57 protein-coding genes, 5 tRNA genes and 1 riboswitch (2 of these 63 cut by a window edge) are annotated in these 53,940 nt (G+C 65.1%); of the genes, 34 read left to right on the top strand and 28 right to left on the bottom strand.

The features are described 5' to 3' along the window. Window positions 1-355, top strand: the 3' portion of a protein-coding gene (locus C2I19_RS05405; RefSeq protein WP_103901687.1) for a diacylglycerol kinase. Its footprint begins 26 nt before the window's first position; only the last 355 of its 381 coding nucleotides appear in the window; its start codon lies off the left edge, out of view; its stop codon occupies window positions 353-355. 87 nt (window positions 356-442) lie between these two features. After that, window positions 443-811, top strand: coding sequence for a DUF1622 domain-containing protein (locus tag C2I19_RS05410; protein WP_103901688.1), 369 nt, complete (start codon window positions 443-445; stop codon window positions 809-811). On the opposite strand, the gene C2I19_RS05415 is transcribed toward C2I19_RS05410, so the two are convergent. The 5 genes from C2I19_RS05415 to C2I19_RS05435 form a co-directional block, all read right to left on the bottom strand. Beyond that, entirely contained in the window at window positions 812-1,189 is a 378-nt protein-coding gene (locus tag C2I19_RS05415) for a hypothetical protein (RefSeq protein ID WP_103901689.1), read from the bottom strand. It abuts the gene before it with no gap. A 267-nt stretch (window positions 1,190-1,456) separates the two neighbouring features. Then, window positions 1,457-3,766, bottom strand: coding sequence for a type I DNA topoisomerase (gene topA, locus C2I19_RS05420; protein ID WP_103901690.1), 2,310 nt, complete (start codon window positions 3,764-3,766; stop codon window positions 1,457-1,459). Between the two features lie 154 nt (window positions 3,767-3,920). Next, complete coding sequence (locus C2I19_RS05425) at window positions 3,921-4,379, bottom strand: Smg family protein (protein ID WP_103901691.1); 459 nt, start codon at window positions 4,377-4,379, stop codon at window positions 3,921-3,923. 31 nt (window positions 4,380-4,410) lie between these two features. Then, complete coding sequence (gene dprA / locus C2I19_RS05430) at window positions 4,411-5,490, bottom strand: DNA-processing protein DprA (RefSeq protein WP_103901692.1); 1,080 nt, start codon at window positions 5,488-5,490, stop codon at window positions 4,411-4,413. Next, entirely contained in the window at window positions 5,487-6,524 is a 1,038-nt protein-coding gene (locus tag C2I19_RS05435) for a LysM peptidoglycan-binding domain-containing protein (protein ID WP_103901769.1), read from the bottom strand. Before C2I19_RS05435 ends, dprA begins: the two co-directional genes overlap by 4 nt. A 124-nt stretch (window positions 6,525-6,648) precedes the next feature. On the opposite strand from C2I19_RS05435, the gene def reads away from it, so the two are divergent. The 8 genes from def to C2I19_RS05475 all read left to right on the top strand — a co-directional run bounded on the left by def (window position 6,649) and on the right by C2I19_RS05475 (window position 15,218). Further along, on the top strand, window positions 6,649-7,152 hold the full coding sequence (gene def, locus C2I19_RS05440; protein ID WP_103901693.1) for a peptide deformylase: 504 nt from the start codon (window positions 6,649-6,651) through the stop codon (window positions 7,150-7,152). A gap of 69 nt (window positions 7,153-7,221) precedes the next feature. Continuing rightward, on the top strand, window positions 7,222-8,145 hold the full coding sequence (fmt, locus tag C2I19_RS05445) for a methionyl-tRNA formyltransferase (RefSeq protein WP_103901694.1): 924 nt from the start codon (window positions 7,222-7,224) through the stop codon (window positions 8,143-8,145). A gap of 48 nt (window positions 8,146-8,193) precedes the next feature. Beyond that, on the top strand, window positions 8,194-9,051 hold the full coding sequence (gene htpX, locus C2I19_RS05450) for a zinc metalloprotease HtpX (RefSeq protein ID WP_103901695.1): 858 nt from the start codon (window positions 8,194-8,196) through the stop codon (window positions 9,049-9,051). A gap of 66 nt (window positions 9,052-9,117) precedes the next feature. After that, the gene (rsmB, locus tag C2I19_RS05455; protein WP_439647039.1) at window positions 9,118-10,374 is read left to right on the top strand and encodes a 16S rRNA (cytosine(967)-C(5))-methyltransferase RsmB; all 1,257 of its coding nucleotides are present in this window, start codon (window positions 9,118-9,120) and stop codon (window positions 10,372-10,374) included. Continuing rightward, window positions 10,337-10,933, top strand: coding sequence for a DUF4390 domain-containing protein (locus tag C2I19_RS05460; RefSeq protein ID WP_103901696.1), 597 nt, complete (start codon window positions 10,337-10,339; stop codon window positions 10,931-10,933). The genes rsmB and C2I19_RS05460 overlap by 38 nt, the downstream gene beginning before the upstream one ends. Beyond that, window positions 10,933-13,035, top strand: coding sequence for a sensor histidine kinase (locus C2I19_RS05465; RefSeq protein ID WP_103901697.1), 2,103 nt, complete (start codon window positions 10,933-10,935; stop codon window positions 13,033-13,035). The genes C2I19_RS05460 and C2I19_RS05465 overlap by 1 nt, the downstream gene beginning before the upstream one ends. Then, window positions 13,035-14,303: a sigma-54-dependent transcriptional regulator gene (locus C2I19_RS05470; protein ID WP_103901698.1), complete on the top strand. Its 1,269-nt coding sequence runs from the start codon at window positions 13,035-13,037 to the stop codon at window positions 14,301-14,303. The genes C2I19_RS05465 and C2I19_RS05470 overlap by 1 nt, the downstream gene beginning before the upstream one ends. Window positions 14,304-14,459: 156 nt before the next feature. Next, on the top strand, window positions 14,460-15,218 hold the full coding sequence (locus C2I19_RS05475; protein WP_103901699.1) for a HesA/MoeB/ThiF family protein: 759 nt from the start codon (window positions 14,460-14,462) through the stop codon (window positions 15,216-15,218). A 48-nt stretch (window positions 15,219-15,266) separates the two neighbouring features. Here C2I19_RS05475 and C2I19_RS21690 read toward each other — a convergent pair whose 3' ends face one another. From C2I19_RS21690 to C2I19_RS05500, 6 genes are all read right to left on the bottom strand, one after another. After that, window positions 15,267-15,632 carry a hypothetical protein gene (locus tag C2I19_RS21690; RefSeq protein WP_146056745.1) on the bottom strand — a complete coding sequence of 122 codons (366 nt, stop codon included), beginning with the start codon at window positions 15,630-15,632 and terminating at the stop codon, window positions 15,267-15,269. A 148-nt stretch (window positions 15,633-15,780) separates the two neighbouring features. Beyond that, window positions 15,781-16,266: a TlpA family protein disulfide reductase gene (locus tag C2I19_RS05480; RefSeq protein WP_103901700.1), complete on the bottom strand. Its 486-nt coding sequence runs from the start codon at window positions 16,264-16,266 to the stop codon at window positions 15,781-15,783. 20 nt (window positions 16,267-16,286) lie between these two features. Further along, complete coding sequence (locus C2I19_RS05485) at window positions 16,287-16,700, bottom strand: acyl-CoA thioesterase (protein WP_103901701.1); 414 nt, start codon at window positions 16,698-16,700, stop codon at window positions 16,287-16,289. A 33-nt stretch (window positions 16,701-16,733) separates the two neighbouring features. Next, window positions 16,734-17,111 (bottom strand): VacJ, encoded by a 378-nt coding sequence (locus tag C2I19_RS05490; RefSeq protein WP_103901702.1) that lies wholly within the window; start codon window positions 17,109-17,111, stop codon window positions 16,734-16,736. 13 nt (window positions 17,112-17,124) lie between these two features. Continuing rightward, window positions 17,125-17,964: an energy transducer TonB gene (locus tag C2I19_RS05495; RefSeq protein ID WP_103901703.1), complete on the bottom strand. Its 840-nt coding sequence runs from the start codon at window positions 17,962-17,964 to the stop codon at window positions 17,125-17,127. Window positions 17,965-18,051: 87 nt separating this feature from the next. Continuing rightward, complete coding sequence (locus C2I19_RS05500) at window positions 18,052-18,519, bottom strand: Dps family protein (RefSeq protein WP_103901704.1); 468 nt, start codon at window positions 18,517-18,519, stop codon at window positions 18,052-18,054. A gap of 76 nt (window positions 18,520-18,595) precedes the next feature. On the opposite strand from C2I19_RS05500, the gene C2I19_RS05505 reads away from it, so the two are divergent. Further along, window positions 18,596-18,892: a DUF167 domain-containing protein gene (locus C2I19_RS05505; protein WP_103901705.1), complete on the top strand. Its 297-nt coding sequence runs from the start codon at window positions 18,596-18,598 to the stop codon at window positions 18,890-18,892. Here C2I19_RS05505 and C2I19_RS05510 read toward each other — a convergent pair. Then, entirely contained in the window at window positions 18,886-19,332 is a 447-nt protein-coding gene (locus tag C2I19_RS05510; RefSeq protein WP_103901706.1) for an FxsA family protein, read from the bottom strand. The two genes, C2I19_RS05505 and C2I19_RS05510, sit on opposite strands and share 7 nt — an antisense overlap. Window position 19,333: 1 nt before the next feature. On the opposite strand from C2I19_RS05510, the gene cutA reads away from it, so the two are divergent. From cutA to C2I19_RS05545, 7 genes are all read left to right on the top strand, one after another. Beyond that, window positions 19,334-19,684, top strand: a complete 351-nt coding sequence (gene cutA / locus C2I19_RS05515; protein ID WP_103901707.1) for a divalent-cation tolerance protein CutA — start codon at window positions 19,334-19,336, stop codon at window positions 19,682-19,684. Between the two features lie 124 nt (window positions 19,685-19,808). Then, a tRNA-Lys gene (locus tag C2I19_RS05520) sits at window positions 19,809-19,884 on the top strand. Between the two features lie 31 nt (window positions 19,885-19,915). Further along, window positions 19,916-19,991 (top strand) — tRNA-Lys (locus C2I19_RS05525). A gap of 26 nt (window positions 19,992-20,017) precedes the next feature. Beyond that, window positions 20,018-20,093: transfer RNA gene (locus tag C2I19_RS05530), tRNA-Lys, on the top strand. Between the two features lie 27 nt (window positions 20,094-20,120). Further along, window positions 20,121-20,196: transfer RNA gene (locus C2I19_RS05535), tRNA-Lys, on the top strand. Between the two features lie 33 nt (window positions 20,197-20,229). Next, window positions 20,230-20,305, top strand: a tRNA-Lys gene (locus C2I19_RS05540). A 125-nt stretch (window positions 20,306-20,430) separates the two neighbouring features. Further along, window positions 20,431-20,760, top strand: a complete 330-nt coding sequence (locus C2I19_RS05545; RefSeq protein ID WP_146056746.1) for a hypothetical protein — start codon at window positions 20,431-20,433, stop codon at window positions 20,758-20,760. Between the two features lie 3 nt (window positions 20,761-20,763). On the opposite strand, the gene C2I19_RS05550 is transcribed toward C2I19_RS05545, so the two are convergent. Together C2I19_RS05550 and pyrE are read right to left on the bottom strand one after the other, a co-directional pair. Beyond that, window positions 20,764-21,351: a DUF4124 domain-containing protein gene (locus tag C2I19_RS05550; protein WP_103901709.1), complete on the bottom strand. Its 588-nt coding sequence runs from the start codon at window positions 21,349-21,351 to the stop codon at window positions 20,764-20,766. Next, window positions 21,351-21,995, bottom strand: coding sequence for an orotate phosphoribosyltransferase (gene pyrE, locus C2I19_RS05555; RefSeq protein ID WP_103901710.1), 645 nt, complete (start codon window positions 21,993-21,995; stop codon window positions 21,351-21,353). Before pyrE ends, C2I19_RS05550 begins: the two co-directional genes overlap by 1 nt. 75 nt (window positions 21,996-22,070) lie before the next feature. Between pyrE and C2I19_RS05560 the strand changes: the two genes are divergently transcribed. Both C2I19_RS05560 and C2I19_RS05565 read left to right on the top strand, forming a co-directional pair. Continuing rightward, on the top strand, window positions 22,071-22,847 hold the full coding sequence (locus tag C2I19_RS05560; RefSeq protein WP_103901711.1) for an exodeoxyribonuclease III: 777 nt from the start codon (window positions 22,071-22,073) through the stop codon (window positions 22,845-22,847). Next, window positions 22,847-23,443 (top strand): RBBP9/YdeN family alpha/beta hydrolase, encoded by a 597-nt coding sequence (locus C2I19_RS05565; protein WP_103901712.1) that lies wholly within the window; start codon window positions 22,847-22,849, stop codon window positions 23,441-23,443. The genes C2I19_RS05560 and C2I19_RS05565 overlap by 1 nt, the downstream gene beginning before the upstream one ends. A gap of 243 nt (window positions 23,444-23,686) precedes the next feature. Here the strand turns inward: C2I19_RS05565 and C2I19_RS05570 are convergent, their stop codons facing one another. After that, complete coding sequence (locus C2I19_RS05570; RefSeq protein ID WP_103901713.1) at window positions 23,687-24,526, bottom strand: sulfurtransferase; 840 nt, start codon at window positions 24,524-24,526, stop codon at window positions 23,687-23,689. A gap of 179 nt (window positions 24,527-24,705) precedes the next feature. On the opposite strand from C2I19_RS05570, the gene C2I19_RS05575 reads away from it, so the two are divergent. Further along, a complete protein-coding gene (locus C2I19_RS05575; RefSeq protein WP_103901714.1) occupies window positions 24,706-26,355 on the top strand; it encodes a methyl-accepting chemotaxis protein in 1,650 nt (549 codons plus the stop codon). Window position 26,356: 1 nt separating this feature from the next. On the opposite strand, the gene C2I19_RS05580 is transcribed toward C2I19_RS05575, so the two are convergent. Beyond that, a complete protein-coding gene (locus tag C2I19_RS05580) occupies window positions 26,357-26,755 on the bottom strand; it encodes an HIT family protein (RefSeq protein WP_103901715.1) in 399 nt (132 codons plus the stop codon). Window positions 26,756-26,893: 138 nt separating this feature from the next. On the opposite strand from C2I19_RS05580, the gene paeA reads away from it, so the two are divergent. The 3 genes from paeA (at window position 26,894) to C2I19_RS05595 (ending at window position 30,446) form a co-directional block, all read left to right on the top strand. Then, window positions 26,894-28,210, top strand: a complete 1,317-nt coding sequence (gene paeA, locus C2I19_RS05585; protein ID WP_103901716.1) for a polyamine export protein PaeA — start codon at window positions 26,894-26,896, stop codon at window positions 28,208-28,210. Window positions 28,211-28,342: 132 nt separating this feature from the next. Next, window positions 28,343-28,585: an acid-shock protein gene (locus C2I19_RS05590; protein ID WP_103901771.1), complete on the top strand. Its 243-nt coding sequence runs from the start codon at window positions 28,343-28,345 to the stop codon at window positions 28,583-28,585. Between the two features lie 241 nt (window positions 28,586-28,826). Continuing rightward, the gene (locus C2I19_RS05595; protein ID WP_103901717.1) at window positions 28,827-30,446 is read left to right on the top strand and encodes a glycosyl hydrolase family 18 protein; all 1,620 of its coding nucleotides are present in this window, start codon (window positions 28,827-28,829) and stop codon (window positions 30,444-30,446) included. 64 nt (window positions 30,447-30,510) lie between these two features. Here the strand turns inward: C2I19_RS05595 and C2I19_RS05600 are convergent, their stop codons facing one another. The 5 genes from C2I19_RS05600 to C2I19_RS05620 all read right to left on the bottom strand — a co-directional run bounded on the left by C2I19_RS05600 (window position 30,511) and on the right by C2I19_RS05620 (window position 38,024). Continuing rightward, window positions 30,511-31,035, bottom strand: coding sequence for a cysteine hydrolase family protein (locus tag C2I19_RS05600; protein WP_103901718.1), 525 nt, complete (start codon window positions 31,033-31,035; stop codon window positions 30,511-30,513). Window positions 31,036-31,084: 49 nt separating this feature from the next. Further along, on the bottom strand, window positions 31,085-32,056 hold the full coding sequence (locus C2I19_RS05605; RefSeq protein WP_103901719.1) for a D-2-hydroxyacid dehydrogenase family protein: 972 nt from the start codon (window positions 32,054-32,056) through the stop codon (window positions 31,085-31,087). A gap of 21 nt (window positions 32,057-32,077) precedes the next feature. Then, window positions 32,078-33,193 (bottom strand): DNA polymerase III subunit beta, encoded by a 1,116-nt coding sequence (gene dnaN, locus C2I19_RS05610; protein ID WP_103901720.1) that lies wholly within the window; start codon window positions 33,191-33,193, stop codon window positions 32,078-32,080. 82 nt (window positions 33,194-33,275) lie between these two features. Continuing rightward, the gene (locus tag C2I19_RS05615) at window positions 33,276-34,070 is read right to left on the bottom strand and encodes a MerR family transcriptional regulator (RefSeq protein ID WP_103901721.1); all 795 of its coding nucleotides are present in this window, start codon (window positions 34,068-34,070) and stop codon (window positions 33,276-33,278) included. Window positions 34,071-34,169: 99 nt separating this feature from the next. After that, complete coding sequence (locus C2I19_RS05620) at window positions 34,170-38,024, bottom strand: DUF3683 domain-containing protein (RefSeq protein WP_103901722.1); 3,855 nt, start codon at window positions 38,022-38,024, stop codon at window positions 34,170-34,172. 321 nt (window positions 38,025-38,345) lie between these two features. Between C2I19_RS05620 and C2I19_RS05625 the strand changes: the two genes are divergently transcribed. Genes C2I19_RS05625 through C2I19_RS05635 form a run of 3 tightly spaced genes read left to right on the top strand, consistent with a single transcriptional unit; the run spans window position 38,346 to window position 40,292 of the window. Further along, entirely contained in the window at window positions 38,346-38,942 is a 597-nt protein-coding gene (locus C2I19_RS05625) for a LemA family protein (protein ID WP_103901723.1), read from the top strand. Window position 38,943: 1 nt separating this feature from the next. Continuing rightward, a complete protein-coding gene (locus C2I19_RS05630) occupies window positions 38,944-39,789 on the top strand; it encodes a TPM domain-containing protein (protein ID WP_103901724.1) in 846 nt (281 codons plus the stop codon). Continuing rightward, entirely contained in the window at window positions 39,789-40,292 is a 504-nt protein-coding gene (locus C2I19_RS05635) for a TPM domain-containing protein (RefSeq protein WP_103901725.1), read from the top strand. The genes C2I19_RS05630 and C2I19_RS05635 overlap by 1 nt, the downstream gene beginning before the upstream one ends. Here C2I19_RS05635 and pdxA read toward each other — a convergent pair whose 3' ends face one another. From pdxA to C2I19_RS05650, 3 genes are read right to left on the bottom strand one after another with little or no spacing between them, the layout of a single operon-like run. Further along, window positions 40,293-41,276 (bottom strand): 4-hydroxythreonine-4-phosphate dehydrogenase PdxA, encoded by a 984-nt coding sequence (gene pdxA, locus C2I19_RS05640; protein WP_103901726.1) that lies wholly within the window; start codon window positions 41,274-41,276, stop codon window positions 40,293-40,295. Then, on the bottom strand, window positions 41,276-42,589 hold the full coding sequence (locus tag C2I19_RS05645; RefSeq protein WP_199181082.1) for a peptidylprolyl isomerase: 1,314 nt from the start codon (window positions 42,587-42,589) through the stop codon (window positions 41,276-41,278). Before C2I19_RS05645 ends, pdxA begins: the two co-directional genes overlap by 1 nt. Before the next feature lie 9 nt (window positions 42,590-42,598). Next, the gene (locus C2I19_RS05650) at window positions 42,599-44,860 is read right to left on the bottom strand and encodes an LPS-assembly protein LptD (protein ID WP_103901728.1); all 2,262 of its coding nucleotides are present in this window, start codon (window positions 44,858-44,860) and stop codon (window positions 42,599-42,601) included. Window positions 44,861-44,934: 74 nt separating this feature from the next. Here C2I19_RS05650 and amgK point away from each other — a divergent pair, with 74 nt between their 5' ends. From amgK to ruvA, 4 genes are all read left to right on the top strand, one after another. After that, window positions 44,935-45,969 carry an N-acetylmuramate/N-acetylglucosamine kinase AmgK gene (amgK, locus tag C2I19_RS05655; RefSeq protein WP_103901729.1) on the top strand — a complete coding sequence of 345 codons (1,035 nt, stop codon included), beginning with the start codon at window positions 44,935-44,937 and terminating at the stop codon, window positions 45,967-45,969. Beyond that, on the top strand, window positions 45,969-46,667 hold the full coding sequence (gene murU / locus C2I19_RS05660) for an N-acetylmuramate alpha-1-phosphate uridylyltransferase MurU (protein WP_103901730.1): 699 nt from the start codon (window positions 45,969-45,971) through the stop codon (window positions 46,665-46,667). Before amgK ends, murU begins: the two co-directional genes overlap by 1 nt. Beyond that, window positions 46,664-47,194 (top strand): crossover junction endodeoxyribonuclease RuvC, encoded by a 531-nt coding sequence (ruvC, locus tag C2I19_RS05665; protein WP_103901731.1) that lies wholly within the window; start codon window positions 46,664-46,666, stop codon window positions 47,192-47,194. Before murU ends, ruvC begins: the two co-directional genes overlap by 4 nt. Before the next feature lie 290 nt (window positions 47,195-47,484). Next, window positions 47,485-48,078: a Holliday junction branch migration protein RuvA gene (gene ruvA, locus C2I19_RS05670; RefSeq protein ID WP_103901732.1), complete on the top strand. Its 594-nt coding sequence runs from the start codon at window positions 47,485-47,487 to the stop codon at window positions 48,076-48,078. A gap of 337 nt (window positions 48,079-48,415) precedes the next feature. On the opposite strand, the gene C2I19_RS05675 is transcribed toward ruvA, so the two are convergent. Together C2I19_RS05675 and ribB are read right to left on the bottom strand one after the other, a co-directional pair. Further along, the gene (locus tag C2I19_RS05675; protein WP_103901733.1) at window positions 48,416-49,102 is read right to left on the bottom strand and encodes a riboflavin synthase subunit alpha; all 687 of its coding nucleotides are present in this window, start codon (window positions 49,100-49,102) and stop codon (window positions 48,416-48,418) included. An 11-nt stretch (window positions 49,103-49,113) separates the two neighbouring features. Beyond that, complete coding sequence (gene ribB / locus C2I19_RS05680; protein WP_103901734.1) at window positions 49,114-49,746, bottom strand: 3,4-dihydroxy-2-butanone-4-phosphate synthase; 633 nt, start codon at window positions 49,744-49,746, stop codon at window positions 49,114-49,116. A gap of 132 nt (window positions 49,747-49,878) precedes the next feature. Beyond that, window positions 49,879-50,027, bottom strand: a riboswitch (FMN riboswitch). A 75-nt stretch (window positions 50,028-50,102) separates the two neighbouring features. On the opposite strand from ribB, the gene ruvB reads away from it, so the two are divergent. The 3 genes from ruvB to C2I19_RS05695 all read left to right on the top strand — a co-directional run bounded on the left by ruvB (window position 50,103) and on the right by C2I19_RS05695 (window position 52,382). After that, window positions 50,103-51,140 (top strand): Holliday junction branch migration DNA helicase RuvB, encoded by a 1,038-nt coding sequence (ruvB, locus tag C2I19_RS05685; protein ID WP_103901735.1) that lies wholly within the window; start codon window positions 50,103-50,105, stop codon window positions 51,138-51,140. Window positions 51,141-51,227: 87 nt separating this feature from the next. After that, the gene (locus tag C2I19_RS05690; protein WP_103901736.1) at window positions 51,228-51,647 is read left to right on the top strand and encodes a hypothetical protein; all 420 of its coding nucleotides are present in this window, start codon (window positions 51,228-51,230) and stop codon (window positions 51,645-51,647) included. A 213-nt stretch (window positions 51,648-51,860) separates the two neighbouring features. After that, entirely contained in the window at window positions 51,861-52,382 is a 522-nt protein-coding gene (locus C2I19_RS05695; RefSeq protein ID WP_103901737.1) for an AbgT family transporter, read from the top strand. Between the two features lie 76 nt (window positions 52,383-52,458). Here C2I19_RS05695 and C2I19_RS05700 read toward each other — a convergent pair whose 3' ends face one another. Further along, complete coding sequence (locus C2I19_RS05700; protein ID WP_103901738.1) at window positions 52,459-53,532, bottom strand: ABC transporter substrate-binding protein; 1,074 nt, start codon at window positions 53,530-53,532, stop codon at window positions 52,459-52,461. Between the two features lie 89 nt (window positions 53,533-53,621). After that, window positions 53,622-53,940: the end of a glutamate 5-kinase gene (gene proB, locus C2I19_RS05705; protein WP_103901739.1), read on the bottom strand. The gene runs 800 nt beyond the window's last position; 319 of the gene's 1,119 nt are visible here — the last part of the coding sequence; its start codon lies beyond the right edge, outside the window; it ends in the stop codon at window positions 53,622-53,624.

The raw sequence follows: 53,940 nt of genomic DNA on the forward strand, positions 1-53,940 counted from the left end.
CAAGGGCAAGAAGGGTCTGACGCGGCTGATCAATGCCTTCGGCTATTCGCTGGACGGCCTGAAGGCGGCGCTGCGCCATGAGGACGCCTTCCGCCAGCTGAGCATCCTGGCCCTGATCCTCATTCCCATGGCCTTCGTCGTCCATACCACGCCGCTGGCGCGCGCGCTCTTGGTGGCCAGCAGCCTGGCCACGCTGATCATCGAGCTGCTCAATTCCGCGATCGAGGCGGCGGTGGACCACACCTCGCTGGAGCGCCATCCGTTGGCCAAGCGCGCCAAGGACATGGGCAGCGCGGCCCAGCTCTTGGGCCTGATCAATCTGGCCACAGTGTGGGGCATCGTGCTGTTCGGCTGAGGGAACCGCCAGGACTTATCCGGCTCTGACTATCAGGCCCTGCCATGCTGGCGGGGCCTTTTTTCATGTCGGAACGGGAGATGCGATATGTGGATATCGCCGCAGCAGGCGGGCGTCGAGGAGTGGGTGCAGAACCTGGCGCTATGGCTGAAACTGGGCGTGGAGGCCTGTGGCGCGCTGATCATAGGTGCGGGGGTGTTGCTGGCGGCTGGCCGTTGCCTGCGGCAGCGCCTGGCCGGGCGCCCCAGCGATTACAACCAGCTGCGGCTGACCTTTGCCCGCTTCCTGGCGCTAGCCTTGGAGTTGCAGCTGGCGGCGGACATCTTGTCCACCGCCGTGGCGCCGAGCTGGGACCAGATAGGCAAGCTGGGGGCCATCGCCGTGCTGCGCACGGCGCTGAATTACTTCCTGGCGCGGGAAATCCGCGAGGCGGAGGGGAGCCGTGCGGCGGCTTAATTACGGTTGGCGGCGGTATAGATAGCCTGGATAGACGCGGATGCAGCCGGGCTCTTCCTGCACCTGGCCCTGTTCGCCCAACAGCTGCCAGCGCGAATCGCGCGCGATCAGCGTGCGGTAGACCGGGCTGCCGGCGCGGTAGAACATCAGGTCCTGGCCGCGGAAGGCGTCCAGCGGCAATAAGGGCCGCTGCGAGGCCGGAATCAGCATCGCGGTGGTATGCGCGGCCATCTCGGCGATCTGCTCGCGGTCGGCCGCGGACAGGCCGAGGAAGGCGATCAGGAAGGCTAGCGGCAGCAGCAGGTACTGGTGGTCGGCGAGGCTGAGCAGGGTGAGTATGCTGGCTCCGGTGAACAGGAAATGACTGCTGACTTTCATGATGCGGCGATCTCAAAAAATAAAACGCCGCCGGCCGGAGCAGGGCTGCTGCGTCCGGCATGCCAGGGCGGCGCGCGCCGTCGGAAGCTCGGCGGCAGGTACAGCCGGATGATAGCGCATGCGTTGCGCTGAATCGCAATAGAATCAGATGCTTGTTGATGCTGTTGGCGTGGGCGCAACGCTGGCGCAGCTTGGCCGCATGGACCAAAAACGCAACGGCGGGCGCAAAAAAACCGCTCCGAGGGGGAGCGGTTTCGGTCAGCGCGCTTACGCCTCTTCGGCGGGGGCGGCGTCCTTGCCTTCCGGCGGCGCGATCTGCTCGGCGTAGCCGCATTCCTTCTGCGGGCATACCTTCTCGGTGCCGCGGCGCTTGGTGGTCTTGATCGTCAGAATCGGCCAGTTGCACTTCGGGCACGGTTCGGCGATGGGCGGGTTCCAGGTCGCGTACTTGCACTTCGGATAGGTGTTGCAGCTGTAGAACAGCTTGCCGTAGCGGCTCTTGCGCTCGATCAGCTGGCCGGTCTTGCATTCCGGGCAGGTGACGCCGGTTTCGCGCGGCTTTTCCAAAGGCTCGATGTGCTTGCACTTCGGGTAATTGGCGCAGCCGATGAACTTGCCGTAGCGGCCCTTCTTGATGTGCAGCTCGCCGCCGCAATCCGGGCAGGAGCGGCCCTCGATCACCGTCGGCGCTTCCGCCTCTTCCGCCGCCTGCTCGGCGGTTTCGCCGATATTGCGGGTGTAGTCGCAATCCGGATAGCCGGTGCAGGCGATGAAGCGGCCGCGCTTGCCGAACTTGATCGACAGCGGTTTGCTGCATTTGGGACAGGCTTCGTCCAGGCTTTCCGTGGTGACTTCGGCGCGGGAGATGCTTTCCTTCTCGTCGATCTGCTTCTTGAAGCCCTTCCAGAAAGTATCCATCACCGGCACCCACTGGCGGCCGCCGTTGGCGATCTCGTCCAGCTGGTTTTCCAGCTTGGCGGTGAAGTTGTAGTCGACGTATTGCGCGAAGTGCTCGGTCAGGAACTTGTTGACGATGTCGCCGGTGTCCGTGGGCAGGAAGCGCTTCTTGTCCAGGATTACGTACTCGCGGTCTTTCAGCGTCGAGATGATGCTGGCGTAGGTGGACGGGCGGCCGATGCCGAATTCTTCCAACGCCTTCACCAGGCTGGCTTCGGAGAAGCGCGGCGGCGGCTGGGTGAAGTGCTGGTCGCCGTACAGCTTGTCCACCGGCAGTTCTTCGCCCTCGGTCAGCAGCGGCAGCTTGGCGTTGTCCTCGTCTTCCGCGTCGTCCACGTCTTCTTCGTACACGGCGAGGAAGCCGGCGAAGGTCTGCACCTGGCCGCTGGCGCGGAACACGCCTTCGCCCACCTGGATGTCCACGCTGGTGGTGTCGAACTTGGCCGGGGCCATCTGGCAGGCCAGGGTCCGCTTCCAGATCATGTCGTACAGCTTGAACTGGTCGGTGGTCAGGAAAGGCTTCACCATTTCCGGCGTGCGCAGGATGGACGTCGGCCGGATGGCCTCGTGCGCTTCCTGGGCGTTCTTGGCCTTGCTCTTGTAGACCGCCGGGTTCTTGGGCAGGTAGTCCGCGTCCCATTTCAGGCCGATGTAGCCGCGGATTTCCTCCACTGCCTCATTGGCCAGCGCCACCGAGTCGGTACGCATATAGGTGATCAGGCCGACCGTGCCTTGGCCGATGTCCATGCCCTCATACAGCTGCTGCGCGGTGCGCATGGCGCGGTCGGTGGTCATGCCCAGCTTGCGCACGGCCTCCTGCTGCAGCGTGGAAGTGGTGAACGGCGCGGCGGGGCTGCGCGATTTCTTTTTCTTCTCGATGTTGCTTACGGAGGCCGGCAAGCCCTGCAGGCGGGCGAGCACGGCTGCCTGTTCGGCCTCGTTGGGGAGGTCGAACTGGTCCAGCTTTTTGCCGGCGAGCTGGGTCAGCTTGGCGCTGAACTTGGTGCGGCTCTTGTGGCTGTCCAGGTGGATGGACCAGTATTCCTGCTGCACGAAGGCCTTGATCTCGTTCTCGCGTTCGCAGATCAGGCGCAGCGCCGGACTCTGCACGCGGCCGGCGGACAGGCCGCGGCGTATTTTCTTCCACAGCAGCGGCGACAGATTGAAGCCCACCAGGTAGTCCAGCGCGCGGCGCGCCTGCTGCGCGTCCACCAGGTCCTGCGCGATCTCGCGAGGGTTCTGGATGGCGTCCAGCACCGCGTTCTTGGTGATTTCGTGGAATACCACGCGCTGGGCGGTCTTGTCCTTCAGCAGCTTCTTGCTGTTGAGGATCTGCACCAGGTGCCAGGAAATGGCCTCGCCTTCGCGGTCCGGGTCAGTCGCCAGGTAGACGTGGTCGGCCTCGCGCACCGCGCTGACGATGGCGTCGACGTGCTTGCTGTTGCGCGCGATCAGCTGGTACTTCATGGCGAAGTCTTTTTCCGGATCGACAGCGCCGTTCTTCGGCACCAGATCGCGCACATGGCCGTAGGAGGCCAGGACCTCGAAGTCCGGGCCCAGGTATTTTTTCAGCGTCTTCGCCTTGGACGGCGATTCGACGATCAGGAGACTGGTGGGCATATTATCTTTTCAGCGAAATTCAAGGCCGGACGCGCCCGGCCGACACATCTTGTTATATCCGTCAAACGAAACAAGAGCGCAAGGGCGCTCTTGAACACAATAGGCAGGTTGACTAATCGGCGGCATGTTAAGCCGACGGCCCGGGCCTGACAAGTTATTGCATGGTCGGCTCGCCATGCACCGCTTCCAGCAGCGCCTCGCCCAGCAGGATGGGCAATTCGGCCTGTTGCGCCCACAGCACCATCAGCACCAGCAGTTTGGTGTTGTCGACGTCCAGGTCCTCGCTGTCCAGCTCCAGCAGCCGGTCTATCACCATTTCACGCTGGGCCGGCGTCAGGGCGCCGTTGTCTTCCAGGAACTGCAGCAGGCCGCGCACGTCGACAGGAATGTGTTCCAGCTCGCTGTCGGCGTAGACGCGCAGGCCGCTGCCCTCGTCCGCGCCCAGGTAGGGTTCGACGCTGGTTTCGCCGACGCTGTCCAGCCAGTCCAGCGCTTCGCCGATCTCGTCTTCCTCGAAACCGGCGGCGCCAAGCTGGCGGGTCAGGGCGCCGCGGTCGCCGAAGGCCGCGGGGTCGCTGTATTGCTCGAATAAATAGGTGAGTACGTCAAACATGGCCTGATTTCTGAGAGTGAACGCCGCGCGTTCAGTTTTGTGCCAGACGTTGGTAGCGGCCTCCGGCCATGCTGGCCACCCGGCCGTCCAGCTCCAGTTCGAGCAGCATCGCGTAAACCTCCGCCACAGTCAACCCGACGGCGTCCGCCAGTTCATCGGCCAGGATGGGTTCGCAGCCCATTGCGTCCAGCAGCGGAGAGCCCGGAGCGGTGTCGTGCGGCGCGGCCGCCGGCATGGCGGCCGGCAGGCGGCCCACCTCGTCCAGCACCTCGTCCGGGGTCTCCACCAGCCGCGCGCCGTCCTTGATCAGCCGGTGGCAGCCGCGCGCCTGGGCGTTGTGGATGCTGCCCGGTATCGCCATCACCTCGCGATTGCTCTCCATCGCCAGCCGCGCGCTGATCAGCGAGCCGGAGGCGGTGCCGGCCTCCACCACCAGGCAGCCGCGGGCCAGGCCGGCGATGATGCGGTTGCGGCGCGGGAAGTTGCCGGAAAGCGGGCCGATGCCCAGCGGAAATTCGGACAGGATCAGGCCTTCCGCCGCGACGCGGTGGGCGAGCAGGCGGTTGGACGCCGGATAGACGCGGTCTATGCCGGTGCCTATCACCGCGATGGTGGACGCCGGGTGCGCCAGCGCGCCGAGATGGGCGGCGGCGTCTATGCCGCTGGCCAGGCCGCTGACTATGGTGTAGCCGTGCGCGGCCAGGGCGGAGGCGAAGTCCTCGGCGTTGCGCTTGCCTTGCGGCGTGGCGGCGCGGCTGCCGACGATGGCCAGCATGGGCCGCGCCAGCAGTTCGCGCCGGCCGCGCGCGAACAGCAAGGGCGGCGGCGAGGCGGCTTCGGCCAGTTGCGGCGGGTAGTCGTCGTCCAACAAGGAAATCAGGTGGCAGCCTTCGCCGGCGGCCCAGGCCTGCGTCGCGTCGACAGATTCGGCCGCGGCGCCGTTTTGCAGCGCCTCGGCGGCTTCCCGGCCTATCAGCTTCTCGGTTTGCGCCGCGCGGGCGCCGGCGGCGGCCTCGGCCGAGCCGAAGGCGTCGATCAGCTTCAGGAAACCCACCGGACCGATGCCGGGCGTCAGCGCGAGGCTGAGCCAGGCGCGGGAGGGGCCGCTCATTCGCTCTCCGGGGAGGCTATGCCGTCGCCGACATAGAGGGCGCCGTCGCTGTTCAGCACCAGGGCGTAGGACAGCTTGTCGAAGACGCGGTAGACGAACATCTCGCCGGCCTGTTCGGTCGGCAGTTGCGCCTTGCGCTTCTTGCCGGCGTCGTCGCGGATCACGATGGCGCCGCCTTTCTTGAAGATGCCGAACACCATGCCCGGCTCCACGCCGTCGGCGGCGCCCAGATTGATCGCTACGGTGGAGAACTGCGCCGCGCCGGCCACGCCCTGATAGGTGGAGACGATCTTGCCGCGCAGCTCGGCGGGCGCAGGATGCGGGACGTAATTGACGAAGGACTGCTTGGGCGCGCGCACCAGATGGTCGCCCACCAGCACTTCGCCGGCCACGCTGCGGATGTGCAGGGTCTGGATGTCCGGGCGCAGCTTGTCTACCACCAGATCGCCCCCATATATGGCTTCGACGCCGAGCGCCTGATGGCTGTCCGGGTCCGTCAGCTGCTTGCCCAGCCGATAGGCCTGCCAACTGCCTGTCTCATTGACGCCGCTGGCGTAGACGCGGTCGCCGGAACTGAGGCTCAGGTGCTCATCCGGGCCGGCGACCAGGCGCGGACCGGTGGCGAACTGCTGCGGATCGACCACCAGCGGACGGACCAGGAACGGTTCGATGGCGTCGGCCGGAATGCTGGAGACGGCCTGGTCCAGTTGCTCGGCGCGTGCCTGCGGCGACAGCTTGACCTCGCGCGGCGCGCCGGCGTCCAGCGACAGCCTGGGCCGTCCGTCCGCATAGTCCAGCGTCAGCACGTCGCCGGGATAGATCCAGTGAGGGTTGCGCACCTGTTCGCGGTTCATCCGCCACAGCTGAGGCCATTGCCAGGGGTTGTTCAGATAATGGCCGGCGATGCTCCACAGCGTGTCGCCGCGGCTCACGGTGTAGCGCGACGGCGCGTCCGGCTTGACCGTCAATTCGTCGGCCCACGCGGGAAGGGACAGCGCCAAGGCCAGGGCAAGCGATATAATGCGCTTAAGCATGAATGGATTCCAATTCTTGAAGCCGGCCGGAATGCGCGCCGGCCGAGGCTGAACGAAGCTGCGTCGAACCGCTCTATTATCGACGCGGGCGCAGCGATACGACAACTTGGAGTGAATGAATAGAATGGCGCTGTTGAACATTTTGCATTACCCGGACGAACGTCTGCACACGGTAGCCGCGCCGGTGGAGGTTTTCGACGCCGCGTTGAAGCAGCAGATCGACGACATGTTCGAAACCATGTACGAGGCCAAGGGCATAGGCCTGGCGGCCACCCAAGTGGACTATCATCGCCGGCTGGTGGTGATGGACATCTCGGAGGAGCGCGACGAGCGCCGGGTGTTCATCAACCCGGAAATCGTCGAAAAGGACGGCGAGACCGTTTACGAGGAAGGTTGTCTGTCGGTGCCTGGCATTTATGACAAGGTCACCCGCGCCGAGCGGGTCAAGGTCAAGGCGCAGGATAGCGACGGCAAAACCTTCGAGCTGGAGGCCGACGGCCTGCTGGCGATCTGCATCCAGCATGAGCTGGACCACCTGAACGGCGTGGTCTTCGTCGAGCGGCTGTCGCAGATGAAGCAGCAGCGCATCAAGACCAAGCTGAAGAAGCGCGAAAAACAGAATATGTAAGCCCGCCGCGAGGCAGGCGATGGACGGCGCCGCGGGACGGCGCCGTTGTCATTAGCGGGAAACAAGCCAATGAAATTGATTTTTGCCGGCACGCCGGAATTCGCCGCCGCTGCGCTGCGCGCGCTGATTGACGCGGGCCATGAGATACCGCTGGTGTTGACCCAGCCGGATCGCCCGGCCGGCCGCGGCATGAAGCTGAAGCCCAGCCCGGTCAAGGAAGTGGCGCTGGCCAACGGCCTGCGCGTGGAGCAGCCGGAAAAGCTGCGCGGCAACCTGGAGGCGCAGCAGATGCTGCGCGACGTGGGCGCAGAGGTGATGGTGGTGGCGGCCTACGGCCTGATCCTGCCGCAGGACGTGCTGGAGATTCCGGCGCGCGGCTGTTTGAACATTCACGCGTCCCTGTTGCCGCGCTGGCGCGGCGCCGCGCCCATCCAGCGCGCCATCCTGGCCGGCGATGCCGAAACCGGCATCACCATCATGCAGATGGACGTAGGCCTGGACACTGGCGACATGCTGAGCGTCCACCCGGTGGCCATCGCCGCCGACGAAACCGCCGCCACGCTGCACGACAAGCTGGCCGCCTGCGGCGCGCAAGCCATCGTGTCCACGCTGGCGCAACTGGAGCGGATCGCGCCGGAGAAGCAGCCGGAGGCGGGCGTCACTTACGCGCAGAAGCTGAGCAAGGCCGAAGCTCAGGTCGACTGGACGCTGCCGGCCGAGGACGTGGCTCGCGCCATTCGCGCCTACAATCCGGCGCCGGGCGCTTTCACCCAGCTTAACGACGAGCCCTTGAAGCTGTGGATGGCCAGCGCCGAGACCGGCGCGGCCGAGCCGGGCGTGGTGGTATCCGCCGACGCTGACGGCGTGCTGGTGGGAGCGGGTGTCGGCCTGGTGCGGCTGAGCGTGTTGCAGGCGGCTGGCGGCAAACGGCTGGCCGCGCGCGATTTCGTCGCCGGCCGAGCCAGCCTGGCGGGAACCAGGCTGGGGGAATGAGGCTCCAAGCATCTGTTTGATGGACAAGCGGGTTTCGAGAGGGAGAGCATGAACGACAACTGGTTGAAGACCACGGTGCTGATGGCGGCCATCATGGCCTTGTTCGCGCTGATAGGCGGCATGCTGGGCGGCAAGGGCGGCATGCTGCTGGCGCTGGTGTTCGGAGGCGGACTCAATGTGTTCGCCTGGTGGAATTCCGACCGCATGATGCTGTCCATGTACAACGCGCAGGAGGTGGACGCCAATAGCGCGCCCGAGTTCTACAGCATGGTGGCGGAACTGGCGCAGCGCGCCGGCCTGCCCATGCCGCGCGTCTACGTGATCCACGAGGAGCAGCCCAACGCCTTCGCCACCGGCCGCGATCCGGCCAATGCCGCCGTGGCCGCCACCAGCGGCATCATGCGCATGCTGGACTACCGCGAGCTGCGCGGCGTGATGGCCCACGAGCTGGCCCACGTCAAGCACCGCGATACCCTGATCTCCACCATCTCGGCCACCATGGCCGGCGCCATTTCCGCGTTGGCCAACTTCGCCATGTTCTTCGGCGGCCGCGACGAGAACGGCCAGCCGGTGGGTCTGCTGCCGCGTCTCGCCGTCGCTTTCCTGGCGCCGGTGGCCGCCAGCCTGATCCAGATGGCGATCTCGCGCGCGCGCGAGTTTGAAGCGGACCGCGGCGGCGCCGAGATCTCCGGCGATCCGCTGGCGCTGGCCTCCGCCTTGCAGAAGATCGAATACTACGCTCAGGGCATAGCCATGCCGACCGCCGAGGCGCACCCGGAAACGGCGCAGATGATGATCATCAATCCGCTGTCCGGCGGCGGCAGCCTGGGCGAGCTGTTCCGCACCCACCCGCATACCGAGGAGCGCATCGCGCGGCTCAACGACATGGCGCGCGGCGTCTATTAAGCGTTTATTATCGGTATCCTTGCCATGGGCCAGTCCGCAGCGGACTGGCCTTGTTTCATCGAGAGAATCGACATGCATCACATTCAGCGGCTGGCCGCAGACATCCTGGGCCGCATCGAGGCCGGCACCACCCTGACCGACGCGCTGGCCGAGGCGCAGCGTCAGCAAACGCAGCTCACGCCGGCTGAGCGCGGCGCCTTGCAGGACCTGAGCTACGGCAGCCTGCGCCATCTGGGCACGCTACGCCATTGCCTGCGCCAGCTGGTGCCGCGGCCGCTGCCCGAGCCGCAACTGGAGCGCCTGCTGCTGGTGGCGCTGTACCAGCTGCAGCACACGCGAGCCGCGCCGTACGCAGTGGTGAACGAAGCCGTCACCTCGGCCGCCGGCATCGCCCGCGGCAAGTTCAAGGGCCTGGTCAACGGCGCGCTGCGCAATTTCCAGCGCCGGCGCGAGGAGATACTGGCTGAGGCGGCGGGCGACGAAATCGCGTCGGCCAATCACCCCGGCTGGTGGGTGGAGCGGCTGCGGCAGGCTTATCCGGAACAGTGGCGCGCCGTGCTGGACGCCGGCAACAGCCACCCGCCGCTGACCTTGCGCGTCAATCGCCGCCAAGGCACGGTCGCGGATTATCTGGCCCGGCTGGAGGCCGCCGGCATGGCGGCCGTGGCTTTAGGCGATGACGCCGTGCAGCTGGCTAAACCGGTGGCGGTGCGCGAGCTGCCGGGATTCGACGACGGCGCGGTTTCGGTGCAGGACGAAGGCGCGCAGCGCGCGGCGCATTGGCTGGATCTGGCCCCCGGCATGCGCGTGCTGGACGCCTGCGCGGCCCCCGGGGGCAAGACTGGGCATATGCTGGAGCTGGCGGGTATCGAGATGACGGCGCTGGACATAGACGCGGGCAGGCTCGGCCGGGTGGCCGACAATCTGGAGCGGCTGGGCTTGACTGCAGAGCTGCGCGAGGCCGACGCGGCGAAGCCGGAAACCTGGTGGGACGGCCGGCCGTTCGACCGCATCCTGGCCGACGTGCCGTGCTCGGCTTCGGGCGTGGCGCGCCGCCATCCGGACATCAAATGGCTGCGCCGCCCCGGCGATTTCGCCGCGCTGGGCAGGCAGCAGGCGGCGATGGCCGACGCGCTGTGGCCGCTGCTCGCCAGCGGCGGCAAAATGCTATACGCTACCTGCTCGATTTTTCCGGAAGAGAACTGCCAGCAATTGGAGAACTTCCTGAGGCGCCACCCGGACGCGGTGCGGCTGAAAGAGGAGCAACTGCTGCCCTGTGAGCGTCATGACGGCTTTTATTACGCGCTGCTTCAAAAAAATTAGCCTGATCGGGCTGTTGCTGTGCTGCCTGGCCACCGCGGCCTGGGCAGACACCATCGCCTCCCGCCGGGCCGAGGCCGAGGTGATGCCGGACGGCACGCTGTCGGTCAGCACCCGCTTCCTGACGCGGTTGACGCCCAGCTTGAACGAGGCGCTGCAGCAAGGCGTGGTGCTGGGTTTCCGGCTGGAATTCCAGCTGACCAAGCCCCGCAGCACGTCCTATTACCTGAGCTTGCGCGAATGGTTCGATCCGCACGCGCAGCTCGGCTTCAAATTGTCCTATCAGCCGCTGACCGGCCGCTACCGGGTCAGCATAGGCTCGCTCTCCAACTACTATCCCACCCTGCGCGAGGCGCTGGCCACCATAGGCGCGATCCAGGGCTGGCGCGTGCTGAATCCCGGCACGCTTGATCCGAAGAAGGCGGGGGCCGTAGCCGGCCAAGTGAGGCTGATGCTGGATATCAGCGAGCTGCCCAAGCCCTTCCAGATGAACGCGCTGGGTTCCGACGACTGGACGCTGGAGTCGGACTGGATCAAGCTCGACATGAAGGATGCCGGCTGATGCGCTACGCCACCATCGCGATGGCGACCGTGGGCGCGATCCTGCTCTATCTGCTGGCCGTGGCCACCGGCAACGCCTCCAAGCTCAACGACTACTACTGGTGGGTGTTCGGCCTGAACAGCCTGCTGCTGTTCGCCCTGCTCAGCGTGGTGGCGCGACAGCTGCTGCGGCTGCGCCAACGGGTGCGCAACCGCGTGTTCGGCGCCAAACTGACGCAAAAGCTGGCGCTGATGTTCGCCGGCGTCGCGTTGGTGCCGGGCCTTCTGGTGTTCACCGTGTCGGCGCAATTCCTGACGCGCAGCATAGAGAGCTGGTTCGACGTCAAAGTGGAGGCCGCGCTGGACCGCGGCCTGGTGCTGGGGCGCAGCGCGCTGAACTATGTGCTGGAAGATGTCGGCCGCAAGGGCCAGCTGGTGCTGGACGAAGTGCAGCCGCTGGAAGACGGCAAGCTGGCGGGGAGGCTGGATCGGCTGCGGGATCAGCTAGGGCTGAAGGAAATCGCCGTGTTCAACCGCGGCAACGGCCAGCTGCTGGCCTTCGCTGGCGACAAGACCCCGGCCAGGCTGTCGCGGGAAACCCTGCGAGCGGTACGCGCGCAGCATCCGCAGCACAGCATAGAGAACGACGGCAACAACGGTCTGACGCTACGCGTGCTGCAGGCTTACCGCTCGCCGGGCGAGGAAACCCGGGTGCTGCTGCTGAGCCAGGCCGCGCCGGCCGACATCAGCCGCGACGCGGAGCAGATCGAAAGCGCGCGTTCCGAGTACCGCCAGCTGTTGCTGGCGCGCCATGGGCTGCGCACCTTCTACATGCTGACGCTGGCGCTGGCCGTGCTGTTGGCGCTGACCGCGGCCCTGGCTTTCGCGCTGTTCCTGTCCGAACGCTTGTCCGCGCCGCTGTCCGAGCTGGCCGCCGGCGCGCGCGCGGTGGCGCAGGGCGACTTTTCCAAGCGCCACCCGGTATACCGCCGCGACGAGCTGGGCATGTTGACCACGCTGTTCAACCGCATGACGCAGCAATTGGAAGAGGCGCGGCAGCAGGCGGAGAGAAGCCGCGGCGAGCTCGAAGGCGGCAAGCTTTATCTGGAAAGCATCCTGGCCAACCTGTCTGCCGGCGTCATCGCCTTCGGCGGAGACTGGCAGATCCGCGCCGCCAACAGCAGCGCCTCGCGCATTCTCGGCGTGGAATTCGGCCGGCTGGCCGAGCATCGCTTCCCGGAGTGGGGGAGCGAGATGCCGGCGGTGGCGCCGCTGGTGGAAACCGTGATGCAGCATGCCGACAGCGATGTGGAGACCGACTGGCAGACCCAGTTGAATTATGAAACCAGCCATGGCGAGCGCACGCTGCTGGTGCGCGGCGCGCGGCTGCCGGAGCATTCGGACGACGGTTATGTGCTGGTGTTCAACGACATCACCGAACTGGCGCGGGCCCAGCGCGACGCGGCCTGGGGCGAGGTGGCCAAGCGGCTGGCGCATGAAATCCGCAACCCGCTCACCCCCATTCAACTGTCCGCCGAACGGCTGGCGATGAAACTGGCAGACAAGCTGGAAGGCCCCGACGCCGACATGCTCAAGCGCTCCACCGACACCATCATCAAACAGGTGGGCGCATTGAAAAGCATGGTGGACGCCTTCCGCGATTATGCCCGCGCGCCCAAGATCAAACTGGTCAAGCTTGATCTCAATCAGGTGATTCGAGAGGTGATGACTCTTTACGAATCCAATCCTGCTGTTAAGATTGCGCTGGAAGACATGCCGCTGATGATTATGGGCGATGCCGCCCTGCTGCGTCAGGTGCTGCATAATCTGATGCAGAACGCCCAGGATGCAGTCCTTGACGTTGGCATCCCGATGATTCAAATTAGCAGCCGACAAGAAGAAGGAAACGCGCTCGTCTGCGTCGAGGACAATGGCGCCGGCTTCAATCCGGACGTCCTCAGGCGCGCGTTCGAGCCTTATGTGACTAGCAAAGCCAAGGGCACCGGTCTGGGACTGGCCGTGGTCAAGAAGATTATGGAAGAACACCATGGTCAGGTCATTTTGGGGAATGCCGAACGGCAAGGCGCGCGCGTCCTTCTCTCCCTGCCATTGCTGGAGGCCTAATGCGTAGCAGCGATATTTTGATTGTGGACGACGAGATCGGTATTCGAGAACTGCTCTCCGAGATCCTGCAGGACGAAGGTTATACCGTGGCCCTGGCGGAAAACGCCGAGGTGGCGCGGCAGTTGCGCAACCAGACGCGTCCCGCGCTGGTGCTGCTCGACATCTGGATGCCCGATTGCGACGGCGTGACCCTGCTGAAGGAGTGGGCCAAGTCCGGTCTGCTCAATATGCCGGTAGTCATGATGTCCGGCCACGCCAGCATAGACACCGCGGTGGAAGCCACCCGCATAGGCGCATTCGACTTCCTGGAAAAGCCCATCGCCTTGCAGAAGCTGCTGACCACCGTGCAGCGCGCGCTGAAGTATGGCGATATGCAGGCCAACACCTCGCTGAACCTGGACAAGCTGGGCCGCAGCGAGCCCATCCAGGAGCTGAAGCGCCAGCTGGAGCGCGTGGCCAAGGTCAAATCGCCGGTGCTGCTGACCGGCGAATCCGGCTCCGGCTTCGAGCTGGTGGCGCGCTTCTTCCACCAGGGCAATACGCCCTGGGTGACGCCGGCCAAGCTGGAACAGCTGGCCGACGCGCCGCTGGAACTCTTGCAGAAGGCCAACAACGGCGTGCTGTATCTGCCGGAAATCGGCCAGTACAGCCGCCGCGTGCAGCAGGGCCTGCTATTCCTGCTGTCCAAGCTGGACCGCTTCAACGTGCGTCTGATCTGTTCCTGCAGCCGTCCGCTGCAGGAGCTGCTGGTGGACCCGGAGTGCGACAACCGCCTCTTGACCGCGCTGTCCAGCGTGATCGTGCCCATCCCGCCGCTGCGCGAGCATTCCGAGGACATCACCTTCATCGCCGAGCAAATCCTGGTGGAGCTGGTGGAGTCCAAGCAGGTGCCGGCGCGCAAGCTGACCACCGCCGCGCTGAACGCGATGCGCCAGTACGATTGGCCGGGCAATCTGGAGCAGCTGCGCAGCATCATCAAGAGCCTGGCGCTGACGGCGGAGTCCGACGAAGTGGACGCCTCCGAGGTCAACAAGGTGCTGGCGCAGTTCCGCCACGAAAAGCCGGTGGAGGAGTCGGGCTTCGACTTCAACATCCCGCTGCGCGAATTGCGCGAACAGCTGGAGCGCCGCTATTTCGAGTACCACATCTCGCTGGAAAACGGCAATATGAGCCGAGTGGCGCAGAAAGTGGGCCTGGAGCGGACTCACCTGTACCGCAAGCTCAAGCAGCTGGGCATCAAGTTCGCCCGCAAGGTGGCGGAGGAGTAAGGCGAAACGCCTGATGTCGCATTGCGGTAATGTTGGGCTTCGCTTTGCTCAGCCCAAGCTGCGAGGCGCGCCTTGCCTCAGGCGTTTTGCTCGACAAAAATCGCTTATCGACGCCAGCCCCCTCAGGGCTGGCGTTCCGCATTCTGGAGCATGAATATGGAACACCCGCGCGAACTGGACGACGAGGCGCTGCTGCGCTACAGCCGGCACATCCTGTTGCCGGAGATAGACATAGCGGGCCAGCGCCGGCTGCTGGCCGCGCGGGCGCTGATCGTCGGCGCCGGCGGGCTGGGCTCGCCGGTGGCGCTGTATCTGGCCAGTGCTGGAGTCGGCCATCTGACCATCGTCGACGACGACAGGGTGGAGCTGTCCAATCTGCAGCGGCAGATCGCCCACGACACGGCCAGTCTGGGCCAGGGCAAGGCTGAATCGGCGGCGCGGCGCATGCGGGCTTTGAATCCGGACATCGAGGTCCGGCCTTTGGCCGAGCGTTTGTCGGGCGACCGGCTGATGGAGGAGGCGGCCGCGCACGATCTGGTGTTGGATTGCTCGGACAATTTTGCCACCCGCCACGCGGTCAACCGCGCCTGCGTGGCCGCGCGCGTGCCCTTGGTGTCCGGCGCGGCGGTGCGTTTCTCCGGCCAACTGGCGGTATTCGACAGCCGCGACGCCGCCTCGCCGTGCTACCACTGCCTGTTTCCGGACGAAGGCGAGGCCAGCGACGGCCCATGCGCGACGTTTGGCGTGCTGTCGCCCTTGGTGGGCGTGATCGGCAGCCTGCAGGCGGTGGAGGCGGTCAAGCTATTGGCCGGCATCGCGCCGGCGCTGGGCAAGCTGACCTTGTACGACGCGCTGGGCGGCGGCTTCAAGCAGATCCGCGTGCCGCGCGATCCGGCTTGCGCGGTGTGCCGGTAGGGCGGAAGCCCGGCTAAAGCCGGGCGTTCCGCCTGATGGCGCTATCGATCAGCGAAGATATTCTTTAAGTAAAGCATCGGGGTCTGAGAAATCAGATGGGTCTTCGAGACTGGCTAAATGGTTGCATATGATTATGAAATCTTCTTCTGCGATGTATGCTTGAAAGTGGTTGGCATGTTTGGATGAAACTGCATTGGCATATGACCGACCAGTTGCGGTGAGCGCCTGACGCAGCTGCTCCGGATCGTCAATTTCTACGTCAAAGTCCTGTGATGATAGATAAAGTAACTTGCCATTCGGACTATAAGTTGTTGGAGGGCACCGTCCATCCAATTCTGGTGAAGCCTTCCTGACGGTTTCAAAACTTGCTGTAGAAAAGTACCCATCCCAATCAAAATGTTTTCTTGGCATCATTGATGTTCCTGAGTGTCGGGAAGTTGTATGCAAATATTCCGTAGTGCGCGTTAGCTTAGCCATCCCCGCGAACTGCGTGCCGGCCAACTCATGCCAGATGGCGACGCATGGCGGAACGCCCCGCAGGGGCTTCCGCCCTACGGGGGGGTTACAGATGCTGCTCGATCAGCTTGCGCACTTCGGCGAAGTCCATCACGCCGACGTAGCGCTTGATGATGTTGCCCTGCTTGTCGATCAGGAAGGTGGTGGGGGCGAGCTGGATGTCGCCGAAGGCCTTGGCCACGTCGCCTTGAGTGTCCAGCGCGACGAAGAAGGGCAGCTGATACTTGGCGACGAAGCTCTGCACGTAGTTGGGCGGGTCATAGCTCATCGCCACCGCCAGCACATTCAGACCTTTGCCGGCGTAGTCCTGATGCAGCTTCTTGATCTCCGGCATTTCCTCGACGCAGCCGGGGCAGCTGGTGGCCCAGAAGTTGACCAGCACCACCTTGCCCTTCAGCGCGGCCGTGCTGGTGCTGACGCCGGCCAGCGAAGTCAGCTTGACCTCCGGCGCCGGCTGGCGCGAGAACAGCAGGGAATAGGCGATGCCGGCAACCGCCAGGACTGCCACCAGGATCAGCAAACCTTTCTTCATCTTGTCTTCCTAATTGCGTCTCAGGCCGACTTGGCCTGTATCAGTTCCAGCGCGTCGCGCAGCGGGCCTTCCAGCACCACGGCCTTGTTGGCGCGGGCGTCGAATACCACGAAGGTGACGTCGGCCTGGGCCACCAGGGTGTCCGTGCCGTCCAGCAGCACGCGCTGGTGGATCACCGCGCTGCGGTTGCCTATGGACTTGACCGTGCTTTCGATGACCAGCAGCTCGCCCATGGTGGCCGGACGGGCGTAGTCGATATTGATGTTGACCACGGCCAGGGCCAGGCCGCTTTGCAGGAATTGCGGCAGCGCGCCGCTGTCCTCGAAGCAGTTCCAGCGCGCTTCTTCCAGGAACTCCAGGTAGCGCGCGTTGTTGACGTGGCCGAACAGGTCCAGATGATAGCCGCGAACCTTGATCCGTGTTTCATGCGCCATGTGTTTTCCCCTCTTTGGTGTGTTGGCGTAGCGTTAATCGGCGCCGCCGTCCAGGTCCAGCGGCGTGAACGCTTCGCGCTCCAGCGGCTCAGGGACCAGGTCGGTCAGCACAGAATGGATTTCCACCTTGAACCATTGCTGGAACAGGTTGGGACTGATGTTCTGCGGCCACAGGTTCTCATCCTCGCACCAGTCGGCGAGCTCGGCCTCGAACAGCTGGCGGTAGCTTTGCTGGACGAAGCGGCGCGCCGCGTCGGCGTCTTCGGCCGGGGGAATCAGCAGCGCGTTGCAGTCTGCGGCCAGCGCCTCCAGCGTCAGCTGCGGGTCTATGGCGCCGGGCAGGCTTTTCAGCCAGGCGAGAAACGGGGCTTGCGGGCGCAGAAGCGCCAGGCTGCGGTTGACTTCAAACATGATGCATCCTTGTTCAATGGCTGGACAACAGGTTATCGCGGGTGAAAACGAATTTGCGGTTGATGCGCAGCGTCGAGTTGCTCTTCGCCAGCGCGGGCGGAAACGGCGCGAACGGCGCGGCCAATTCGACGATGTGTTGGGCGGCTTGATCCAGAATCGGCGAGCCGGATGAACGGCTGACGCGCATGCTGCGCAGGCTGCCGTCGGCGGCGATGGTTACGTCCAGCGTCACCGAGCCGTGCAGATCGCGGCGGCGGGCCTCCTCCGGATAGTTCAGATTGCCTATGCGCTCCACTTTCAGCTGCCAGTCCGCCTGGTAACGCGCCCAAGGATAGCTGCGCGCCGCTTCGGCCGGATTGGCGTTGTTTGGGCCGCTCTCCTTGTCGTTGTCGGCCGCGGCGTTATCGCCGCCGCGCGACAGCGCGCCCACCTGCGCGAGCAAGGAGCCGGTGCTGACCTTGGCGGCTGGCGGCGTGGCCGGCAGTTTGGCTGGGGCGGGCGCGGAGCGGACGATGGGGTTGAGCGGCGCGGCGGTTTGTTCCGGCGCGGCCGGCGCGGCAGTGGGCTTGGGCGGCGCGCTGCGGCTGAGCAGTTGGCGCGCTTGCGCGGTGTTGCCGGCGCCTTGGCGGTTGTCTTCGGCCACGCGTTCCGTTGCCGGCGCGGCGGCGGCCGGCGCCAGGCGCGGCCGCAGGCTGATCTGCAGCGGGCTGGGCGCGCTGGCCGGCGCGGGCTGCGAGGCGAAGCCGCCCAGGCTCAGCAGCGCCAGGTGGGCCAGCAGCGAGACGCCCGCCATCAGCCATAGCGGGCGGTTGTCGGGCGCGGAGGGGCGGGAGCGGTGCAGACGATCGGCCATGTCGAGTTTCCGGACTTTGCCGGAGTGTAGCACGGTCGGATGCGAAAACGCCGCGGCGGCGCGCGGCGTTCGGCGGGCGCGCCCGGCTTATTTTTCCAGCAGGCTGCGCAGCATCCAGGCGGTTTTTTCGTGGACTTGCAGGCGCTGGGTCAGCAGGTCGGCGCTAGGTTCGTCGCCGGCGTGCTCCACCACTTCGAAGATGCTGCGAGCGGTGCGGCAGATGGTTTCGTGGCCGTCCACCAGCTGGCGGATCATTTCCTCGGCCTTGGGCGGCGTGCCGGCGGCTTCCGCGATGGAGGTCAGGCGGGCGTAGTCGGCGTAGCTGCCCGGCGCGTAGTGGCCCAGCGCGCGGATGCGCTCGGCGATGGCGTCCACGGCCAGCGACAGCTCGGTGTACTGGGTTTCGAACATCAGGTGCAGGGTGTTGAACATCGGCCCGGTGACGTTCCAGTGGAAGTTGTGCGTCTTCAGGTACAGGGTGTAGCTGTCGGCCAGCAGGCGGGACAGGCCGTCCGCGATATGTTGGCGGTCTTGCTCATTGATGCCGATATCCATGATTTTGCTCCTGTGTGGCGGCCGTGCAGCCTGGCCGCGTTTTGGTCTACACTCCCCGTTTTGTCGGGAAATGGCGATGAAACCCTGGTTGTCGTGCCAAGCCGGCCGCGTGCGCCTGACGCTGCACGTTCAGCCCGGCGCCAAGAAAACGGAGCCGGCTGGCGAGCACGGCGAGTGTCTGAAGATCCGGCTGGCCGCGCCCCCGGTGGACGGTAAGGCCAACGCGGCGCTGCTGCTCTGGCTGGCGGACCGTTTCGACGTGGCCAAGCGCGACGTGATCCTGCTGTCCGGCGACAAGAGCCGGCACAAGGTGGTGGAGATCCACTGCGATCTCGCCGTCGAGGCTGTGCTGGCTCTGTTCGATCTTCACTGAAGGCGGCGGCCGGGTGGCGTGTCCTCATCCACCCTGTGGTATTCGCCTTCTATGATATCGCCGTTTTGCGCCGGCCCCGCAGCGGGGCCTGGGCTAGGGCCTGCCGTGCGCAGTTGGATGTCGGGTCCTTTCAGCGGCAGCAACAGCAGGATGGCTGCGAGGTCGCTGAGCAGGCCGGGCAGCAGGAACAGCAGGCCGGCCAGGGCGTAGCGCAGCGGCCACAGCAGCGAGTACAGCGATACCTTGTCGCCCTGGCGCAACACGCTGCCCAGGGTCAGCAGCGCGCCCAGCTTCTGGTTGCGCAGCATCCACAGGCCAAGCAGGGAGGATAGGATGACCAGCATGAAAACGGCGAAGCCGCCGATGCGGCCGGCCAGCGCCACCAGCGCGGCGATTTCGGCGAACGGGTAGATCAGCAACAACAAGGGGAGTGCGCGCATCGTGAATTCTTTTCCATCTGACGAATGTGTAATTGTAGTTTGCAACGCGCCGGATGCGGAGACGGCCGGGCGCATCGCGGAAGCTTTGGTGGGCGAGCGGCTGGCTGCCTGCGTCAACATCCTGGCGCCTTGCCGCTCGGTCTACCTGTGGCAGGGAGCGGTCGAGCGTAGCGAGGAAGTGCCGTTGCTGATCAAGACCCGCCGCGACGCTTACCCGCGGCTGGAGGCGAGACTGCAAGCGCTGCATCCGTATGAGGTGCCGGAAATCGTCGCCTGGCCCTTGGTCATGGGCTTGCCCTCTTACCTGACATGGGTATCGGACAGCGTGGTTTCAAGTGGCGAGGCCGGTTGATTCGCCCTTCAGTTGCGACTTCTCAGCTTGGCGATCGTTCCCGTTTCGCATTGGATTTTGAAAAAATATTCAAGAACATCTTGACTGGCCTGAAGGGTTTCATTATAGTTCCGGTCTCTCGCATGGGTCGTTAGCTCAGCTGGTAGAGCAGCGGACTTTTAATCCGTTGGTCGCAGGTTCGAATCCCGCACGACCCACCATGCTTGATATTATGTATTACATGTCCCGGACGGGTCGTTAGCTCAGCTGGTAGAGCAGCGGACTCTTAATCCGTAGGTCGAAAGTTCGAATCTTTCACGACCCACCATCCAGACATGTGCCGTACTGTTGTGCGGGTCGTTAGCTCAGCTGGTAGAGCAGCGGACTTTTAATCCGTTGGTCGCAGGTTCGAATCCCGCACGACCCACCAGTCAGATCGGTGATCAGTTTCCAGGATGGGTCGTTAGCTCAGCTGGTAGAGCAGCGGACTCTTAATCCGTAGGTCGAAAGTTCGAATCTTTCACGACCCACCACCATCCTGCATGATCGCGGCAGTTTTTCTCGCTGGGTCGTTAGCTCAGCTGGTAGAGCAGCGGACTCTTAATCCGTAGGTCGAAAGTTCGAATCTTTCACGACCCACCAGCATTCTTCAAAAAGCCCGGCGTTTCGACGCCGGGCTTTTTGTTTTTCCGCGGCCGCGGTGTCGCCGCGCGCAAGCTTGCCGCATAATGGCTGCCGGATTCCAAATGATTCTGCAAGGGGGCGTGATGAATAAGCTGACGAAGGTCGGGCTGCTGCTGGCGGTTTTATGGAGCGGCGCCGCATTGGCGCAGACAGTCGATGAGCAGCTGTTAGCGGCGCAAATGGCTTTTCAGCAGGCGGAGAGCCAGCAGCAGAAGTCGGACAAGCGCTTGAAGGATGCTCAGGATGCCAAGACGCTGGCCGAACAGAAGCTGGCCGGGGCTCAGGCCGCGCTGGACAAGGCCGATGCCGAGCTGACCGCCGCCACGGCGGCGCAGAACCAGGCGCAGCAGGCTTCGCAGCAGGCTACGCAAACGCTGCAGCAGGCCTGGCAGCGCAAGGAAGGCGCCCAGTAAACGCTATTGGCCGCGCAACTGGCGGTAGCGCTGCAGATCTTGTTGCATTTTTAGCTTAAAAGCTTCGATCTCGGCATGTTTGGCCGCCATTTGGGTTTGCAGATCCTTTTGTTCGCGCTGCAGCACCTGCTGGTTGTGCAGGGTGTTGGCGGGCGGCGTCTGGCGCAGCTTCTGGCTGAGCGCCAGGTCTTTTTGCAGATCGCGCTGCTGGATGGCCAGGCCCTGGGCGCGCAGTTCCTGGGCGTGGTAGGCCGATTGCAGCACGGCGAGCTGCTTGGCGCGGTCGGCTTGCAGATCGGCCAAGGTGGAGTAGCTCTGGACCAGCGCCTGGTCGTGGCGGGCGGCTTCCTGCTGTTTTTGTTGCAGCTGCCGCGCGGCGGCGGCAGAAGCTTCGCGGCTTTGCCGTTGCGCCTCGCTCTCGGCCGGTTTTCTCACGGTGCCCTGCCGGCTGAGTTCGGCCACGCCGCGGCTCTGGTTCTGCAGCGGCGGGGCGTCGCTGTAATGCGTCTTGCCGGTCTCATCCAGCCATTTGTACACATCGGCATGGGCCAGTGAGCACAGCAGCAGAAGAGGCCCGGCGAGGCGCTTCATCAGTAATCGACTCCGTATTGGGCGCGGTAGGCGCGCACCGCGTCGAGGTGGGCTGCCATTTCCGGATGGTTTTCCAGATAGCCCAGCAGGTCTTTCAGCGTGGCGATGGCCACCACCGGCAGGCCGTGCTGCTTGGCCACTTCCTGCACCGCGGACAGTTCGCCCTGGCCGCGCTCCATGCGGTCCAGCGCGATGGCCACGCCGGCAGGCTCGGCGCCGGCGGCGCGTATCATTTCCACGGATTCGCGCACCGAAGTACCGGCCGAGATCACGTCGTCTATGATCAGCACCTTGCCCTTGAGCGGCGCGCCGACCAGGGTGCCGCCTTCGCCGTGGTCTTTGGCTTCCTTGCGATTGTAGGCGAAGGGCACGTTGCGGCCTTGCTCGGCCAGCGCCATGCCGGCGGCGGCGGCCAGGATGATGCCCTTGTAGGCGGGGCCGAACAGCATGTCGAACTCGACGCCGCTCCGCTGGATGGACTGGGCGTAGAAGCGCGACAGCTTCAGCGTGGACTCGCCGTCGTTGAACAGGCCGGTGTTGAAGAAGTACGGCGATTGGCGTCCCGCCTTGGTGATGAACTCGCCAAACTTCAAAACCTGCTTGTCGAGCGCAAAACGAATAAACTCTTGACGGAAATCGCTCATCTTCACTCCTTGATGAAATCGTTAACTGTTTGAACGGCTGATTAAATTGCCGCAAGCATACCACGGGAGACACCCTTGCTTCGAATCGTTTCCGCCAACCTGAACGGCATCCGCTCGGCGGACAAAAAAGGCTTTTTCGACTGGCTGGCCACCATCAACGCCGACTTCGTCTGCGTGCAGGAATTGAAGGCGCAGGCCGGCGATCTGTCCGAGCGCATGCGCGCGCCGGATGGCCTGACCGGCTATTTCCACTATGCCGAGAAAAAGGGCTATAGCGGCGTCGGCGTCTACACCCGCCACCAGCCGGACGCGGTGGTGGAGGGGCTGGGCGTGGACTGGATCGATGCCGAAGGCCGTTTCCTGCAGCTGGATTTCGGCAATCTGTCCGTCATCTCGCTGTACCTGCCGTCCGGCTCCAGCAGCGATGAACGGCAGCAGGTGAAGTTCGATTTTCTCGATGTGTTCATGCCGCATCTGGAGAAGCTGAAGGCGGCCGGCCGCGACATCGTGATCTGCGGCGACTGGAACATCGCCCACAATGAGATCGACCTGAAAAACTGGAAGGGCAATCTGAAGAATTCCGGCTTCCTGCCGGAGGAGCGCGCCTGGATGACGGACCTGCTGGGCCGTGTGGGCTGGCGCGACGCCTGGCGTCAGCTGTACCCGGACGCGCCAGGCTATACCTGGTGGAGCAACCGCGGCCAGGCTTACGCCAAGGACGTGGGCTGGCGCATCGATTACCACATCGTCACGCCGTCGCTGATGGAGTTGGCCGAATCTTCCAGCGTCTACAAGGACGAGAAATTTTCCGATCACGCGCCGCTGATCGTCGATTATCGCCGGGAGCTGTGATGTGGGACGACGATGACGTGACGCTGCTGACGGTTCCTGGCTGGGGCGATTCCGGCCCGGCGCATTGGCAAAGCCGTTGGGAGCTGACTTATCCGCTGGCGCGTCGAGTCGTCCAGCAGAGCTGGCTGTATCCGAGCCGCGACGCCTGGGTGGCGGGGTTGGCGGCTGCCGTGGCGGACATCCCCGGCCAACTGGTCATCGCCGCGCATAGTCTGGGCTGCCATGCGACGGTTGCCTGGCTGTTGCAGGCCTCGCTGGCGGATCAGCGCCGGGTCAAGGGGGCGTTATTGGTGGCGCCGCCGGCCTTGCCGATTCTGCCGGCTACTGCGCGGGCCAGCGGCGAGCTGCCGGACGGGGCGGCCTTGCCGGATTTCGCCGGTTTCGAGGCGGCGGATACGCGGCGCTTGCCGGTTCCGGCCATCGTCGCGGCCAGCCATGACGACCCGTTCTGCGATTTCGCGGAGGCTGCGCGCATGGCGGACGGTTGGGGGGCGGATGGGTTCGACGCCGGCAACTGCGGCCATATGGGCAGCCATGCCGGCCTGGGGAGCTGGCCGGCCGGTCAGAGCCTGCTGCAGCGCTTGATCCTGGGGTGAGGCCTGGCCCCCTCTCCCCCGAGGGGAGAGGGGAGGCTGCGAACCCGCCCGCATCCGTTCGCCGCCTGTTCGTAGCGCGGGTTGGCCGCAAGGCCATATCCGCGATTCCGGCAGCTTCGCTCGCGGCAATGGCCTGGGTCCCGCGCACGCAACCGCGTTCACGCATCTCGATGGGATCACATCGTTCGCGGGTATGGCCGCGGGCCAATCCGCGCTACCAGGCTTGTGAGAGAGGAGGGCGCCTCAGCGCTCCACCGGCCGCGCCGGGTCGCTGCACCATTCGCTCCAGGAGCCCGGATAGAGGCGGCTGCCGTGGAAGCCGGCGATTTCCATCGCCAGCAGGTTTTGGCAGGCGGTGACGCCGGAGCCGCATTGATGAACGATGGCGGCCGGATCGAAGCCCTCGCCCAGCAGCGCTTCCCATTCCGCGCGCAGTTGCGCGGCGGGCTTGTAATGCTGCTCGGCCGTCAGGTTGTTCATGAAGAAACGGTTGGCCGCGCCCGGGATGTGGCCGCCCACCGGATCTATGGTTTCGCCTACGCCGCGGAAGCGGTCCGCGCTGCGCGCGTCCACCACGGTGAAGGATTGCTGCTCCAGATTGGCCTGCACGGCGTCGGCGTCCACGGTTTGCTGCAGGGCGGCGCGGATGGCGAAGCGGCGCGAGTTGCGCGCTGGCGCAGCCTGGTCCAGCGGCAGGCCGGCGGCTTTCCAGGCGGCGAGGCCGCCATCCAGCACGGCCACTTTTTCGTGGCCCAGCCAGCGCAGCAGCCACCAGGCGCGCGCCGCGTATTGGCCGCTGCCGTCGTCGTAGGCTACGACCTGCATGTCCGCATCCACGCCTATCGCGCCCAGGTCCACCGCCAGCCTTTGGCCATCCGGCAACGGGTGGCGGCCGTTGCGGCCGTTCTTGCTGCCTGACAGGTGATAGTCCAGATGCAGGTAGCGCGCGTCGGGGATGTGGCCCTGCTCATAGGCGGCGTGGCCGTAATCGGCGTTGTCCAGCTGGAAGCGGCAGTCCAGCACGATGCAGTGGGCGCGGTCCTGCTGGGCAAGTTGCGCCGCGGAAATCAGCGTGGTGTACATGGCGAAAGAGCGAGGTGGAAACCGACAGCTTAACGGTTGTCTGCACGCGCTGGCAATTGTACTAAAACGTTAACATTGACCATTCTGATTAGTACCTTATCGGCGTATGCTGTCGATCTAGCCGGCGCCAATCCGGGATCGAAAACCAAAAACAGACTTCGTAACGGGGATGAGTGAATATGTTAAGTGCATTGAATATAGGCCAGCGCATCCTGCTGCTGGCCGGCAGCCTGTTGTTGGCCTTGTTCCTGGTGGGCGGCGGAGCCTGGTGGGCGATGGATGGCGTGCAGCATGAGCTGCAAACGCTGTTTGCCGACAAGATCGCCTTCCGCCATCAGCTGGACAGCATGCAGCGGACGATGATGCAGATCCGGCAGGATGAGAAGAATATCTTCATCAGCATCGGCAATCCGGCGAATACCGACCAGAGCATACAGACCAACAAACAGTGGCTGGACAAGGATATCGCCAAGCTGCGTGAGCAGACCGCGCAGGCCAAAGGCATGGCGATGGCGGCCGAGCATCAGGCCGAGTTCGACAGCGTGCTGGCCGGATTGGATGGCTACGCCCAAGGCATGGCGGATTTGTACAGCAAGATCGAAAAAGGCCAGATTTCCGCGGCCAATATCGGCGACGCCGGCATCATCCCGTTCAAGCCCAAGTTGTACGCCGCCCGCGATGCCCTGAAGAAAATGACCGAACTGGCCGACAACACGGCGAAAGACGCCGAGGATGCGATGATGGCGACGATGCGCCGCACCATCCAGCTGCTGATGACCGTGCTGCTGCTGGCGCTGGCCATCGGCGCGGGCCTGGCCTGGGTGATCGCCCGTTCCATCACCAGGCCGCTGGGTTCGATGCGGGAGCGGATGCGCCATGCGGCCGAACACAACGATCTGACTGTGGCGATAGAGCAGAGCGGCCGCGACGAAGTCAGCGAAACCGGTCGCGCGCTGTCGCAACTGCTGGGCAATCTGCGCGGCTTCATCGAGCGGACCCGGCAGGATTCCGCCCAAGTCAATGACACCGCGGCGTCTTTGTCCGACGTTTCGCGGCGCATCGCCGAAGCCTCGCGCCAGCAGACCGATGCCTCCTCCTCCACCGCGGCGGCGGTGGAGCAAATGACGGTCAGCATCAATCTGGTGGCCGAGCATGCGGCGGAAATGGCTGGGGAAGCCAAGAGCAGCATGCAGGAAGCGGTAGGCGGCAGCCAGGTGGCGGGCGAGGCGGCGCGGGAGATGAACGAGATCGCGCGGGTGATAGGCGAGTCGGAAACCGTCATCGACAGCCTGAACCAGCGCTCGGATGAAATCGGCAATATCGTCGAAGTGATCCACGATATCGCCGAGCAGACCAATCTATTGGCGCTGAACGCGGCGATCGAGGCGGCGCGGGCCGGCGAAACGGGTCGCGGCTTCGCCGTGGTGGCGGACGAGGTGCGCAAGCTGGCGGAGCGCACCGCTCAGGCGACGGGCGAGATTTCCGCCAAGATCCAGGCAGTGCAGGGGGATACCGCCACCGCGGTGGCCAGCATGCGCGAGGCGGCGGCGCGAGTGGGCAGCGGCGTGAAGCTCAGCGGCCAAGTCAGCGCCAGGCTGGAGCAGATTCAGGCCTTGTCGTCAGGCTTGCTGGACAAGACCAGCGAAATCGCGGCGGCCATGCGCGAACAGGGCACGGCCAGCAACGAGGCGGCCCGCAGCGTGGAGCGCATCGCCAGCATGGGGGTGGAAAACGGCCAGTCCGTCGAGGCCTCGTCCGGCATGGCGCAGCAGCTGTCGCAGCTGGCCCATGGGCTGGATCAGGCGATCAGCCGCTTCCGCACCGCTTGATTCAGCCGGCGAGAGCGGCGCGCAGCCGCGCGGCCAGGTCCGCCTGGCCGTGATCGGCGCCTTCGCGCCGCGGCGCGGCCCAGATCGGGCTGGGGAAATGGGCATCGTCGGCGAAGCGCGGAATCACATGCCAGTGCAGGTGCGGCACCATATTGCCCAGGCTGGCCAGATTGATCTTGGCCGGCTTCATCACGGATCGCAGCGCGGATTCGGTCCGGTAGACCCAGTCCATCAGGTGGGCGCGGTCCTCGGGCGCGAGATCGGTCATCTCGGCCGCGTGGGCTTGCCAGATGACGCGGCAAAAGCCGGGATAGCCAGGCTCGTTCGCCAGGATGACGCGCAGCCGCGCGTCCTGGTACAGCAATTCGCCTGCCGGCTCGCGGCACAATTCGCAATCCATGGTTCGCTCCCTATTCTATTGGTTTGTTGATTCTACCCCCGCTATGCTCAACGGGGCAGTCATGGCGGTCTGTTATACTGATGGAGTCGGCCTCAGCGCCGATGGGCGTTCCAGAATCATAACCAGCCGGGAATCATCGTGAGTTTCGTCAACAGCCTCTTCGTCATTGCCGTCCTGATCACCGCCAGCGCTTTTTTCTCGGTATCGGAAATTTCGCTCGCAGCCGCGCGCAAGATCAAGCTGCGGCAATTGGCCGAGGAGGGCAATCACAATGCCGAGCGGGTGCTGGAACTGCAAGACCAGCCCGGCCACTTCTTCACCGTGGTGCAGATCGGCCTCAACGCCGTGGCCATCCTGGCCGGTATTCTGGGCGAGGCGGCCTTCACGCCTTACTTCGCCACGCTGCTGCACATGCTGACGCCGGCGGAGTGGGTGGAGCATCTGAGCTTCATCCTGTCTTTCGTCTCGGTCACCGCGCTGTTCGTGCTGTTCGCCGACCTGATGCCCAAGCGGCTGGGCATGGTGGCGCCTGAGCGCATCGCGCTCCTGGTGGTGCGTCCCATGATGTTTTGCGTCACCCTGTTCCGGCCGCTGGTGTGGCTGTTCAACGGCTTGGCCAATGTGTTCTTCCGCATGCTGGGCGTGCCGACGGCGCGGCCGGAAGACCTGACTCCGGCCGACCTGCTGGCGATGATGGACGCCGGCGCCGAGGCCGGCGTGCTGCAGCAGCGCGAGCACCATTTGATCGAGAACGTGTTCGAGCTGGAAAGCCGCACCGTGCCCTCGTCGATGACGGCGCGCGAAAGCATAGTCTATTTCACGCTGCACGAGGACGAAGGCAGCATCAAGCAGAAAATCGCCGAACATCCGCATACCAAGTTCCTGGTGTGCGACGGCGTGATCGACTCGGTGATCGGCTACGTGGATTCCAAGGACATCCTGATGCGGCTGATCAATCAGCAGAGCCTGTCGATGAAGCGCGAGCTGACGATACGCAATGTGCTGATCATTCCGGATTCGCTGACTTTGTCCGAACTGCTGGAGCGGTTCAAGGCCTCGCGCGAGGACTTCGCGGTGGTGATGAACGAATACGCGCTGGTGGTGGGCGTGATCACGCTGAACGACCTGATGAGCACGGTGATGGGCGACCTGGTCAACCAGTTCCAGGAAGAGCAGATCGTGCGCCGCGACGACCGTTCCTGGCTGGTGGACGGCGCTACGCCGGTGGAAGACGTGCTGCGCGCGCTGGGCATCGACTCCTTCCCCGACGACGAGAACTACGAAACCATCGCCGGCTTCATGATGTACATGCTGCGGCGCATTCCCAAGCGCACCGACAGCGTGGAGTTCGAGGGCTACAAGTTCGAGGTGGTGGACATCGACAACTACCGGATAGACCAGCTGCTGGTGACGCTGATTCCGCCCGCGGCGGCCGAGGCAGAGTCCGCCCGCTGATATTACGAATGGTTACACCCGCTTACACGCGGCTCACAGACGGGGCGGGAGGGGCTGCCTAAGATGGATTCAAGGACGCGTCGCCAAGACGCTCCAGACAACGATCCCCAACTTGGATTCGGGAGAATGACCATGAAGAAACTGACCGCCCTCCTGCTGGCCGCCACCCTCGGCCTGGCCTCCGTCGCCACCTACGCCGCCGATGCCTCCGCGCCGGCCGCCAAGGCCGCCGCGCCCATGCATAAGCACCACCACCACAAGAAGCACCATGCCAAGAAGGCCAGCTCCGCGCCGGCCGCGCAAAAAGCCCAGGCCGCCAAGAAGCACCATCACAAAAAGCATCATCATCACAAGAAGCACCACCCGATGAAGTAAGCCGGGCCTGATGGCCGGGTTTATCCCGATCCAACGGAAAGGAGGCGAAAGCCTCCTTTTTTGCTGGTTTCTCTCCACTGAAACTGACCTAAATGACAGGTGGGTAATTTTCCACTTGTATTCTAGCTCGGATATTTCGATTCTGATACCAATGTAATACCACATGAAATTTCATGTTGGAGATTGCAGGGCATCAAGCGGCACGCATGCCGCGTCATCATCGATACAGAGGAGAAGCACCATGCCGCAATTCTCGTTGTCGCGTGCGCTGTTGGCAGTCGGCGCGGCCTTCGCGTTGAGCCAGGCCGTTTACGCCGCCCCCAGCTGCGCGGGCTGGAGCAGCAGCCAGGTTTACAATGCCGGCGATTACGCCACTTTCAATGGCAAGACTTGGCGCGCCAGCTGGTGGACCCAGGGCGAACAGCCGGGCAGCAATCAGTGGGGCGCCTGGCAAGAGCGTCCTGCCAGCGAGTGCACGCCGGGCACGCCCAGCGATCCCAATCAGCCGGGTAGCGGCGTGCCGCCTGAGCCGAAGCCGACCGTGGGCCGCAACGTGGGCTCCTACTTCACCCAATGGGGCATTTACCAGCGCAATTACAAGGTCAGCGATCTGGTCAAAGCCGGCGGCGACAAGCAGCTGACCTTCCTGAATTACGCCTTCGGCAATGTCTATGCCAACGGCCAGTGCGGCATGGTCACCAAGGCCGAGAACGGCAACGGCGACGGCGGCGACGCCTGGGCAGATTACCAACGCTCCTTCGCCGCCAATGAATCGGTGGACGGCAAGGCCGACAACTGGAACGACCCGCTGCGCGGCAACTTCAACCAGCTGCGCAAGCTGAAGCTGGCCAATCCGCAACTGAAGGTATTGATTTCGCTGGGCGGCTGGACCTGGTCCAAGAATTTCGGCCAGTTCGCCGCCAGCGACGCTAGCCGCAAGGCGCTGGTCAGCTCCTGCATAGACCTCTACATCAAGGGCAACCTGCCCAAGGGCGAAGACGCCGGCGGCCAGGCGGCGGCGCTGGGCGTGTTCGACGGCTTCGACATCGACTGGGAATATCCGGGCGGCGGCGGCCTGCCGACCAATACCGTGGACCCGAACGACAAGCAGAACTTCACGCTGCTGATGGCGGAGTTCCGCAACCAGCTTAACGCTTTGTCCACGGCCAACCAGCGCCGCTACTACCTGACCGCGGCCATAGGCTCCGGCGTGGACAAGATCCGCAATACCGAGCCGTCCAAGTACAGCGGCTATCTGGACTGGATCAATGTGATGAGCTACGACTTCCATGGCGGCTGGGATGCCAAGGGGCCGACCAACTTCCAGTCCAATCTGTATCGCGACCCGGCCGCGCCGGTGACCGGCGATCAGGTCTACTACAACGTCAACGACGCGGTGCAGACGCTGGTGGGCGCCGGCGTGCCGCGCGCCAAGATCAACGTGGGTCTGCCGTTCTACGGCCGGGGCTGGGCCGGCGTGGCGGCGGGACCGAATGGCGATGGCCTGTACCAGGTGGCCACTGGTCCGTCCAAGGGCACTTATGAGCAGGGCATCGAGGACTACCGCGTGTTGGTGACGCGCAGCGCCAAGCAATTCACCAGTCCGGTGGCCAAGCAACTGTGGACTTACGACGGCAACGAGTTCTGGAGCTACGACGACCCGGCCACCATACGCGGCAAGCTTGACTACGTGCGCTCGCAGCAACTGGGCGGCGTGTTCAGCTGGTCGCTGGATGGCGACGACGCGCAGGCCACCTTGTTGAAAACCAGCGCCGAAGTGCGGCAGGATGCGGCCACCGCCGCCAAGCGCCGCGCGGCGGCTACTGCCGCGGCAAAAGCCAAGGCGGCCAAGAAGCAGTAAGTTGTTTGTATCAAGATAACGGCGGGGAAACCCGCCGTTTTCGCGTCCAGAGCCTGCGGATGGATTACAGTGCCGCAGCGGGCAGCACGCGCAGCGGCTGGGGCGTGGCGCTGGTGTGGCTCCAGGACGCGTTGAAGTGGTCTACCACCTGTTCGCCGCTGAGGGCGAAGGCGCTGACCGTGGTGTGGCCGTCGGCTATCGCCGTGACTTGGTAACCACGCGACACGGCATTGCGCAAGGTGCTGTCCACGCAGAAATCGGTGGCGGCGCCGCCTATCCATAATTTGTTCACGCCATGCTCGGACAGCAACTGGGCGAGGTTGGTGTCGCAAAAGCTGTCGCCGTAGCGCTTGAACACGAGCGCGTCGCCGTCCTGGCGCGCCAGCTTGGGATGCAGTTGCCAGGCGGGCGAGCCATGCGGCAGATCGTCTTCCTCATGCTGGACGAAGATCACCGGCATGCCGCGCTGGCGGGCTTTGGCGATGGCGAGATTGAGGTTGTCCAGCACGCTGTCTAGCCGCGCGGCGCGCGGCTCTCCTTCCACAACCCCAACTTGAACGTCGATGATCAGCAAGGCGGTATCGGACATGTTTATTCTCCAGTGAGGCGGGTGGTGGCGCGCGCCTGGGCGCGGCGCTTCAGATCAAGGCTTCCGGGTTCAGCACATGGTTGGCGTCGCCTTCGAAGAAACGGACGGCGTTGCGATAGGCGATTTCCAGATACTGGCGATAGCTGGCTTCTTCCGCATAACCCAGGTGCGGCGTGCACAACACATTGGCGCGGCGCAGCAAGGGGTGGTTCGCGTCGTACACGGGCTCTTGTTCGAACACGTCCAGCGCGGCGAAACCGGGACGGCCGGCGTCCAGCGCCGCCTCCAGCGCGCCGGGCGCGATCAGTTCCGCGCGGCTGATGTTGATCAGCAGCGCCTCGGGCTTCATCGCCGCCAGGTCGGCCGGCGTCACATTGCCCTCGGTGGCGGGAACCAGCCGTTGATGCAGGCTCAGCACGTCGGTCTCGGCGAAGAAGGCTTCGCGGCTTGCCGCCGCGCGGTAGCCCAGCGCCAAAGCTTCCTCGCGGGCGCGCTCGCTGCCCCAGACCAGTATCTCCATGCCGAAGGCGCGGCCATAGCCGGCCACCAGCTTGCCTATCTTGCCGAAGCCGAGGATGCCCAAGGTGGCGCCGCGCACCGCCCGGCCCACAGGTCCTTGCCACTGGCCGGCGCGCAGGCTGTCCACGTTCTCCGCCAGGCGGCGCCGCGCGGCCATGATCAGCAGCCAGGCCAGCTCCGCCGGGGCATGGGGCGAGCCGCTGCCCTCCACTACGGCGACGCCGGCGCGGCTGCAGGCGGCCACGTCGATATTGCGCGCGAGCTTGCCGGTCTGGCTGATCAGGCGCAGCCGCGGCATCTTGGCCAGCAGGGCCTCATCCACCACGGTGCGTTCGCGGATCAGCAGCAGCGCCTCGGCCTGGGCCAGCGCGGCGTCTGCACCGGGCGCGCGCGCCAGATCGCCCAGGCTGCGGCAGACGTAGCCGGGATGGCTGTGCAGCTCGGCCAGGCTGGGCCCCACGTTCTGGTAGTCGTCTGGGATCCATAGCTGGATGACGGGCATGGCGTTCTTTCCGATGGGAGGTCAGCCGCGCAGGGGCATGGCCAAGTATTGGAAATGCGGATCGTCGGGATTGGTGATCAGCATGCCGCGCTGGCCTTGGCCCAGGCAGAAGCGCAGCCGCTCCGCCTTTTGCGACTGCAGCACGTCTTGCAGATAACCGAGATTGAAGCTCGCTTGCAGCGGTTCGCCTTGCCAATCCAGCGGCAGCTTCTCTTCCGCTTCCTCCTGTTCGGCATTTTGGCAGCGCAAGGCCAGCCGGCCGGGGCGAATCTCCATCTCCAGCTGGCGGAACTTGGCGTGGGCCAGCACGGACACGCGCTGCACCGCTTCCAGCATGGCCAGTCTGGGCAGCAGCAGCTCGCAATCGTGGCTGTCCGGCAGCAGGCGAAGGTAGTCCGGCGCGCGCGCGTCCACCAGCTTGCAGCGCAGCTGGGTGTCGCCCAGCTGGCAATGCAGCTGTTTCTCGCCCAGGCTCAGCTGGAGCGGCGCGCTCAGTTCGTCCAGCAGCTTGTTCAATGCCAGGGCTGCCTTGCGCGGCAGCAGCAGCTTGCTTTCTGGATGCCCGCCGGACAGGGGATAGCGCTGGATGGCCAGGCGCACGCCGTCGGAGGCGATCAGCTTCAGCTCCTCTGCATCCAGCTGCAGCAGCAAGGCGTTCAGATAGGGGCGGATGTCGCCGCCGGCCATCGCGTACAGCACCTGATCCAGCTTGCGCTTGAGTTCGGCGGGGTCGAGCGCGAGGACCGCGGAGATGGCGCCATCCGGCGTCAGCAGCGGGAAGTCTTCCGCCGGCAAGGTTTGCAGCTGGAAGCGGCTGCCGGCGGCCAGCAACTGCAATTGGCTGTTTTGGCGCTTCAGTTGCAGCTCGCAACCGGCCGGCAGCGCGCGCAGGATGTCCAGCAGCTTGCGCGCCGGGACGCATAAGCGGAAGGTTTGGCTGGCCTGGACGGCGCGGCGGCTTTCCAGCTGGATTTCCAGGTCGCTGGCGGTGATGGCCAGGCTCTGGCCATCGGCTTCCAGCAGAACGTGGGACAAAATGGGCAGGGTGTGGCGGCGCTCCACTACGCCGCAGACGGCGGCCAGCGGGGCGAGCAGGATGTCGCGATCGGCGCGCAGCAGCATGTCCGGCTCCGGCATGGATAATCCGACAATTTACCACATTCGACTATGCGTTTGTTCTTTCTGCCTGCGCGGAGCGAGGGCTGGGCAGGCCGCCGGATCAGCGGATCGGGATGTAAAGCTCGGTCAGCGAGTCGGGGTGGTCAGGCGCGAGGAAGCGTTCGTCCATGTATTCGAACTCTATGCCCTCGGCGGCGTCCAGTCCGGCCGCCGGCAGCCAGCTGCCGTGAATGGCCTGGAAGGTGGCGGGCAGCCCGCTCACCGGACCGATGTGGCGGAAGCGGGCGTAGCGCTGGGCCGGCACGTCGACCGCCGCCATGCCGTCGGGCACCGGCGCGTCCGGCGCGGTTTGCAGGGCGGCCAGATAGCGCCAGCCGCCGTCCGGCAGCGGCTGGCACAGGCCGTAGCTGCTGCCGGGTCGGGCGTCGGCGATTTCATGCTCGCGTTCGAGGAAGCGTTGCCACATGGCTGGGATGCCGCCTTCATCCTGGGGACTCCAGGCGAGGCCGACGACGCGGAAGGCGGGCAGGGTGACGATTTCTGGCGTTTGCATCATGGTCTGGCGCCATTCGCTGGGTGTGAGATGGCGTTGAATGCGCGCGATCCGTTCCCGCCGTTCTTCAATCTCCCCTTGCAAGCGCGCGGCGTGCTCCCGCAGGGCGCGACGCAGCGTTTCGTCGTCGGCGCCGCGCAGCCGGGCGATGTCGTCCAAGGACAGGCCCAGCTCGCGCAACATGACGATGCGGCCCAGCTCCGCCACCTGCGCCGGCAGGTAGTAGCGGTAGCCGTTGTCGCGGCCGGTCAGCGCCGGGCTGAACAGCCCTATGCTGTCGTAGTGGCGCAGCGTCTTGGTGCTGAGACCGTGGCAGCGGGCCAGTTGTCCGATAGTGAGCATGAGAAAACGGAATGGGTGGCGGATGAAGCCAGTGTGGACCTTGCCGCAAGGGCAGGGTCAAGCCCGGCCTCTCTCGCAAAGCAGAGGCCGGTCACGTGTTTACAACAAGACTCTTTCGATGCCGCCATCGCGGGCGCGCGCCACGTACTCCGGCAGCCAGTTCTCGCCCAGGATGTGGCGGGCGATTTCCACCACGATGTAGTCGGCCTCGGTGCCGGTGTCATCGTTGTAGCGCGACAGGCCCTGCAGGCAGGATGGACAGGAGGTCAGAATCTTCACCGGCTTGGCCGGCGGCTGCCCGCCGGTCAGCGCCTGCAGATTGTTATGGATTTCCTCCTCCTTGCGCGCGCGCACCTGGGTGGCGATGTCCGGCCGGCTGGCGGCGAAGGTGCCGGCCTCGCCGCAGCAGCGGTCAGTCAGCGGCACGCCGCCGCCCATCAGTTCGTTGACCACCTTTAGCGGCTGGTGGGTCTTCATCGGCGTGTGGCAGGGGTCGTGGTACAGATACTGCTGGCCCGCTATGCCATCCAGCTTCACGCCCTTTTCCATCAGGTATTCGTGGATGTCGATGACGCGGCAGCCGGGGAAGATGTCCTCGAAGCGGTAGTGCGCCAGCTGGTCGAAGCAGGTGCCGCAGCTGACCACCACGGTCTTGATGTCCAGGTAGTTTAGCGTGTTGGCCACGCGGTGGAACAGCACGCGGTTCTCGGTGGTGATGGCGTCGCCCTTGTCCTGGTAGCCGGCGCTGGTTTGCGGATAGCCGCAGCATAGATAGCCCGGCGGCAGCACCGTCTGCGCGCCGACATGCCACAGCATGGCCTGGGTGGCGAGGCCGACCTGGCTGAACAGCCGCTCCGAGCCGCAGCCGGGGAAATAGAACACCGCTTCGGCGTCTTCCGCGGCCTTGGGGTTGCGGATCACCGGCACCACGTGCGGATCTTCCACGTCCAGCAGCGCGCGGGCGGTTTTCTTGGGCAGGCCGCCCGGCATCGGCCGGTTGATGAAGTGGATCACCTGTTCCTTGATCGGCGCCGGGCCGACGGTGGACGGCGGCTGCTTCTTCTGGCCGCCGATCAGCCCCAGCCGCTTGCCGACCTGGTTGCCCAGGCGCTGCGCCTTGTAGCCGACGCCGACCAGGCCGGCGCGTATGGTCTTTACCGTGGCCGGGTCCTTGGCGGTGAGGAAGGCCATGCCCAGCGCGGTGCCGGGGTTGAACTTCTTCTTGCCGGCCTTGCGCAGGAAGTTGCGCATGGCCACCGATACATCGCCAAAATCGATCTTGACCGGACAGGGCTTGACGCAGCGGTGGCACACCGTGCAATGGTCCGCCACGTCGGACAATTCCTCGAAATGCTTTAGCGACACGCCGCGGCGGGTCTGCTCCTCGTACAGGAAGGCCTCAGTCAACAGGCCGACGCCGAGTATCTTGTTGCGCGGGCTGTACAAGAGGTTGGCGCGCGGCACATGGGTGGAGCACACCGGCTTGCACTTGCCGCAGCGCAGGCAGTCCTTGATCGAGTTGTTGATGTCGCCGATGTCGGATTGCTCCAGGATCAGCGATTCCGCGCCGAGCAAGGAGAATGACGGCGTGTAGGCCAGCGCCAGGTCCGCGCCCGGCAGCAGCTTGCCGCGGTTGAAGTGGCCGTTGGGGTCCACTTGCTGCTTGTAGGCGCGGAAGGGGGCGATTTCGTCCTCGCTGAGGAATTCCAGCTTGGTGATGCCGATGCCGTGCTCGCCGGAGATGACGCCGCCCAAGGAACGAGCCAGCGCCATGATGCGGACCACCGCCTGGTGGGCGGTCTGAAGCATGCGGTAGTTGTCGGAGTTGACCGGCAGGTTGGTGTGGACGTTGCCGTCGCCGGCATGCATGTGCAGCGCCACGAATACCCGGCCGCGCAGCACATGCTGCTGCAGCTCGCGGATGGCGGCGCGGATGCCGGCGGCGGCGCTGCCGGAGAATATCTGCTCCAGCTCGGCCAGCACTTCCCGCTTCCAGCTGACGCGCAGGACGAAGTCGCGCAGTGCGTGGAACACGGTGGCGGGCCGGGCGGCGCGGTCTTCCAGCGGGGCGTCGGGCCAGCGGCTGGCGTATTCATGGAACGGCGCGTCCATGTGGTCCAGCAGCCATTGCCAGCGGTCTCGGTTGACGGCCAACAGCGACAGCGCGGCGGCGCGCCGGTCGCCGATCAGCTCTTCCGACGGCAGGTTGGTGTCCATCTTGTCCACCGGCAGCCGGCCGTGGAAGTACTCGGTCAGGGTGTCCAACAGTTCGATCTTGTTGGCGATGGACAGCTCGATGTTGATGCGTTCGATGCCGTCGCTGTAATCGCCGAGGCGCGGCAGCGGGATCACCACGTCCTCGTTGATCTTGAAGGCGTTGGTGTGCTTGGCGATGGCGGCGGTGCGGCTGCGGTCCAGCCAGAAGGTCTTGCGCGCTTCCGGCGTCACCGCGATGAAGCCCTCGCCGTGGCGGGCGTTGGCGATGCGCACCACCTGGCTGGCGGCCTCGGCGGCGGCGTTCTCGTCGTCGGAGACGATGTCGGCGATCAGCACCATCTTGGGCCGGCCCTTGCTCTTGGCCTTGGTGGCGTAGCCGACCGCGCGCACATAGCGCCAGTCCAGGTGCTCCAGGCCGGCCAGCTGCACGCCGGCGGCCAGACAGGCGCCGCCGGGCTTGAACAGGTCGGTGATTTCGACGATGGCCGGCGTGGCCTCGGCCACAGTGCCGAAGAACTCCAGACACACGGTGCGGGTGTGCTTGGGCATCTTGTGCAGCACGAAGCGCGCGCTGGTGATGATGCCGTCGCAGCCTTCCTTCTGCACGCCGGGCAGGCCGGCCAGGAATTTGTCGGTGACGTCCTTGCCCAGGCCCACCTTGCGGAAGGCGCTGCCGGGAATGATCAGCTCGCGGCTGCTTTCCACGGTCTGGCCATCGTCGGCCAGGCGCGAGACGCGGAAGCGCGCTTCTTCTACATCGTGGATTTTGCCGTAGTTGTGGCCGATGCGCTCCACCAGCTGCCAGCGGCCGTCCGGGTCCACCATTTTCCAGCTGGCCAGATTGTCCAGCGTGGTGCCCCACAGCACGGCCTTCTTGCCGCCGGCGTTCATGGCGATATTGCCGCCGATACAGGAGGCTTCGGCCGAGGTCGGGTCTACCGCGAACACCAGTCCGGCGGCGGAGGCCGCTTCGGACACGCGGGCGGTGACCACGCCGGCGCCGCAGGAAATGGTGGCGCGCTTGCCCGAGAGGCCGGGCAGTTCGATGTGCTCGACGCCCAAGTGGCGGTCCAGTTTTTCGGTATTGATCACCGCGCTCATGCGGTCCAGCGGCACCGCGCCGCCGGTATAGCCGGTGCCGCCGCCGCGCGGAATGATGGTCAGGCCCAGCTCGATGCAGGCGCGCACCAGCGGCGCCATTTCCGCTTCGCTGTCCGGGCTCAGCACCACGAACGGGTATTCGACGCGCCAGTCGGTGGCGTCGGTGACATGGGCGACACGCGACAGGCCGTCGAACAGGATGTTATCGCGTCGGGTCAGCCGGGTCAGCTTCTTCAGCACCCGGGCGCGCAGCTCGCGGGTTTGCTCGAACTGGCGCTCGAACTCGTCCACCGCTTCGCGCGCGGCGGCGATCATCAGCTGCACCTTGTCGTTGCCGTCGCGGCGCTTCTCGATCTCGGTCAGGCGGTGGCGCATCGCCTCCACCAGCGCGGACAGCCGCTTGGGATTGTCCAGCAGGTCGTCCACCAAGTACGGGTTGCGGTCCACCACCCAGATGTCGCCCAGCACCTCGAACAGCATGCGCGCGGAGCGGCCGGTCTTGCGCGCGCCGCGCAATTCGTCCAGCAGTTTCCACATCGGTTCGCCCAGCAGCCGGATCACGATTTCTCGGTCCGAGTACGAGGTGTAGTTGTACGGGATCTCCCGCAGGCGCTGTTCGCTGGTGATGGCTGTCATTTGTCCGCAAGCTGGGTTTTATTAGAGGAGTGTCTGTCAGTGTAACGTAATTGTTGCGATGCGAAAAACATGAGCGGAGCAGGGATTTTTCCTCTTTAGATCAAGCGATTGTCGCTAGCCATGTCTTATGCTCATATGGCTCGGCTTTGAATATTTTATTCAATGTCTGCCCTCGCGCAGAGCGGCCGGCGCTGTCATTTCATGCGGCCTATATTCATGCCGATGAGGTTTTAAATTCCCGGCGCGGCGGGATTTTTCGGTAAGCTACGGTTTTTGAATGATTCCCCGCCGGGATAGGCAAGGATGGAAAGAATGGCGACGATGTGGAAAAAGTTTGTGCTGGCGTTCATGCTGGCGGTTTCGCTGGGCGGCTGCGGCTATAACGCGATGCAATCGCAGGACGAGGCTGCCAACGCCGCGTGGTCCGAGGTATTGAACCAGTACCAGCGCCGCGCCGATCTGATTCCCAACCTGGTGAAGACGGTGCAGGGCTACGCCAAGCACGAGAAGGACGTGCTGACCCAGGTGACCGAGGCGCGCGCGCGCGTCGGCAGCATTCATATGGATGCGGATTCGGCAGGCGACGAGGGCAAGATGAAGGCGTTCTCCGCCGCGCAGAGCCAGCTCGGCTCGGCGCTGTCGCGCCTGCTGGTGGTGTCGGAAAACTATCCGCAATTGAAGGCGGACCAGTCCTTCCGCGACTTGCAGGCCCAACTGGAGGGTACGGAAAACCGCATCGCCCTGGCGCGCAAGCGTTACATCGATTCGGTGCAGCACTACAACAGCACCGTGCGCAGCTTCCCCAATAATCTGACCGCCAAAATGTTCAATCTGAAGACCCGCCCCAACTTCGCCGTGGAAAACGAGAAGGCGATTTCCGCGCCGCCGCAGGTGAGCTTCGACGAGCAAGGCAAGTGATATGAGCCGTGCATGGGCTTGGCTGGTTTTCGCGCTGTGCTTGCTGGCCGGCGTGGTCCGGGCTGAGGTGGCGGTGCCGCCGCCCAGCTCGCCGGTGATAGATCAGGCCGGCTTTCTAAGCGAGGCTGAGCGCGGCCAGTTGGAAAAGCAGCTGCTGGACTTCCACCAGCGCAAGGGCAGCCAGCTGGCGGTGCTGATCGTGCCCTCGGTCGATCCGGAAACGCCGTTCGATTACGGCGCGCGGGTGATGTCGAGCTGGAAGCTGGGTCGCCAGGGCGTGGATGACGGCGTGCTGCTGCTGATCGTGTCCGATTCGCATAAAACCCAGCTGCTGGTGGGGCGCGGCCTGGAGGGCGCGATTCCCGACATCTACGCCAAACGCATCCTGCAGGACACGCTGCGGCCGCTGTTCAAGCAAGGCTTGCGCCTGCAGGGCCTACAGGCCGCGGCGACGCAAATCGAGGGCCTGATAGACGGCGAGAAGCTGCCGCCGCCCAAACAGGCGGCCAAGCATGGCGGCGGCTGGGAAGACAGCTGGCCGCTATTGGCCTTCTTTCTGCTGATGGGTTCCGGCCTGGCCGGCAAGCTGTTCGGCCGGCTGATCGGCAGCTTCATCATCGGCAGCCTCAGCGTCGCCTTGTCCCTGCTGCTGGGCGCCGGCACGCTGGCCGCGCTGCTGATAGGCGCGGTGGCGGCGGGCCTGTGCCTGGCGCTGGGCGAGCACGGCTTGTCCCTGGCCAGCTGGGGCAATTGGGGCGGTGGAGGCGGCGGACGTTCGGGCGGCGGCAGCGGCTGGTCCGGCGGCGGAGGCGACTTCGGCGGCGGCGGCGCATCGGGAGACTGGTGATGAATAGATGGCAACGCGTATGGCGCCACTTGTGCAGCACCGGCTGGCAGGCGCGGCGTCAGTTTCCAGCCGCCGAGCTGGCGCGGCTGGAGGGATGGATCGCGGCGTCCGAGCAGGCGCATCGCGGCCAGCTGCGCTTCGTGGTGGAGTCCGCGCTGGACTGGCGCGCCGCCTGGCGCGGCCTGAGCGCCAGAGAGCGGGCGCTGCAGTGGTTCGGCGAGCTGCGGGTGTGGGACACCGAGGACAATGTCGGCGTGCTGGTGTATCTATTGCTGGCGGAGCGCCGCATCGAGATCGTGGCCGACCGGGGCATCAACCGGGCGGTGCCGGCCCAGGAATGGGCCGGCATTTGCGCGGACATGCAGCAGGCTTTCGCCGCGCGCGACCACGTGGCGGGACTGGCGCTGGGCTTGGATCGAATACACGCTTTGCTGATCCGGCACGCGCCGCGTCATGGCGAGCCGGTGGTCAACGAGTTGCCGGACCAGGTGATCGTCCGCTGATCAGCCGCGGGCCGCGTGGCAGGCCAGTTGCTCCGCCAGCTTTACCGCTTCGATCAGGCTGCCCGGATCGGCGCGGCCGCTGCCCGCCAGGTCCAGCGCCGTGCCGTGGTCGACCGAGGTGCGGATGATGGGCAGGCCCAGCGTGATATTGATGCCGGCGCCGAAGCTGGCGTGCTTGAGCACCGGCAGGCCTTGATCGTGGTACATGGCCAGCACGGCGTCGGCCTGGGCCAGCTTGTCCGGATTGAACAGCGTGTCGGCGGGTAGGGGACCGATCAGATTCATGCCTTCGGCGCGCAGCGCCGCCAGCGCCGGTTCGATGACGTCTATCTCTTCGCGGCCCATGTGGCCGCTTTCTCCCGCATGCGGGTTCAGGCCGGCTACCAGGATGCGCGGCGCGGCGATGCCGAATTTGCCGACGAGATCCGCGTGCAGGATGCGGATGACTTCGTCGAGCAAGGGCGCGGTGATCGCGTCGGCGACGGCGCGCAGCGGCAGATGGGTGGTGGCCAAAGCCACGCGCATGCCGCCGCCGGCCAGCATCATCACCACTTTGGGGGTCCCAGTGCGTTCGGCCAGGTATTCCGTGTGGCCGCTGAACGGCACGCCGGCGTCGTTGATCACGCCCTTGTGCACCGGCGCGGTCACCATGGCGGCGAACTCGCCGGATACGCAGCCGTCTATCGCCGCGTCCAGCGTGGCGAGCACGTAGCGGCCGTTGGCCGGGTCCAGGCGGCCGGCCGCCGCCAGGGCCGCCAGCGGCACGTGCAATACCTCCAGCGCGCCGGCAGGCGCGGGCGCGTCGCGGCGATAGTCAGCCAGTTCGACTTTCAGTCCCAGCCGCGCGGCTCGTTCGGCCAGCAGGCCGCGGTCCGCGATGACCACGCAGCGGCTGTCCGGCAGCAGCTCAGGCAGCCGCAGCGCCAGATCGGGGCCGATGCCAGCCGGTTCGCCCGCGGTGAGGGCCAGCGCGCGGCGGCTCATCACTTGTCGTCCAGATGTTCTTCGACGAAGGCCGAGTCGCGCAGCTGGCGCACCCAGTCGGCGTAAGCCTGCTCCATCTTGCGGGAGCGGATCTGCTGCTTGACCGCCATCTTCTCGTGGTCGCTGGACACGTCCTGGTTGCGTTTGCCTTCCACTTCGATCAAGTGCCAGCCGAACGAGGTGCGCACCGGTTGCGACAGCTGGCCGATAGGCAGGGCCACCATGGCTTTTTCGAAATCGGGCACCAGATCGCCCAGGGTGACCCAGCCCATATCGCCGCCCTTGGCGTTGCTGCCGTCTTCCGAGTAGAGCTTGGCCATGTCGGCGAACTTGGCGCCGCGCATGATGCGGTCGCGGATCTGATCGATGCGCGCCTTGGCGTCGGCCTCGGACACCGCCTCGTTGGTGCGGATCAGGATGTGGCGAGTGTGGTATTGCTCGACCAGCATGGGCGCGCTGCCGTTGCGCTTGTCCTGCAACTGGAAGACGAAAAAGCCCTGCTGGGTGCGTATCACATCGGTGTGGGCGCCCGGCTTCAGCTGTTCCAGCATCTGCACGAACTCCAGCGGCAGCGAGGTGGCGGGACGCCAGCCCATGTCGCCGCCCTTGATCGCGTTGGGCGCGTCGGAGTAGGAGGCGGACACCTTGGCGAAAGGCTGGCCGGCGTCGAGGTCGGCCAGCGCCTTGTGCACTTTTTGCGACAGCGCGTCGATCTGCTTGGCGTCGGCGCGTTCCGGTACGCTGACCAGGATGCTGGCCAGGTGGTATTCGGTGCGGTTGGCGCTCTGCGCGCTCTTCAGCACCTGTTCCACTTCGCTGTCGCTGACGTTGACGCGCGAGGCCACTTCGCTGTCGCGCAGGCGGGAGATGGTCAGCTCGCGGCGGATGTCGCCGCGCAGGCGGTCCATGCTGATGCCGTCCTTGGCCAGTTGGGCCTTCAGCCCGGCTTCGCTCAGCTTGTTTTGCTTGGCCAGATTGGCCACGGCCTGGTCTATGGCGGCGTCCTCGATGCGCAGGCCGCCGCTGGCGGCGTATTGCAGCTGCACTTCCTCGGTGATCATTTGTTCCAGCAGCTGGCGCTCCAGCACGTCGCGCGCCGGCGGCGTCACTTTCTGCGACTCCAGTTGCTTGATCGCCTCGTTGACGCGGCCCTGCAGCTCCTGCCAGGTGATGACGTTCTTGTTGACCACGGCGACGATGCGGTCGACTTCGCGCACCGGCGCGATGGCGGTCTGGACGGAGGCGGGTGCGGGGGCGGCCAGCGACGCCTGAGCGACGCTAGCGATCAACAGGGCAAGCAGGGTCTTTTTCATGGTCAGGCTTTATTGCAGGTTAGTCTTGGTGTAACCGGGAATGGCCAGGCGCAGCGTGTCCTGCACGCTGCCGTTGCCCAGCGCGCCCAGTCCCCTCAGTTCCAGCTGGAAGAACCACGCGTTCTTGGTTGTTTGCGGGTCGGTCACGTAGCGTTGGCTGTACATCCTGGCGGACCAGCAGCCATCGTTGTACTCGAAGCCGGCCAGCCGCTCAATAGGCTTGCGTTCGATCAGCGAGTAATTGTAGCGGCCGATGGCGTACCAGCGGCGGGCGACGGGCCATTGCGCGGCCACGTCCACCTGGCGCATTGGGCCGTATATCGAGGTGTTGTCCAACTGCTCATAGCGGCCGTAGCGGTAGCGCACGCTGGCGATCTTGCCGGCGGCTGGGCTATAGCGCAGCTGGGCATTGTAGCGCTCGGTTTTGCCCAATTGCTGGTTGTACTGGTAGCTGCTGTCGAAGCGCCAGTCGCGGCTCAGGTCGCCGGCCGCGCTGAGCAGCAGGTCCGAGCTGGGCTGGTTGTTGTCTTGGGTGATGTCGTTCTTGAAATAGAAGCGTTTGCCGACGGCCAGGCGCAGCCGTTCCAGACCGTTGGTCTGGTCGATGAAACGGCTGGTCAGCGCCGTGGTGAGCTGATCTGCGCCGTTGATCCGGTCATAGCCGGAGTAGCGGTTCTCGGTGAACAGCTGGGCGAAGTTCACGTCGTTGACCGAGGTGTCGAACAGCGGGATATTGCTTTGATCCTTGTTCGGTATGCTGACGTAGAACAGCCGCGGCTCCAGCGTCATCAGGTGGTCCTTGCCCAGGAACTCGGTGTCGCGGTCGAAGTACAGGCCTGCGTCGGTGCTGAAAATCGGCAAGGTGCGGGTGATGGTCTGCTGAGGGCTGGATTGGTTGGTAGTATTTGAATGGTACGCATTCAAATTGTACTCAGTGACGTTGACGCCGACCTTGGGCCGGATGAAGCCCCAGCTGCGGTCGAAATTCCAGCTCACGCTGGGGTAGGCGATGAAGCGGTCGCCGGTCTGCAGGCTGGGATGGTCGAAGCGGGTCAGATCGGTGATCAGGTTGGCGCTGAAGCCGGCGGGCAGGCTTTGATTGGCGATAAACGAGAGCTGCGGCATCCGCGCATAAGGGATGTCCGTGGGCACGGGGTTGATCGTCAGGTTCTGGTAGTGCTGTGCGCGCAGGGCGACATTGCCGGAACCGCCGCTCCAGCCCAGGGCGTAGTTCAGCGAGGCCTCTTGATCCAGGTTGACGTTGGAGGCGATGGCCACCTGGTCGCCGAAGTCGGTGAAGTAGTTGCGATCGGACACTGCGTTGTAATTGAGGCCGAAAGTCAGTCCGTGGCCGAAGTTCTGCGTGTGGCTGACGCTCCAGGCATGGCGGGCGGTGTCGGTCACCTTGTCGTTTGGCAACTGCTCGGTATAAATGCTGCCGCTGTAGTCGGGCTGCAGGTAGCGGAACTCGCCGGACAGCATATTGCCGTGCTTGGTGTTGAAGTGCGGCGTGATGGTGGCGTCGTAGTTCGGCGCGATGTTCCAGTAGTAGGGCACCGACAGTTCGGTGCCGGCGCTGCCGGTCTTGAAGGTCGGCATCAGGAAGCCGGATTTGCGGTTGCCGTTCAGCGGGAAGTCCAGCCACGGCGTGTACAGGATGGGCACGCCGTAGAACTGCATCCAGGCGTTGCGCGCCACGCCTACGCCGCGGACGTAGTCCAGATCCGTGCTGCTCGAGTGCAGATACCAGGCGTCGTCGCCGGGGTCGCAGGTGGTCATGCGGCTGCCGTAGACGCGGTATTGGTTCTGGCCCTGGAAGTCCACCTGGCTGCCGTCGCCGCGCATGGTGACGGGCTTTGCGCCCGGCGCCGGCTTGGCCGCGGGCTGCCGCGCCATGGAAAACACCGGGTCCATGCCGGTGCCGGTGTAGTCGTCCATGCTGTAGTCCAGCGTGGTGCCGGTGATGACGTCCTGGCCGCGGCTCAACCGGAAATGATCGCCGGCTTTGGCGTGGTTCTTGGCCTGATAGTAATCGAGCCAGTCAGACTCCATTTTCTGGTCGTCGCGAGTGACCACCACATTGCCTTTGGCATGCAGCACCACGTCGGTCTCGCCGTCGATATGATCGGCGGTGACGGTGGTCTGGCCTGCCTGCGTCTTGGGCGTAGGCAAGGCTATGGGGGCGGAGGCGTCGGCGCGGACGGCCTGGGCGTTCAGGGCAAAGGCGGCGGCGAGGGCCAACGCCAGCGGAGTCGGTTTTGGTCTGGGCATGCACAAAGCCATATCGTGGGGGCTAGTGGGCGGTATAAAATCGCTCAATTCTATCAGCACCACGACAAAGCGACATGCAAAGACTGGAACAGCTCAAGAAATGGCTGGCAGAGCAATATCCTGGCGACGAGATCCAGGTTGAATTCGCCGCCGCCGACGCCGACTTCCGCCGCTACTTCCGCGCGATCTGGCCGGACGGCTCCACCCGCATCGCGATGGACGCGCCGCCGGAGCATATCGGCACCGACGCCTACGTCAAAGTGCGCGACATCTTCTCCATGGTGAACGTGCCCAAGATAGACCGGCGCGACCGCGAGCAAGGCTTCATCGTGATGGAGGATTTGGGCAAGGTGACCTACCTTGCCGCGCTGCAGCACGACGAACGCCCGCTGGTGCACCGCCACCTGCTGGAGGAGGCGCTGGATACGCTGGTGGCCATCCAGCAAGCCAGCCGGCCGGATGTGTTGCCGGAATACGACGAGGCGCTGCTGGCGCGCGAACTGAGTCTGTTTCCGGAGTGGTTCTGCGCCAAGGAGCTTGGCAAGCCGCTGAACTTCAAGCAGCGCCAGTTGTGGGATGCCGGGGTCAAGGCTCTGTTGCCCGCGCTGCTGGCTCAACCCAAGGTCTTCGTCCACCGCGACTTCATCGTGCGCAACCTGATGCTGACCGCCGGCGCGCCCGGCGTGCTGGACTTCCAGGACGCGGTATACGGACCGATCAGCTACGATGCGGTGTCGCTGCTGCGCGACGCCTTCATCGAGTGGGAAGAGGAGTTCGTGTTGGACATGGCCATCCGTTACTGGGAGAAGGCGCGCGCCGCCGGCCTGCCGGTGCCGGAAGGCTTCGACGATTTCTACCGCGCTTTCGAGTGGATGGGCGTGCAGCGCCATCTGAAAGTGGCCGGCATTTTCGCCCGCCTCTACCACCGCGACGGCAAGGACAAGTACCGCGCCGAGATTCCGCGCTTCATCAAATACCTGAAGCGCACCACCCGCCGCTACGGCGAGCTGGCGCCGTTCTACCAGTTGCTGGTGGACTTGGTGGGCCGCGACCAAACCGACGAAGAGCTGCAGTCGAGCTACCCGGTGTTGGGCGTGAAGGGCAGTTGATGAAGGCGATGATACTGGCGGCCGGCCGCGGCGAACGCATGCGGCCCTTGACCGACCATACGCCCAAGCCTCTGCTGATGGCCGGGGGCAAGCCGTTGATCCAGTGGCATATCGAGCGGCTGGCCCGCGCCGGGGTGACCGAGCTGGTGGTCAATCATGCCTGGCTGGGCAAGCAGATAGAGGAAACGCTGGGCGATGGCTCGCGCTTCGGCGTGTCCATCGCGTACTCGCCGGAAGGCGAGGCGCTGGAGACGGCTGGCGGCATCGCTACCGCCTTGCCCTTGCTGGGCGATGCGCCCTTCATCGTGCTGAACGGCGACGTGCTGAGCGATTTTCCCGTCGAACGGCTGGCGGAAGCCGCAGCGAGGCTGGACGGCGATGCCGCCCAGGCCCTCCTGGTGTTGACGCCCAAGGCTGGCTACAAGACCGGGCGCGATCTGACGCTGCGCAGCGACGGCAAGGTAGCCGCCTGCGCGGACGGCGATACGCCCTACACTTTCTGCGGCCTGGCCGCCTACCACCCAGCCTTTTTCCGCGACGTTCAGCCGCGGGTGGCCAGCCCCTTGCTGCCGTGGCTGCTCTCCGCGATGGAGCGTGGCCAGATCCGCGGCGAGGTGCAGAAGGGCCTGTGGCTGGACGTGGGCACGCCGGAGCGCTTGGCCGAGGCCGACCGCATCGCCGCCGGCTGGACGGCATGAGCCGGCGCATCCTCGGCATAGACCCCGGCAGCCTGATCACCGGCTTCGGCGTCATCGACGTGGTGGGCAACCAGCGCCATTACGTCGCCTCCGGCGCCATCCGCACCAAGAGCGGATCGCCGCTGGCCGAGCGGGTCAAGGTATTGGTGGAGGGCATCCATCAAGTCATCGATACCTATCAGCCCACCGAGGCGGCGCTGGAGCGCGTGTTCGTCAACGTCAACCCGGCCGCCACGCTGATGCTGGGCCAGGCGCGCGGCGCCTGCATGACGGCCCTGGTGCTGAAGGATTTGCCGGTGGCGGAATATACGGCCTTGCAGGTCAAACAATCGGTGGTGGGGCAGGGCAAGGCGCCCAAGGAGCAGGTGCAGTATATGGTGGTGCGCATGCTCAACCTGTCCGGCACGCCGCAGGCCGACGCCGCCGACGCGCTGGCGGTGGCGTTGACCCACGCCAATCATAGCGGCGGGGCCATAGGCAAGCTGGCGCTGAGCGGCCTCAAAGTGCGCGGCGGACGGCTGGTGTAGGGCGGAAGCCCGGCGCAGCCGGGCGTTCCGCCTCTTGGCACATCCGCCTGCAAGCCCCTCTCCCCTCGCGGGAGAGGAGTTGGGGAAAGGGGGGCGCAGCGGCCTTCGCGTCGGCAAGCTTGGCGGATCACCCCATTGGGCATCCGCCCTACCGAACAGCCCCTCTCCCCTCGCGGGAGAGGGGTTGGGGAGAGGGGGCGCTGAGGCCTTCGCGTCGGCAAGCTGGGCGGATCGCCAGGTTGGGGCATCCACCCGGCTGAATCACAACGAATACACAAGAAAGAAGCATCATGATCGGACGCCTTAGCGGCAAATTGATAGAGAAGCTGCCGCCGCAGGTGGTGGTGGACGTGGGCGGCGTGGGCTACGAGGTGGACGTGCCCATGACCACGTTTTACCAGCTGCCGGCCCTGGGCCAGCCCTGCACCCTGTTCACCCATCTGGTGGTGCGCGAGGACGCCCACTTGCTGTTCGGCTTCGCCAGCAAGGACGAGCGGCAGACTTTCCGCCAGTTGATCAAGGTGAGCGGCATCGGCGCCAAGATCGCCTTGGCCATCCTGTCCGGCATGACGGCGGACGAGCTGGCCATCGCCGTGGCCAGCGAGGACATCAAGCGTCTGTCCTCGGTGCCGGGAATCGGCAAGAAGACGGCTGAGCGGCTGGTGCTGGAGCTGCGCGGCAAGCTGGCCACCGGCGGCAATCTGACGGTGCCGGGCGGCCTGCCCTTCGCCGCGACGCCGGACGAGAAGAGCGACATCGTCAACGCGCTGCTGGCCCTGGGCTACAACGACAAGGAAGCGGCGGCGGCCACCAAGAGCCTGCCGGCCGACGTCACGGTCAGCGAGGGCGTGCGGCTGGCGTTGAAGAATCTGATGAAGGGCTGAGATTGACAAGCCAGTTAGCGCGCTTGGAACAAGGCCAAGCCGCGCAGCAAGGCTTTTCCAGGGAGAAGATCCATGTCTGCGCCATTTTGGAAGAAGCATGGCGACAAACTATTGGCCGGTCTCGGGCCTGCCGTCGTCTTGCTGTGCGATCTGATTCTGCGTTGGCTGCAACGCTGAGCCGATTCGCGGATATGGCCTAAGGCCAACCTGCGCGACAGCGGGCTGCCGCATTGAGCCGATTCTCGGCATGGCGCAGGGCGGGTTCGCCAGGGGCGATACCCGCCGTTCTAACCGCGCGTGGGGACATGCCCATCAGGCAAGCCCACGCGCAGCCCGGTTAGGCCGGCAAGGCCTGGCGCGTTCGGCCCGCCGCGGCCAACTGCGGCCCCAGCAGTTCCAGCAGCGCGCTCAGTTTCTCCTCCAGCGCCTCGCGCGTCGAATCCACCAGCACCTGGGTCTGCCGCTCGATTTCCAGGTTCAGCCGCTCGCCGGGTTGTTTGTCGCCCAGCGTGGTGGCGCGGCGGGTTTCCGGCGCCAGCCATACCTCGAACCAGCCCGCGCGCTTGTCGATGTCGGAGAGGGTCAGGCTGACGCCGTCCAGCGCCGCATAACCCTTGGCGAACAAATAGCGCAGGGCGCCGGGCGGCACGGTCAGCCGCAGGCACAGATTATCGCCGTGGCGGCGGACCTGCTCTACCGTCGCCTGGTAATCGACATGGCCGGACAGCGCGTGGCCGCCGTTTTCCGCGCCGTCCGCCAGCGCGCGTTCGGCGTTGAGCGCGTCGCCCACTTTGCAGGCGGCCAGCGTGCTGGTGATCAGGGTGGGCAGGACCAGGTCGAAGTCCGCGTTGTCGCCGCGCGGCGGCGCAGCCACGGTCAGGCAGGCGCCGTTGATGGCGACGCTGGCGCCCTGGCGCAGACCATCGCAGAAGCCGGACGGGAAAGACAGGGTGAGCCGCCTGCTGCCGTCGCCTTCCTGGATGGCGATGACGCGGGCGATGGCTTGGGTGATGCCGCTGAACATATCGTCTCCTCTCAAGCCTGTTCGCGCTGCAGCCATTCGGCCAGCTCGGCCACGGACAATTGCGGCAGACCGTGGCGCTCGGCATAGTCCTGAACCTGTTGGCCGCGCATCATCGTGCCGTCCGGGTTCATCAGCTCGCACAGCACGCCGGCCGGGCTGAAGCCGGCCAGCCGCGCTAGCTCCACCGAGGCCTCGGTGTGGCCGCGCCGTTCGGCCAGGCCGCCGGCGCGGGCGACGATGGGGTAGACGTGGCCGGGGCGCACCAGATCGCTGGGCTTGGCGTCCGGCGCGATGGCTGCGCGTATCGTGGTTGCGCGGTCGGCGGCGGACACGCCGGTGGTGACGCCCTCGGCCGCCTCGATGGCGACGGTGAAGTTGGTGCCGTAGCGGCTGCCGTTTTGCGCCGCCATGGGCGGCAGTTCCAGGCGATCGGCGTGTTCCGGCGTCAGGCACAGGCAGACGATGCCGCTGCAGTCGCGGATCATGCGCGCCATTTCCGGCACGGTGAGCATGTCGGCGGCCAGGATCAGGTCGGCTTCGTTTTCGCGGTCGGCGTCGTCGGCGACGATGACCGGCAGGCCGCGCCGCAAGGCGGATAGCGCGGCGTGGACGCGCAGGGCAAGGATATCGGTGTGAGCGTTCATGGAAACGGTCCTCAAGTAGTGGATTGAGAAACACGTCCCGTGGGCGTGAAGCGGATAGCATACGGCTATCCGGCGCGATAAACGCGCGGATACGACACAGTTTTCCGGCCGCGGGCGCGGACGGGCTACTGGCGTCGTCTTCTTTCATCCGGACTATTACCGTCGGCTCTGGCATTTCACCAGATCTGCTGACCCTTCGCCGTGCGGCGAAGGCGCTCGCGGGCTCGGCGCTTGCGCGCCATACCGCCGGTGGGGAATTGCACCCCGCCCCGAAGACGTTGGCCGCACAGCGCGGCCAGCGGCGAGTATAGCGCGGTGTTAGAATGGCGGCAGCAAGATTCAGCCAGAGATTCCCGATGATAGAAACCGACAAGCTGTTCGGCGCCGCGCCGGAGCGACGCATCGTCACCCCGCAACGCGCGTCCGACCAGGAAGAGGCGCTGGAGCGCGCGCTGCGGCCCAAGCTGCTGGACGAGTACGTGGGCCAGAAGAAGGCGCGCGAGCAGCTGGAGATCTTCATCGAGGCGGCGAAAAAGCGCGGCGAGGCGCTGGACCACGTGCTCTTGTTCGGCCCGCCGGGCCTGGGCAAGACCACGCTGGCCCACATCGTGGCGAGGGAGATGGGCGTCAATCTGCGCCAGACTTCCGGGCCGGTGCTGGAGCGCGCCGGCGACCTGGCGGCGTTGCTGACCAATCTGGAGCCGCACGACGTATTGTTCATCGACGAAATCCACCGCCTGTCCCCGGTGGTGGAGGAAATCCTCTACCCGGCGCTGGAGGACTATCAGATCGACATCATGATAGGCGAGGGTCCGGCGGCGCGGTCAGTGAAGATAGACTTGCCGCCGTTCACGCTGGTGGGCGCCACCACGCGCGCCGGCATGCTGACCAATCCGCTGCGCGACCGCTTCGGCATCGTCGCCCGGCTGGAGTTCTACAACGCCGAGGAACTGACCCGCATCGTCAGCCGTTCGGCGGGCCTGCTCAATGTGCAGCTGTCCGACGACGGCGCCTTCGAGGTGGCCAAGCGCTCGCGCGGCACGCCGCGCATCGCCAATCGCCTGCTGCGCCGGGTGCGCGACTACGCCGAGGTGAAGTCTGACGGCGTGGTGACGGTGGCGGTGGCTGACGCCGCGCTGGCGATGCTGGACGTGGATCCGGCCGGCCTCGACGTGATGGACCGCAAGCTGCTGCAAGCCATCCTGGAGAAGTTTTCCGGCGGACCGGTGGGACTGGACAACGTCGCCGCCGCGATAGGCGAATCCACCGACACCATAGAAGACGTGATCGAGCCCTATCTGATCCAGCAGGGCTATCTGCAGCGCACGCCGCGCGGCCGCATGGCCACGGCCCAGGCTTATCTGCACTTCGGCTTGCCCTTGAAGGACGCCTGAGTTTGCCCGCGCGCAAACGCGGATGCCGGTGGCCGGCATGCGATTCGCGTACAATGAAACGTATTCTGCATCGTTAAGCGAGAAATCATGTTCTACGTGTTGTTCGCCACCATACTGGCCGTGGCGGCGGTTGCCGCCATCGCCGCCGCGCGCTTCTTCGACCCGGCCGTGGCCAAGATACTGGGCCGCGCCATCGGCGAGGAACTGGCCTTCGCCTGGCGCAAGTATGTGTTCTTCGCCATCGTGGTCAGCGGCATTTCCGGCGGCGTGCGGCCGTGGTCGCTGGAGCGCTACCTGGCGCCGGCGCCGGGCAAGGGCAGCACCCAGTTGGCGCTGGGCGGCGAGCGCTGGATGCTTGAGCTGTTCCAGGCCTTCATCAGCACCTTGCAATCCATCGCCTGGGTGGTGCTGCTGTTCTTCCTGTGCGCCATGCTGGCCTATGTGATCATGCGCGCCGTTGAATTCCGCCGCATCGAGGCGGATAACCGCCGCCGCGACGGCGAGTAAGGGCGGCCGCTCAGGCGCCTGCGCCGGCTCGTTCGCGAGCGGCGCATTTTTTTTCGCGGCGGATTCTCCCCGTTTTGACGGTTTATTGCGATGCTTGGCTGGGCGCTGCCATGATTTTCAAGAGTCGCAGGGATTGAAACCGGCGGTTTACATTGCGTTCGCACGCCGTTTCAATTATCAGTTTGTGCTGATTTACATGGCGTGGCACCGTGAATGCGGTTCGGCGGCGTCTTCGCTTGCCGATTGGCCATCTTCGGGCTGCGCCGCCTGGTCAGCGACGCGCCCAAGGGTTTGCTGACGCCGGTCATGGTGTTCATCGGTGTGCTGTCCAATGTGGCGTCCGATGTCGGCTACGTGGTGGTGATCTCGCTGGTGGCCATGCTGTTCGCCGCGTCCGGCCGCGGCTCGGCCTCCGCCAAGTGGGCTTTGCTCGCGCCCATCTTCGTGCCCATGCTGATGTTGATGGGCCTTTCGCCGGAGGCGACGCAGCTGGCGTACCGCATAGGCGATTCGGTGACCAATATCGTGACGCCGTTGATGACCTATTTCCCCATGGTGTTGGTGGTGGCCAAGCGCTATCTGCCGCAATACGGGCTGGGCAATCTGATCGCGCTGATGCTGCCGTATTCCGCGCTGTTTACGCTGGCCTGGTCGCTGATGCTGGTGCTATGGCTGGCCAGCGGCCTGCCTATCGGGCCGGGCGCCGCGTCGGTTCTGCCGCTGGCGGGCGGCTAGCGCGCCGCGGCGCAAAAAAAAACCCGTTCGAGCGAAGCGCGTACGGGGTTTTATCATGGGCGCAGCCCATGGCGCTTTAGCGGCCTATCTTGACCTGCGACCACAGCCGGTTCAGTTCGCGGCGGGACTTGGCGTCCAGGTCTTTCAGCGCCGCGTACTTGCCCTTGGCCGGGTCCAGCATGATGACCGGATTGGCCTTGATCTGCGGCTTGAAGAAGGCTTCGGCCGCCTTGACCGGGTTGGTGGCGCCGATCTGGTTGGAGATTTCCGCCGCGTTCTTGCCGTCCAGCATGAAGTTGATGAACTTGTGCGCCAGGTCCGGACGCGGCGCGTCCTTCAGGATGGTCATATTGTCGATGGCCAGCACATTGCCTTCCTTCTGCGGCTGGTAGGCCAGCTCGAACGGCCGCTTGGCGTTTTTCGCGTCCTGTTGCGCCTGGAACAGGTCGTTGGAATAGCCCAGCGCCACCCAGATATTGCCGACGGTCAGTTCCTTGATGTAGCTCTGGTTGTTGAACGCCGCCCAGTACGGCTTGGCCTGGCGGATGACCTCCGCCGCGGCCTTCCAGTCGGCCGGCTTGGTGGAGTTGGCGTCCTTGCCCAGATACATCAGTGCGGCGGCCATCAGTTCGCGCTGGCTGTCCAGCACGGTCACTTTGCCCTTGATTTTGGCCAGGATGGCGGGGTCGAATACCAGCGCCCAGCTGTTCGCCTTGTCGGCCAGGCCGGCTTTTTTCAGCTGGGTGGCGTTGTAGCCGATCAGCGTCAGCGACACCACGGTGGGCGCGGCGTAGCGGTTGCCGGGGTCGAAGGGCTGGTTGAGCGCCAGGTAGCCGCTGTTCAGGTTTTTCCAGTTGGGCAGTTTGCTTTTGTCCAGCGGCTGCAGCTTGCCTTGCTTTAGCAGGGTGTTCACGGCGAAGGCGGTGGGGAACACCATGTCGTAGCCCTTGGCGCCGGCGGCCAACTTGGCCAGCATTTCCTCGTTGTCGCCGTAGTAGTCCTGCACCAGCTTGCATTGGCAGGATTGTTCGAAGCGCTTGGCGGTGTCCGGCGACAGCGCGTTGTTCCAGTTGTAGATGTGCAGCACATCCGCGGCGAATGCCGAGCCCCAGGCTAGTGTCATCAGCGCCGAAAGAGCCAGCTTGTTCATAGCTTGTCATCCTTGTGTCAGATAAAAATGAAACCCCGGCCAGACACTGGCCGGGGGCGGGAAATGCTCGCAACCGTCTAGGCTGAGCGTTACAGCGCTACCATATTGTCGCGATGAATCAATTCAGGCTCGACGATGTAGCCGAGCGCGGCCTCGATCTCGCGCGTGCTCTTGCGCATGATCTGTCGCGCTTCGTCCGAGCTGTAGTTGACCAGGCCGCGCGCCACTTCGCGGCCGGCGGCGTCCACGCAGGCCACCGCTTCGCCGCGCAGGAATTCGCCTTCCACCGCGCTGACCCCCACCGGCAGCAGGCTGGTGCCGCGCTCGCGTATGGCTTGCGCCGCGCCGTCGTCCAGCAGCAGGCGGCCGGCCAGCTGCAGGTGGTCGGCCAGCCATTGCTTGCGCGCG

The sequence above is a fragment of the Chromobacterium alticapitis genome (genome assembly GCF_002924365.1).
Lineage (GTDB): Bacteria > Pseudomonadota > Gammaproteobacteria > Burkholderiales > Chromobacteriaceae > Chromobacterium > Chromobacterium alticapitis.

Excerpts from the sequence above, each read along its gene's own strand:
- C2I19_RS05410 (WP_103901688.1), top strand. The coding sequence starts at position 443 with ATGTGGATATCGCCGCAGCAGGCGGGCGTCGAGGAGTGGGTGCAGAAC.
- C2I19_RS05415 (WP_103901689.1), bottom strand. The coding sequence starts at position 1,189 with ATGAAAGTCAGCAGTCATTTCCTGTTCACCGGAGCCAGCATACTCACC.
- topA (WP_103901690.1), bottom strand. The coding sequence starts at position 3,766 with ATGCCCACCAGTCTCCTGATCGTCGAATCGCCGTCCAAGGCGAAGACG.
- C2I19_RS05425 (WP_103901691.1), bottom strand. The coding sequence starts at position 4,379 with ATGTTTGACGTACTCACCTATTTATTCGAGCAATACAGCGACCCCGCG.
- dprA (WP_103901692.1), bottom strand. The coding sequence starts at position 5,490 with ATGAGCGGCCCCTCCCGCGCCTGGCTCAGCCTCGCGCTGACGCCCGGC.
- C2I19_RS05435 (WP_103901769.1), bottom strand. The coding sequence starts at position 6,524 with ATGCTTAAGCGCATTATATCGCTTGCCCTGGCCTTGGCGCTGTCCCTT.
- def (WP_103901693.1), top strand. The coding sequence starts at position 6,649 with ATGGCGCTGTTGAACATTTTGCATTACCCGGACGAACGTCTGCACACG.
- fmt (WP_103901694.1), top strand. The coding sequence starts at position 7,222 with ATGAAATTGATTTTTGCCGGCACGCCGGAATTCGCCGCCGCTGCGCTG.
- htpX (WP_103901695.1), top strand. The coding sequence starts at position 8,194 with ATGAACGACAACTGGTTGAAGACCACGGTGCTGATGGCGGCCATCATG.
- C2I19_RS05460 (WP_103901696.1), top strand. The coding sequence starts at position 10,337 with ATGACGGCTTTTATTACGCGCTGCTTCAAAAAAATTAGCCTGATCGGG.
- C2I19_RS05465 (WP_103901697.1), top strand. The coding sequence starts at position 10,933 with ATGCGCTACGCCACCATCGCGATGGCGACCGTGGGCGCGATCCTGCTC.
- C2I19_RS05470 (WP_103901698.1), top strand. The coding sequence starts at position 13,035 with ATGCGTAGCAGCGATATTTTGATTGTGGACGACGAGATCGGTATTCGA.
- C2I19_RS05475 (WP_103901699.1), top strand. The coding sequence starts at position 14,460 with ATGGAACACCCGCGCGAACTGGACGACGAGGCGCTGCTGCGCTACAGC.
- C2I19_RS21690 (WP_146056745.1), bottom strand. The coding sequence starts at position 15,632 with ATGATGCCAAGAAAACATTTTGATTGGGATGGGTACTTTTCTACAGCA.
- C2I19_RS05480 (WP_103901700.1), bottom strand. The coding sequence starts at position 16,266 with ATGAAGAAAGGTTTGCTGATCCTGGTGGCAGTCCTGGCGGTTGCCGGC.
- C2I19_RS05485 (WP_103901701.1), bottom strand. The coding sequence starts at position 16,700 with ATGGCGCATGAAACACGGATCAAGGTTCGCGGCTATCATCTGGACCTG.
- C2I19_RS05490 (WP_103901702.1), bottom strand. The coding sequence starts at position 17,111 with ATGTTTGAAGTCAACCGCAGCCTGGCGCTTCTGCGCCCGCAAGCCCCG.
- C2I19_RS05495 (WP_103901703.1), bottom strand. The coding sequence starts at position 17,964 with ATGGCCGATCGTCTGCACCGCTCCCGCCCCTCCGCGCCCGACAACCGC.
- C2I19_RS05500 (WP_103901704.1), bottom strand. The coding sequence starts at position 18,519 with ATGGATATCGGCATCAATGAGCAAGACCGCCAACATATCGCGGACGGC.
- C2I19_RS05505 (WP_103901705.1), top strand. The coding sequence starts at position 18,596 with ATGAAACCCTGGTTGTCGTGCCAAGCCGGCCGCGTGCGCCTGACGCTG.
- C2I19_RS05510 (WP_103901706.1), bottom strand. The coding sequence starts at position 19,332 with ATGCGCGCACTCCCCTTGTTGTTGCTGATCTACCCGTTCGCCGAAATC.
- C2I19_RS05545 (WP_146056746.1), top strand. The coding sequence starts at position 20,431 with ATGAATAAGCTGACGAAGGTCGGGCTGCTGCTGGCGGTTTTATGGAGC.
- C2I19_RS05550 (WP_103901709.1), bottom strand. The coding sequence starts at position 21,351 with ATGAAGCGCCTCGCCGGGCCTCTTCTGCTGCTGTGCTCACTGGCCCAT.
- pyrE (WP_103901710.1), bottom strand. The coding sequence starts at position 21,995 with ATGAGCGATTTCCGTCAAGAGTTTATTCGTTTTGCGCTCGACAAGCAG.
- C2I19_RS05565 (WP_103901712.1), top strand. The coding sequence starts at position 22,847 with ATGTGGGACGACGATGACGTGACGCTGCTGACGGTTCCTGGCTGGGGC.
- C2I19_RS05570 (WP_103901713.1), bottom strand. The coding sequence starts at position 24,526 with ATGTACACCACGCTGATTTCCGCGGCGCAACTTGCCCAGCAGGACCGC.
- C2I19_RS05575 (WP_103901714.1), top strand. The coding sequence starts at position 24,706 with ATGTTAAGTGCATTGAATATAGGCCAGCGCATCCTGCTGCTGGCCGGC.
- C2I19_RS05580 (WP_103901715.1), bottom strand. The coding sequence starts at position 26,755 with ATGGATTGCGAATTGTGCCGCGAGCCGGCAGGCGAATTGCTGTACCAG.
- C2I19_RS05590 (WP_103901771.1), top strand. The coding sequence starts at position 28,343 with ATGAAGAAACTGACCGCCCTCCTGCTGGCCGCCACCCTCGGCCTGGCC.
- C2I19_RS05595 (WP_103901717.1), top strand. The coding sequence starts at position 28,827 with ATGCCGCAATTCTCGTTGTCGCGTGCGCTGTTGGCAGTCGGCGCGGCC.
- C2I19_RS05600 (WP_103901718.1), bottom strand. The coding sequence starts at position 31,035 with ATGTCCGATACCGCCTTGCTGATCATCGACGTTCAAGTTGGGGTTGTG.
- C2I19_RS05605 (WP_103901719.1), bottom strand. The coding sequence starts at position 32,056 with ATGCCCGTCATCCAGCTATGGATCCCAGACGACTACCAGAACGTGGGG.
- dnaN (WP_103901720.1), bottom strand. The coding sequence starts at position 33,193 with ATGCCGGAGCCGGACATGCTGCTGCGCGCCGATCGCGACATCCTGCTC.
- C2I19_RS05615 (WP_103901721.1), bottom strand. The coding sequence starts at position 34,070 with ATGCTCACTATCGGACAACTGGCCCGCTGCCACGGTCTCAGCACCAAG.
- C2I19_RS05620 (WP_103901722.1), bottom strand. The coding sequence starts at position 38,024 with ATGACAGCCATCACCAGCGAACAGCGCCTGCGGGAGATCCCGTACAAC.
- C2I19_RS05625 (WP_103901723.1), top strand. The coding sequence starts at position 38,346 with ATGTGGAAAAAGTTTGTGCTGGCGTTCATGCTGGCGGTTTCGCTGGGC.
- C2I19_RS05630 (WP_103901724.1), top strand. The coding sequence starts at position 38,944 with ATGAGCCGTGCATGGGCTTGGCTGGTTTTCGCGCTGTGCTTGCTGGCC.
- C2I19_RS05635 (WP_103901725.1), top strand. The coding sequence starts at position 39,789 with ATGAATAGATGGCAACGCGTATGGCGCCACTTGTGCAGCACCGGCTGG.
- pdxA (WP_103901726.1), bottom strand. The coding sequence starts at position 41,276 with ATGAGCCGCCGCGCGCTGGCCCTCACCGCGGGCGAACCGGCTGGCATC.
- C2I19_RS05645 (WP_199181082.1), bottom strand. The coding sequence starts at position 42,589 with ATGAAAAAGACCCTGCTTGCCCTGTTGATCGCTAGCGTCGCTCAGGCG.
- C2I19_RS05650 (WP_103901728.1), bottom strand. The coding sequence starts at position 44,860 with ATGCCCAGACCAAAACCGACTCCGCTGGCGTTGGCCCTCGCCGCCGCC.
- amgK (WP_103901729.1), top strand. The coding sequence starts at position 44,935 with ATGCAAAGACTGGAACAGCTCAAGAAATGGCTGGCAGAGCAATATCCT.
- murU (WP_103901730.1), top strand. The coding sequence starts at position 45,969 with ATGAAGGCGATGATACTGGCGGCCGGCCGCGGCGAACGCATGCGGCCC.
- ruvC (WP_103901731.1), top strand. The coding sequence starts at position 46,664 with ATGAGCCGGCGCATCCTCGGCATAGACCCCGGCAGCCTGATCACCGGC.
- ruvA (WP_103901732.1), top strand. The coding sequence starts at position 47,485 with ATGATCGGACGCCTTAGCGGCAAATTGATAGAGAAGCTGCCGCCGCAG.
- C2I19_RS05675 (WP_103901733.1), bottom strand. The coding sequence starts at position 49,102 with ATGTTCAGCGGCATCACCCAAGCCATCGCCCGCGTCATCGCCATCCAG.
- ribB (WP_103901734.1), bottom strand. The coding sequence starts at position 49,746 with ATGAACGCTCACACCGATATCCTTGCCCTGCGCGTCCACGCCGCGCTA.
- ruvB (WP_103901735.1), top strand. The coding sequence starts at position 50,103 with ATGATAGAAACCGACAAGCTGTTCGGCGCCGCGCCGGAGCGACGCATC.
- C2I19_RS05690 (WP_103901736.1), top strand. The coding sequence starts at position 51,228 with ATGTTCTACGTGTTGTTCGCCACCATACTGGCCGTGGCGGCGGTTGCC.
- C2I19_RS05695 (WP_103901737.1), top strand. The coding sequence starts at position 51,861 with ATGCGGTTCGGCGGCGTCTTCGCTTGCCGATTGGCCATCTTCGGGCTG.
- C2I19_RS05700 (WP_103901738.1), bottom strand. The coding sequence starts at position 53,532 with ATGAACAAGCTGGCTCTTTCGGCGCTGATGACACTAGCCTGGGGCTCG.